General features: G+C 67.7%; 37 protein-coding genes and 6 pseudogenes (1 of these 43 cut by a window edge). 13 read left to right on the top strand and 30 right to left on the bottom strand.

The window, feature by feature from the left end:
• Positions 1 to 435 precede the first annotated feature (435 nt).
• The 7 genes and pseudogenes from ABN273_RS35890 to ABN273_RS35860 all read right to left on the bottom strand — a co-directional run.
• Entirely contained in the window at positions 436 to 2,223 is a 1,788-nt protein-coding gene (locus ABN273_RS35890; RefSeq protein WP_349453546.1) for a putative Ig domain-containing protein, read from the bottom strand.
• Positions 2,224 to 2,296: 73 nt separating this feature from the next.
• On the bottom strand, positions 2,297 to 4,633 hold the full coding sequence (locus ABN273_RS35885; RefSeq protein WP_349453545.1) for a glycoside hydrolase family 95 protein: 2,337 nt from the start codon (positions 4,631 to 4,633) through the stop codon (positions 2,297 to 2,299).
• Between the two features lie 40 nt (positions 4,634 to 4,673).
• Entirely contained in the window at positions 4,674 to 6,335 is a 1,662-nt protein-coding gene (locus ABN273_RS35880; protein ID WP_349453544.1) for a type 2 periplasmic-binding domain-containing protein, read from the bottom strand.
• Positions 6,336 to 6,384: 49 nt separating this feature from the next.
• Positions 6,385 to 7,335: a carbohydrate ABC transporter permease gene (locus tag ABN273_RS35875; RefSeq protein WP_349453543.1), complete on the bottom strand. Its 951-nt coding sequence runs from the start codon at positions 7,333 to 7,335 to the stop codon at positions 6,385 to 6,387.
• Entirely contained in the window at positions 7,329 to 8,240 is a 912-nt protein-coding gene (locus tag ABN273_RS35870; RefSeq protein ID WP_349453542.1) for an ABC transporter permease, read from the bottom strand. The genes ABN273_RS35875 and ABN273_RS35870 overlap by 7 nt, the downstream gene beginning before the upstream one ends.
• A 26-nt stretch (positions 8,241 to 8,266) precedes the next feature.
• Positions 8,267 to 8,704 carry a beta-galactosidase small subunit gene (locus ABN273_RS35865; protein WP_349453541.1) on the bottom strand — a complete coding sequence of 146 codons (438 nt, stop codon included), beginning with the start codon at positions 8,702 to 8,704 and terminating at the stop codon, positions 8,267 to 8,269.
• Positions 8,705 to 8,754: 50 nt separating this feature from the next.
• Positions 8,755 to 9,285: pseudogene (locus ABN273_RS35860) on the bottom strand (sugar-binding domain-containing protein); the annotation flags it as partial.
• A 128-nt stretch (positions 9,286 to 9,413) separates the two neighbouring features.
• Between ABN273_RS35860 and ABN273_RS35855 the strand changes: the two are divergent.
• From ABN273_RS35855 to ABN273_RS35845, 3 genes are all read left to right on the top strand, one after another.
• Positions 9,414 to 10,571 carry a LacI family DNA-binding transcriptional regulator gene (locus ABN273_RS35855; protein ID WP_349453540.1) on the top strand — a complete coding sequence of 386 codons (1,158 nt, stop codon included), beginning with the start codon at positions 9,414 to 9,416 and terminating at the stop codon, positions 10,569 to 10,571.
• A 215-nt stretch (positions 10,572 to 10,786) separates the two neighbouring features.
• On the top strand, positions 10,787 to 13,210 hold the full coding sequence (locus ABN273_RS35850; RefSeq protein WP_349453539.1) for a glycoside hydrolase family 2 protein: 2,424 nt from the start codon (positions 10,787 to 10,789) through the stop codon (positions 13,208 to 13,210).
• A 69-nt stretch (positions 13,211 to 13,279) separates the two neighbouring features.
• On the top strand, positions 13,280 to 14,527 hold the full coding sequence (locus tag ABN273_RS35845; RefSeq protein WP_349453538.1) for an alginate lyase family protein: 1,248 nt from the start codon (positions 13,280 to 13,282) through the stop codon (positions 14,525 to 14,527).
• Between the two features lie 300 nt (positions 14,528 to 14,827).
• Here the strand turns inward: ABN273_RS35845 and ABN273_RS35840 are convergent, their stop codons facing one another.
• Positions 14,828 to 15,307 carry a nucleoside deaminase gene (locus ABN273_RS35840; RefSeq protein WP_349453537.1) on the bottom strand — a complete coding sequence of 160 codons (480 nt, stop codon included), beginning with the start codon at positions 15,305 to 15,307 and terminating at the stop codon, positions 14,828 to 14,830.
• A gap of 142 nt (positions 15,308 to 15,449) precedes the next feature.
• On the opposite strand from ABN273_RS35840, the pseudogene ABN273_RS35835 reads away from it, so the two are divergent.
• Positions 15,450 to 15,659, top strand: a pseudogene (locus ABN273_RS35835) (Tn3 family transposase); the annotation flags it as partial.
• Positions 15,660 to 15,750: 91 nt separating this feature from the next.
• Here ABN273_RS35835 and ABN273_RS35830 read toward each other — a convergent pair.
• Complete coding sequence (locus tag ABN273_RS35830; RefSeq protein ID WP_349453536.1) at positions 15,751 to 16,689, bottom strand: aldo/keto reductase; 939 nt, start codon at positions 16,687 to 16,689, stop codon at positions 15,751 to 15,753.
• Between the two features lie 97 nt (positions 16,690 to 16,786).
• Here ABN273_RS35830 and ABN273_RS35825 point away from each other — a divergent pair, with 97 nt between their 5' ends.
• Both ABN273_RS35825 and ABN273_RS35820 read left to right on the top strand, forming a co-directional pair.
• Positions 16,787 to 17,452: a TetR/AcrR family transcriptional regulator gene (locus ABN273_RS35825; RefSeq protein ID WP_349453535.1), complete on the top strand. Its 666-nt coding sequence runs from the start codon at positions 16,787 to 16,789 to the stop codon at positions 17,450 to 17,452.
• Positions 17,453 to 17,742: 290 nt separating this feature from the next.
• On the top strand, positions 17,743 to 18,696 hold the full coding sequence (locus ABN273_RS35820) for a helix-turn-helix domain-containing protein (protein WP_349453534.1): 954 nt from the start codon (positions 17,743 to 17,745) through the stop codon (positions 18,694 to 18,696).
• 46 nt (positions 18,697 to 18,742) lie between these two features.
• Here ABN273_RS35820 and ABN273_RS59760 read toward each other — a convergent pair.
• The 5 genes and pseudogenes from ABN273_RS59760 to ABN273_RS59750 all read right to left on the bottom strand — a co-directional run.
• Positions 18,743 to 18,895: pseudogene (locus ABN273_RS59760) on the bottom strand (hypothetical protein); the annotation flags it as partial.
• A 46-nt stretch (positions 18,896 to 18,941) separates the two neighbouring features.
• Positions 18,942 to 19,226 (bottom strand): annotated as a pseudogene (locus tag ABN273_RS59755) (aquaporin); the annotation flags it as partial.
• A gap of 117 nt (positions 19,227 to 19,343) precedes the next feature.
• On the bottom strand, positions 19,344 to 20,156 hold the full coding sequence (locus ABN273_RS35810; RefSeq protein WP_349453533.1) for an MBL fold metallo-hydrolase: 813 nt from the start codon (positions 20,154 to 20,156) through the stop codon (positions 19,344 to 19,346).
• Positions 20,157 to 20,193: 37 nt separating this feature from the next.
• On the bottom strand, positions 20,194 to 20,844 hold the full coding sequence (locus tag ABN273_RS35805; RefSeq protein WP_349453532.1) for a DsbA family protein: 651 nt from the start codon (positions 20,842 to 20,844) through the stop codon (positions 20,194 to 20,196).
• Between the two features lie 463 nt (positions 20,845 to 21,307).
• Positions 21,308 to 21,673 carry a glycoside hydrolase N-terminal domain-containing protein gene (locus ABN273_RS59750; RefSeq protein WP_502911180.1) on the bottom strand — a complete coding sequence of 122 codons (366 nt, stop codon included), beginning with the start codon at positions 21,671 to 21,673 and terminating at the stop codon, positions 21,308 to 21,310.
• A 27-nt stretch (positions 21,674 to 21,700) separates the two neighbouring features.
• Between ABN273_RS59750 and ABN273_RS35800 the strand changes: the two genes are divergently transcribed.
• On the top strand, positions 21,701 to 22,291 hold the full coding sequence (locus ABN273_RS35800; protein ID WP_349453531.1) for a hypothetical protein: 591 nt from the start codon (positions 21,701 to 21,703) through the stop codon (positions 22,289 to 22,291).
• Positions 22,292 to 22,480: 189 nt separating this feature from the next.
• Here ABN273_RS35800 and ABN273_RS35795 read toward each other — a convergent pair whose 3' ends face one another.
• The 8 genes and pseudogenes from ABN273_RS35795 to ABN273_RS35760 form a co-directional block, all read right to left on the bottom strand.
• Positions 22,481 to 22,927, bottom strand: a complete 447-nt coding sequence (locus tag ABN273_RS35795; RefSeq protein WP_349453530.1) for a GNAT family N-acetyltransferase — start codon at positions 22,925 to 22,927, stop codon at positions 22,481 to 22,483.
• A gap of 524 nt (positions 22,928 to 23,451) precedes the next feature.
• Positions 23,452 to 23,670: pseudogene (locus ABN273_RS35790) on the bottom strand (DJ-1/PfpI family protein); the annotation flags it as partial.
• A 305-nt stretch (positions 23,671 to 23,975) separates the two neighbouring features.
• On the bottom strand, positions 23,976 to 24,557 hold the full coding sequence (locus ABN273_RS35785; RefSeq protein ID WP_349453529.1) for a hypothetical protein: 582 nt from the start codon (positions 24,555 to 24,557) through the stop codon (positions 23,976 to 23,978).
• Entirely contained in the window at positions 24,554 to 25,174 is a 621-nt protein-coding gene (locus ABN273_RS35780; RefSeq protein ID WP_349453528.1) for a hypothetical protein, read from the bottom strand. Before ABN273_RS35780 ends, ABN273_RS35785 begins: the two co-directional genes overlap by 4 nt.
• 85 nt (positions 25,175 to 25,259) lie before the next feature.
• Positions 25,260 to 26,297 (bottom strand): COG1470 family protein, encoded by a 1,038-nt coding sequence (locus ABN273_RS35775; RefSeq protein ID WP_349453527.1) that lies wholly within the window; start codon positions 26,295 to 26,297, stop codon positions 25,260 to 25,262.
• Between the two features lie 104 nt (positions 26,298 to 26,401).
• Positions 26,402 to 27,040, bottom strand: coding sequence for a hypothetical protein (locus ABN273_RS35770; protein ID WP_349453526.1), 639 nt, complete (start codon positions 27,038 to 27,040; stop codon positions 26,402 to 26,404).
• 71 nt (positions 27,041 to 27,111) lie between these two features.
• Entirely contained in the window at positions 27,112 to 32,313 is a 5,202-nt protein-coding gene (locus ABN273_RS35765) for a ThuA domain-containing protein (RefSeq protein ID WP_349453525.1), read from the bottom strand.
• A 221-nt stretch (positions 32,314 to 32,534) separates the two neighbouring features.
• The gene (locus ABN273_RS35760; RefSeq protein ID WP_349453524.1) at positions 32,535 to 33,809 is read right to left on the bottom strand and encodes an ROK family transcriptional regulator; all 1,275 of its coding nucleotides are present in this window, start codon (positions 33,807 to 33,809) and stop codon (positions 32,535 to 32,537) included.
• Between the two features lie 241 nt (positions 33,810 to 34,050).
• Here ABN273_RS35760 and ABN273_RS35755 point away from each other — a divergent pair, with 241 nt between their 5' ends.
• The 6 genes and pseudogenes from ABN273_RS35755 to ABN273_RS35730 all read left to right on the top strand — a co-directional run bounded on the left by ABN273_RS35755 (position 34,051) and on the right by ABN273_RS35730 (position 38,961).
• Positions 34,051 to 35,373, top strand: coding sequence for an ROK family transcriptional regulator (locus tag ABN273_RS35755; RefSeq protein ID WP_349453523.1), 1,323 nt, complete (start codon positions 34,051 to 34,053; stop codon positions 35,371 to 35,373).
• A gap of 387 nt (positions 35,374 to 35,760) precedes the next feature.
• Positions 35,761 to 35,865, top strand: a pseudogene (locus ABN273_RS35750) (sugar ABC transporter ATP-binding protein); the annotation flags it as partial.
• A 126-nt stretch (positions 35,866 to 35,991) separates the two neighbouring features.
• Positions 35,992 to 37,053, top strand: coding sequence for an ABC transporter substrate-binding protein (locus ABN273_RS35745; RefSeq protein WP_349453522.1), 1,062 nt, complete (start codon positions 35,992 to 35,994; stop codon positions 37,051 to 37,053).
• Positions 37,050 to 37,667 carry a Gfo/Idh/MocA family protein gene (locus tag ABN273_RS35740; protein ID WP_349453521.1) on the top strand — a complete coding sequence of 206 codons (618 nt, stop codon included), beginning with the start codon at positions 37,050 to 37,052 and terminating at the stop codon, positions 37,665 to 37,667. Before ABN273_RS35745 ends, ABN273_RS35740 begins: the two co-directional genes overlap by 4 nt.
• Positions 37,553 to 37,957 (top strand): Gfo/Idh/MocA family oxidoreductase, encoded by a 405-nt coding sequence (locus ABN273_RS35735; RefSeq protein ID WP_502911179.1) that lies wholly within the window; start codon positions 37,553 to 37,555, stop codon positions 37,955 to 37,957. The genes ABN273_RS35740 and ABN273_RS35735 overlap by 115 nt, the downstream gene beginning before the upstream one ends.
• Positions 37,954 to 38,961, top strand: coding sequence for a sugar phosphate isomerase/epimerase family protein (locus ABN273_RS35730; protein ID WP_349453519.1), 1,008 nt, complete (start codon positions 37,954 to 37,956; stop codon positions 38,959 to 38,961). Before ABN273_RS35735 ends, ABN273_RS35730 begins: the two co-directional genes overlap by 4 nt.
• 198 nt (positions 38,962 to 39,159) lie before the next feature.
• On the opposite strand, the gene ABN273_RS35725 is transcribed toward ABN273_RS35730, so the two are convergent.
• The 8 genes from ABN273_RS35725 to ABN273_RS35690 form a co-directional block, all read right to left on the bottom strand.
• A complete protein-coding gene (locus ABN273_RS35725; protein WP_349453518.1) occupies positions 39,160 to 40,233 on the bottom strand; it encodes a LacI family DNA-binding transcriptional regulator in 1,074 nt (357 codons plus the stop codon).
• A gap of 36 nt (positions 40,234 to 40,269) precedes the next feature.
• Positions 40,270 to 41,169, bottom strand: coding sequence for a carbohydrate ABC transporter permease (locus ABN273_RS35720; RefSeq protein ID WP_349453517.1), 900 nt, complete (start codon positions 41,167 to 41,169; stop codon positions 40,270 to 40,272).
• Positions 41,166 to 42,095, bottom strand: a complete 930-nt coding sequence (locus tag ABN273_RS35715) for a carbohydrate ABC transporter permease (RefSeq protein ID WP_349453516.1) — start codon at positions 42,093 to 42,095, stop codon at positions 41,166 to 41,168. Before ABN273_RS35715 ends, ABN273_RS35720 begins: the two co-directional genes overlap by 4 nt.
• On the bottom strand, positions 42,082 to 43,407 hold the full coding sequence (locus ABN273_RS35710) for an ABC transporter substrate-binding protein (protein ID WP_349453515.1): 1,326 nt from the start codon (positions 43,405 to 43,407) through the stop codon (positions 42,082 to 42,084). Before ABN273_RS35710 ends, ABN273_RS35715 begins: the two co-directional genes overlap by 14 nt.
• Positions 43,408 to 43,745: 338 nt before the next feature.
• A complete protein-coding gene (locus ABN273_RS35705) occupies positions 43,746 to 47,258 on the bottom strand; it encodes a putative Ig domain-containing protein (RefSeq protein WP_349453514.1) in 3,513 nt (1,170 codons plus the stop codon).
• A gap of 320 nt (positions 47,259 to 47,578) precedes the next feature.
• Positions 47,579 to 47,728, bottom strand: coding sequence for a beta-galactosidase (locus ABN273_RS59745; protein WP_502911178.1), 150 nt, complete (start codon positions 47,726 to 47,728; stop codon positions 47,579 to 47,581).
• A 355-nt stretch (positions 47,729 to 48,083) separates the two neighbouring features.
• Positions 48,084 to 48,920 carry a carbohydrate ABC transporter permease gene (locus ABN273_RS35695; RefSeq protein WP_349453513.1) on the bottom strand — a complete coding sequence of 279 codons (837 nt, stop codon included), beginning with the start codon at positions 48,918 to 48,920 and terminating at the stop codon, positions 48,084 to 48,086.
• Positions 48,917 to 49,110, bottom strand: the 3' end of a protein-coding gene (locus ABN273_RS35690; protein WP_349453512.1) for a carbohydrate ABC transporter permease. The gene runs 664 nt beyond the window's last position; the window shows 194 of its 858 coding nt (coding positions 665-858); the start codon falls outside the window, past its right edge; its stop codon occupies positions 48,917 to 48,919. The genes ABN273_RS35695 and ABN273_RS35690 overlap by 4 nt, the downstream gene beginning before the upstream one ends.

Genomic DNA, 49,110 nt, shown 5'->3' with positions numbered 1-49,110 from the left:
AGAACACCGATTCACCCGATTCCAAAAACAAGACAAACGATGCTAAAGTGACTATTGAGGCGATTGCTTCCTAATAGTCACCGATTACGGGTGACCTTCTCAAACACCATCTCCCTGGGCGCGGCCCTTGAGTTTCGCGGCAGATCGAACGCGTATGAGCAACCATCGAGCATCCATCGGTCGGTGCGGCGTCCACGAGCCCGGTGAACCGCGCCGACGTTTGGCGGAAACCTCTCCGCCAAACCTCAGCGAACGCGGCGGCGAAACTGCCGGTGTGGGTCGTCTCAGCGCCTCGTCGGATTCTCATCGTTCCGTCGTTGGGATTGGCGCAGCACGGAGCATTCCCAGGTAGACGACACAAGCGAGCCGCCGCCCGTGCCGCCGCACCCGGACAGGCGCTCCAGCCGATGCGCATCGAACGCTTCGCCGCGGTACTCAGGCGGGGTGTCCGACGGTGACGGTGAGGGACTTGGTCGCCGTGCCCACGTTGTTCGTAGCCGAGACGGTGATCGTGTAGGTGCCGGGGACCTGCGGAGTTCCGGAGACCAGACCGGTGTTCTTGTCCACCGTGAGGCCCTTCGGCAGGCCCTCGGCGTTGAACGACGTCGGCAGCGCGGTCGCGGTGATCAGGTGGTTGAAGACCTGCCGGCCGGTGGCCGTGGCCTCGCCCGGGCTGGTGATCTGTGGCGCGACGGTGGCCGCGGGCGCGGCGGCGTCCAGGAATCTTAGATTGCGCACATGCTCGTTGACGAACATCGGGACTATGTCCGATTCCAGGTACCAGCCAGGCTTCCTCATCGTGTTGGCAATGACCGTGCCGTTGATCGCCAGGTTCTGGAAGGTGACGTTTTGGACGGCATGGTCGGCGTCGTAGCCGGCGATGATCGACATATTGGCGCGGGTGCCGTCGTACTTCAGGTTCCGGACGTACACTCCGTCGATGCCCCGGCCGACGGACGTGTTGTACTTGGCGTTGTACATCACCTTCATGTTGATGAGCTGGCCCCAGCGGAAGTCCTCCACCCGCACGTCCTGGATGCGGACGTTGCGGAGCAGGTTGCTGTCGCCCGGGTTGAGCGAGAAGCAGCCCTGGTAACCGATCTGTGGCTCGCGGTGGTCGAGGACGTCGATGTCGCTGAAGACCAGGTTCTCGATGATTTCCGGCTTGTCGGTGTTGCCGTGTGTGGCGATGTTCACCGGGTGCGCGACGTCGGCCCAGAGTGTGGAGTTGCGGACGACGATGTTCCGCACGTCGCCGAAGTAGTTGGAGCGGTGGCCGTAGATGGCGATGCAGTCGTCGGACGTCCGCAGGTACACGCCCTCGATCAGCACGTCCTCGCTGCAGAACACGTCGATGCCGTCGCCCCACTGGCCGGCGCTGTAGTGGTGGAGGTTGCGGATGGCGACCTGCTTGGACTGGCCGACCGTGACGGAGTAGCCGGCGCGCGGATTGAGCACCATGATGCCGTCGATCTCGATGTTGTGGGAGAAGGCCACGAGGGCGCCGGCGTAGTCCGAGTTCCACAGCACGCCCCGGCCGAGCAGTCGGGCGTTCTCGACCCCGTTGAACTCCACCCGGGCCTTCACCACGGCGCCACCGGCCAGGTAGACCGTCTTGCCGCTGGGCACCGTCACCACGCCGCCGCTGACCGTGTGGAGACCGGGGCCGAAGTAGATGACGTCGGGGTCGTCGGGCTCGGGCCGCTGCGATTCGATCGGGTTGGCGTGCAGCTGCAGGTTGTCGAAGATCTCGCCGTCGATCTCGATGGAGAGGTTGCGCGGTTCGGTGAGGGTGAAGCTCACCGTGTCGCCGTCCACCGCGTACTGGGTGCCGTACGACAGAGGACGTATCCGCGCGTTGCCGATGGCGCCCTTGGACGAGGTGACCGCGACCTCCACGGTGCCGCTGAAGTCGAAGGTGGCGACCGAGGAATTTTTGACGATTCCGCCCCCCGTCTTCTCGTTGACGATCTTCACCTGGGCGCGGTAGACGGGTACCGGCGTCCACTGGCCGTTCGGCGTGCGGGCCTTGACGGAGAAGCTCGCGTTGGTCGGGACACCGGCCGGGATGGGGTACACCACCAGCCGGTCGGCGACCTCGGGCCGGTCATCCGCTCTCGCGGTGCCGGTGATCGTGCCGATCAACGAGTACGCGGCGGCGGTGGCGCCCGCGGCCTGGAGTAATGTGCGCCGGGTCAGCCCGGTGCCTTGCAGGTCGGTCATGGAGAGGCCCCTTCGGGGGTGGATAGGTCACGTGAGTTCAGGGATGGGCGCGCCGATCGGGCTGTCGATCCGCTCAGGCGCGGGCCGTGTAACGACGTTTGGGCACGCCGTTCCAGGACAGGCGGAGGCGTCCGGGAATCGCTCCGCCGGCCTCGATATGAGGCACTCTGGTGCCGTCTTCGTCGACGACGTTCAGGGGTGGGGTGTCGCCGGGTATGTCGATGACCACTTGGCCGGGCCGGCCGACCGTGATTTCCGCGCCCACCAGTGTTCCCGCTCGCCAGGCGAGGTCGATCTGGTGTCCGCCGCGGCAGCGGACGCCTCGCACGGATCCGGTGGGCCAGCTCGTGGGCAGGGCTTTGAGCAGGCTGATGGCGCCCTCGTGGCTCTGCACGATCAGCTCGGTCATGCCGGCGACCGCGCCCAGGTTGCCGTCGATCTGGAAGATGTTGCCGCCGGGCCAGTCGTCATGCGGGTGCAGGTCGAGCAGCGACTGCGAGCTCAGCTCGCCGAGCAGGACCGCGATCGCCTGCTCGGCGAGTTCGGCGTCACGCAGGCGGGCGGCCAGGCAGAGGATCCACGCCTGGCTCCAGCCGGTGTAGCCGCTGCCATGCTCCAGCCGGTGACGCAGTGCCCGGCGTGCCGCCTCGAAGTGAGCGGGCGTGGTGGCTTCGGTGATGCGGGTGCCCGGATACAGGCCGTACAGGTGGGACAGGTGGCGGTGGCCGGGTTCGCGCGGGGGACGTTCGTCGTACCATTCGAGCAGCTCGCCGGTTGAGCCGATGGCGATGTCGCGCAGATTCGCCAGCGCTGCCCGCGCCCGCACGGCCAGCTCGGCGTCGTCGTCCTCCGAGGCGAAGCGCTGAGCCAGTCTGACATACCGCGACAGCGTCTCCCGCGCCAGCTCCTGGTCCATCGCCGAACCCTCGGACACGGCCGCGTAGGCCGGCGCACCGACGCGGAAGTGGTGCTCGGGCGAGGTCGAGGGGCTCATCACGAGCTCGCCCCGCTCGTCCGGAACGAGCATGTCCAGCGCGAATCGCGCCACCGATCGGAAGACGGGCAGGGCGATCTCCACGGCGAACGCGTCGCCGGCCCCGTAGTCGAGGTGGTCCCAGAGATGGGCCGACAGCCACAGGAGCCCCGAGGGCCAGTTGGCCCACTGGGGATCGCCGTGCACCGGTGTCGAGAACCGCCAGATGTCGGTGTTGTGGTGGACCACCGAGCCGCGGGCCGCGTAGCACCGGGTGGCCGTCGGCGCCCCGCTCTCGACGAGCTCACGCGTCAGCCGGAACAGCGGCTCGTGCAGCTCCTGCAGGCCGGTCGACTCCGCCGCCCAGTAGTTCATCTGAAGGTTGATGTTGGTGGTGTAGTTGCAGCTCCAACCGGGACGGACGTCGAGGTTCCAGATGCCCTGAAGGTTGGCCGCCTGCGTGCCCGGCCGGGAGCTCGAGATCAGCAAATACCGGCCGAGGTGGAAGAAGAGCTCCGCCCCGGCCGTCTCGGGCCCTGAGGCGGACAAGTCCAGATCGACCCGATCGAAGTAGCCGCGGTAATCCTCGCGATGCCGCGCCCTCAGCTTCGACGTCTCGATGGACAGGGCTCGGGCGACCCGGTTCTCAGCCTCGGCGGCGATCGATCGGAGATCCGCGCTGGGGCGCCGCCCGAAGCCTCGGAAGCCGCTCGCTGCGGCCGCGATGAGCCGAACCTCGCCGGGAGCGGCCTGGTGCACCGCCACGACGACGGCGAATCCCATACCGGCCGGAACTGTGCCCGTTCCGCCGGATTCGTCGGCCGCATAGACGACGGCGGGCTCTCTGTCCACGTAGTTCGGCAGCACGTGCGCGGGCGCCCGTCCGGTGGCCACCAGCCACCGGACGCCATCCGCCTCCCGCTGCGCGACCTCCACGGTCGGGTGCTCGGAGCGGAACGCGGGCAGCGTGACCTCGTCGCCGCCCGTGACCGACATCACGAGGACCCCATCGGGTGCCGAGACGAAGCTTTCCACCCGGACCCGCCCGTAGGCTGTACTGGCGACCGCCTCAGCCAGATCGAGCTCGCGGATGTAGCCGTCGAGCTGCCGGTCAGCGGCGTACTCCCACTCCAGCCACCCGAGCGGCTGGTAGGACTGGGTGTAGCCGGATCCCTGCAGGGAACGGGCGAGCTCGTCCGCGCGCAGGTCATCGCGCTCGCGGATCGCTCGCCGCAACTCAGGAAGCAGGCTCCCGGCGGGAGCGCTCGTCTCCGGGGCCGACGGACCGCCTGACCAGACGGTGTCGAGGTTGAGGTCGACGCGCTCGACCCCGGCTCGCCCGTACACCGCGGCTCCCAGGCTGCCGTTCCCCAGCAGGAAGGCGTCGTGGAAGACGGCGGCGGGCGCGGCCAGCCGGATGCGGTGGCGTTCGTCCATGTCGTTCCTTGGAAGTGCGTTGTATTACTGGGCGTCGTAATTACTGGGCGTCGTGGGCCTGCTGCTGGATCTGCAGGTATCGCTGCAGGCCGAGGCCGTTGAGGCCCTCCAGGTAGGCGGCCCAGTCCTGGTCGCTGTCGATGTTCTTCTTGCCGGTCACGAACTCCAGGTTGGACTGGGTCACGTAGTTCTGGATGTTGGTCTGCAGCGTCGCCGCCTCGCTCGCCACGTCGGTGCCGAGCCACAGGTTCCAGAACGGGAAGATCTGGTCCTTCGGCTCCTTGCCCTCATACACCTTGGTGGCCTCGTACAGCCTGCGCTCGTAGCCTTCCGGTTCGTAGATGTCGGTCGGCTGGACCTGGGCGTCGCGGAACGCCCTTGTGCTGTTGTACTGCGTGAGCGCTCCCCAGGCGGTGTTGGACGGCGGCGCATCCGGGGCGGCGGGAATCACCTTGAACAGCGGCTTCACGTCTTTGTTGAGCGCCACGTCGCCGCTGTCCGGCTTCTTCCAGTTCACGCCCTCCTTCCCGAACTCCCCCTGTAGGTGGCCTTCATCGGTGAAGATGTAGTCGAGCATCTTGATGGCGGCGATCTGGTCCTGCTCGGTGGCCTTGTTCGTCAGGACGAACGTGGCACCGGGGGTGCTGGCCGGGCGGTAGGAGGTATAGGCGACCCCATCGGGGCCCGTCAGCGGCGGCACCGCGTCGTAGTCCTCGTCCCGGCCGTCCTTCTGGCCGAGGGTGACCAGGATCGCCGGGTGCAGCACGGTCGCCGCTCCGACGATCACCGCGTCGGCGTTGTCGCCCTTGACCTTCAGCGCGTCCCGGTTCTGGGTGAAGGCGCCGGGGTCGATGAGTCCTTCCTTGTACAGCGAGGCGACGTAGCGCAGTCCCTCACGCCATTTGTCCTGCACGGGCTGGAACTGGACCTTGCCGTTGTTCCGCGCGAGCGTGGGGACGGTCGCCTCGCTGCTCTCCGGGTCGTAGATGAAGGAATTCATGAAGTACGGCAGGACCATGTCCACGGTGGAGGAGCTGAGCGGGATCTCATCGGCCTTGCCGTTGCCGTTGGGGTCCTTGGTTTTGAAGGCCTGCAGGACGGCGCGCATCTCCTCGGTCGTCTTCGGCGTGGACAGTCCGAGTTTCTTCAGCCAGGCCGTGTTGATCCAGAGCTTGCCCTGGTAGGAGCAGTGGAAGCAGTCGTTCCACTGGGGCAGGCCGTAGATCTTGCCGTCGGGTGCGGTGGCCAGGGCCTTGTAGGCGGGGTTGGTCTCCAGCGCCTTCTGGATGTTGGGGGCGTACTTGGCGATCAGGTCGTTGAGCGGCAGGATGACGCCCTGCTTGGAGAGCTTGAGCAGCTCCGGCCGGTTGAACTGGTCCACCCACGAGATGAGCAGGTAGAGGTCGGGATAGTCGCCGCTGGCCAGCGAGATCTGCCGCTTCTCCACCGCCGGGCCGGCGTCGTAGGTCGTTGTCTGGAACTTAAAATTGATCTTGAACTTGTCGCTGAGCAGCTTGGTGAAGTCGGACGCTTGCAGATCCTGATTGGCGTTCTGCGGGACGAAGACCGTGAGCTCGGTGGCTCCTGTCTGGCTCGCCGATGCGGCCGGCTTCTCGCTGGACGACGAGCAGGCAGCGATGGGCAGGGCGGCCAGCGACAGCGCGGCCAGCAGTGCCGCGCGCTTCCTGGGAAGGATGGACATGGGTGGTGCCTTTCGTGGGGTTGGGGGGTGACACGGGCCGGCCGCCTGGCTAGCCCTTGATCGCGCCGACCATGATGCCCTTGGTGAAATAGCGGGCGACGAACGGATAGATCAGCAGCACGGGAACCGTGGAGATGACGATGAGGGAGTATTTGAGCAGGTCGGCGAGCTGCTGGCGCTCCATCATGGTGGCGGTGTCCAGCGTGCCCGTCTGGGTGTTGAGGATGATCACGTTTCGGAGTACGAGCTGGAGCGGGTAGAGGTCGTCGCTCTTGAGGTAGAGCAGCGCGTCGAAGTACGAGTTCCACTGCTGGATCGCGTACATCAGGGCGACGACCGCGATCATGGGCTTGGCCAGCGGCAGCACCACCGACCACAGCACCCGCAGGCTGCTCGCCCCGTCGATCTCGGCGGCCTCGTAGAGCGATTCGGGAATGCTGTTGCGCAGGTAGGCGCGGGCGATGATGACCTGCCAGACGCCGATCGCCCCCGGCACGATCAGCGCCCACCGTGTGTCGAGCAGGCCGAGCTTCTGTACCACCAGGTAGGTGGGGATGAGGCCGCCCGCGAAGATCATCGTGAAGACGATGAACGCGGTGATGACGTTGCGCCCGAAGAAGTCCTTGCGGGAGAGCGGATAGGCGATGGCGATCGTGAGCGTAACGCTGACGATCGTTCCCACGACGGTGTAGAAGAGCGAGTTGGCGAACCCCGTCACAATCTGCGGATTGCTCAGCGCCACCTCGTAGCCCCGGATCGAGAAATCGACCGGCCACAGCCACACCCGACCGGATGAGACGGCGTTGGGGCTGCTCAAGGAGCTGGCCACGATGTAGATCAACGGCAGGAGGACGACCGCGAGGAAGGTGACGAGCAGCACATAGACACACACCATGAAGAGGCGGTCGACCCCGGAGTCCTTGACCCGGGTGGAACGGTGGCGGGCCTTTTCTTTCGGCTCGTTCTTTCGCGCGATCTGCAACATCGTGTCGGTCACCACAGACCACTCCCGGAAACACGCTTGGCGGCGAAGTTGACCGCGATGAGCAGCAGCAGATTGATCACCGAGTTGAACAGACCCACTGCGGTGGCCTGGCTGAAGTCGGCGTTCAGCAGCCCGACCTTGTAGACATAGGTGGCGATGATCTCGGATTTGCCGAGGTTGAGCGGGTTCTGCAGGAGGAACGCCTTCTCGAACCCGACCGCCATGATGTTGCCGACACCGAGGATCAAGATGATGACCGCCGTCGGCATGATGCCGGGGATGTCGACATGGATGATCTTCTGCAGGCGCGTCGCTCCGTCGACTCTCGCAGCCTCGTACAGGCTGGGGTCGATGCCTGACAGGGCGGCCATGTAGACGACGGCTGAATATCCGGCCGTCTGCCAGATGTCACTCCACACGTAGATGTGCCGGAAGTAGTCGGCATCGCCGAGCAGGTTGGGCGCGTCAACGCCGAAGAATCCGAAGCCCCTGTCCATGAGGCCGATCCGCGGCGACAGGATCAGGATCACCATGGAGACGACGACCACGGTGGAGATGAAGTAGGGCGCGTAGGTGACCATCTGGACCGTCCGTTTGAAGGAACGCAGCCGGACCTCGTTGAGCGCGAGCGCCAGAATGATCGGGATAGGGAAGCCCGCCAGGAGGAAGTACACCGACAGCAGGAAGGTGTTCTTGACGAGATTCCAGAAGACGGGATTAGCGAAGAACGCCGAGAAGTGCTTGAGGCCGACCCACTCGCTGCCCCAGATCCCGTCGACGACGTTGTAGTCCTTGAACGCGATGACGGCGTTCGTCATGGGGATGTACTTGAAGATCACGAAGTAGGCCAACGGCAGGACGATCAGCAGGTAGAGCTGCCAATAGCGGTGGAAGCTCCGTTTGGCGGCACGCCACCCCATCGCGGTTCTCCTTTCGGATTCGTGCGTCACCGCACCTGGGCGAGGCGGACCAGGAGTGAGCAGACGTGGGGGTACAAGCGGTGGGCCGGCCATGCGTCGGGGCCACATGACGCCGAGCCGAGCCCGTAGTGGGCGATGTCGAGGTTGAGCCAGAGTCTTCCGTCCGGCACCAGGTCGGTGGTGTGCCGGGCCGCGTCCAGCGCTTCGCTGGTCCAGGGCCGCAAGGTCACGTTGACGCCGGAGGGTGCGGTGATGCGCAGCCGCTCGCCCGACTGCCAGGAGACCTCCGCGAATCGGACGGCGCTGCGGTTGCCGTTCTCCTGCGGGCAGACGTAGGGGGTCTGCAGCTCGGCCACCGTGGCGCGGTGACGGCCGAGACGGGCCGCCAGCCGGCTGTCGCGATAATTCTCGCCCGGGCCGAGGCCGTACCAGTCGAGCGTTGCGTCACCGCCCGGGAGCCCCATTCCCCCTCGCTCCTGAGCATCCCGGTATACAGCCGCGGGGTCTCGGTCGGCAGCCTGCTGCCGGTGCCCCAGCCGAGCTCCACCCCGTTGAGCCAAACCGTGAAATGCGAGTCCACGCCTTCGAACCGCAACACCCAGCCCGCGCCTTCGGGCCTGTCCATCTCGAAGGTCCGGCGGTACTCCCCAGTGGCGTTGGCGTCCGGGACGTGCGGCGGATCGATCGGGAACGGGTAGATCTGATTGGTGTACGCGGGCCTTCCGAACCGCGCCTGCCCGTGATCAAGAAGGTTGCCCTTGTGGTCGCGAAGGCCCTCCATCTGCCAAGAGCCTGGCACCCGCAGCACCGACCAGGCGGAATCGTCGAAGTCAGGGTTCTCGAAGCCGTCGCTCATTTCCCGAAGGCTGGGAGCCAGGTGAAACATCCAATCACCATCGAGGGAAAGGGCGCGGGCGCTGCTGGCTGAGCTGGCACGGGGTTTCAGCCGGCCCGCGCCTGGCTCGAAGGAGGAGACGTTACGGTCTGCTTCGCTGGAGGACAACGTTTTACCGTCCCATTGGAAGACGATGGACAGGATTCGCACGCTCGCCCGTTACCTGGTAAAACGACCCCTCGGGCAGTGAGAGCGCTGGGGCGCAGCCTCGCCTAGTGCCGTGGCGCAGGTTGTGGGAGCGGGGGACCAGTGTTGTGAACGTCCACGAAGCAGATACCGTGAACGTTCACGACTTTGGCGTGAAACACAACCTAAACATCGGTGGTTTTCCTGTCAATAGTCAGGGTCCAGGCGCGGAGCCGCATGTGGGCGCGGGCGGCGATGGTTTGTGGCCCTGTTCCGTCAGTACCATCGGTCCAAGCAACGAGCCAAGGACGGCGATGGCGAAACGTGTGACGATCAACGATGTGGCCCAGGCCGCCGGGGTCTCCCGGCAGACCGTGACCCGGGCCATCAACGACATGGGAGAGATCAACGAACAGACCAAGCAGCGCGTGCTGGAAGCCTGCCAGCGGCTCGGATACCGGCCGAGCCGGTTCGCCCGCAACCTGGTCGTGCGGAAGAAGACCCGCGCGATGGGCTATTTGGTGGCCTCCTTTCGGAACCCGTACTTCACCGAGATCGCCGGCGACCTGCTGAACACCGCGGCCGAGCGCGGCTGGCACGTGGTGATGGCCTCGACGGAGACGGAGGACGAGGCGAGCGCGCTCGACATGCTGTCAGGTCAGGTGGACCTGTTCGTCGGGCACTTCGCCCAGGACGACGACGACCTGGTCAAGGCGAGCCGCGGCATCCCGCTCGTGGTGTTGGAGCGGACCGGCAGCCTGCCCGGCATGCACTCGGTCGAAGTCGACATCCGCGAAGGCGTGCGTGACGCGATCGAAGCACTGCATGGCAAGGGCGCGCGGCGCATCGGCATGATCGATTCCGCCTACTCCCTGCGCACCTCCCCCACCTATACGCCTTCCCCGCGGCGTGAGTACTTCGAGGAGTTCGCCGGGGCCGGATCGGCGGACATGGTCGTCATCGGCGAGGAATCGATGGCCGGGGGCGGCCGGGCGTTCGCCGAACTCGTTGGCGCTCATCCGGACATGGACGCGGTGCTGGTCTTCAACGACCTGATGGCGATCGGCGCGGTGCAGGCCTCGCACGCGCTCGGCATCGACGTGCCCGGTCAGGTGCGGATCTGCGGCATCGACGGTCTCACCCTGGGCGAGGCGGTGCATCCGACGTTGACGACGATGTCCATCGATCGCCACGCGCTGGTGAGCAACGCGCTGGACATCGCCGACGCGCTCGCCGCCGCCGACTTCGCCGAGTTGCCATCCATGCGGCGTACTGTGCGCCCACGCATGCTGTGGCGCGAATCCGCTTGACGCCCACTCATTGACACGTGGGCACCCGCTCTTTACGGTGAGGTTTCACGGATAAGCCGTGAACGTTCACGAATGATTCGTGAACGTTCACGGCACTCCATGATCCCCCTCGGAGAGTTGTTCATCGTGCCCTTGCCCTCCGCCACACCTCGTCACCCGCATCGGGTTCGCCCACAGGTGCGCCTGACCGCCATCAAGGCCGGGACAGACGCGTCATGATCCGTCGAAGGGAGCTCATCAACAGGGCGTGGAAGTTCGCCTATGGCGACCCCGCCGGCGCGGTCGCCGAGGACTTCGACGAAGGAGACTGCTACGACGTCGGCCTGCCGCACTCCTTCGGCATCCCGTATTTCATGGAGACCGGCTTCTACGTCGGACGCGGCGTCTACCGGCGGGTCCTCGACGTACGTCCCGAGGATCTCGGCAAGTATCTCGCGCTGGAGTTCCAGGGTGTCTTTCAGGACGCCGAGGTGTACGTCAACGGCAGGCAGGTGGGCCGGCACCTCGGCGGCTACACGGCCTTCGTGATCGACATCTCCACAGCCGTACGCGCCGGGGCCAACCAGCTCGCCGTACGGGTCAGCAACGAATGGAATCCACGGCTGGCGCCCCGCGCCGGAGAGCACACCTTCAACGGCGGCATCTACCGCGACGTCGCACTGATCGTGGCCGAGCGCACGCGCATCGCCTGGTACGGCACGTTCGTCACCACCCGGCGGCTGCGGGACGGAGACGCCGTCATCGAGGTGGCCACCGAGCTGGTCAACGACGGCGGCGTGGACTTCGAGGGCGACCTGACCGCCGAGATCCGCCTGGCCGGGGAGCCGGTCCTGCGGTTGAACCAGAGCGCGTCGGTGCCCGCCGGAACCACGAGCACGTGCCGCCAGGAGTTCACCCTGCCTCAGGCGCGACTGTGGCATCCCGACACGCCGCACCTCTACACGCTGGAGCAGCGCCTGATCCAGGACGAGCGCTGCCTGGACGAAGCCGTCACCACCTTCGGGGTACGCACCGTCGAGTTCACCGCCGACAAGGGCTTCTTCCTGAACGGTGAATACCTGCCGATCCACGGCGCCAACGTGCACCAGGACCGCGCCGGATGGTGCGACGCGGCGACCCACAGCGGCATCCGCCGCGATGTGGCGCTGATCCGCGAGTGCGGCATGAACTTCATCCGCGGCTCGCACTACCCCCACCACGAGCAGTTCGCCGCCGAGTGCGACCGCCAAGGCGTGCTGTTCTGGTCAGAGCTGTGCTTCTGGGGCATCGGCGGCGACAACGTCGAAGGGTTCTGGACCGCCAGCGCCTACCCACCGCACGAGGCCGACCGCGCGGAGTTCGAGGACAGCTGCCTTCGCGCGATGACGGAGATGATCCGCGTCAACCGCAATCACCCCAGCATCATCGCGTGGAGCACCGGCAACGAGGTGTTCTTCAGCGACGACGAGGTGATCCCGCAGGCCAAGGACCTGACCCGGCGCCTGGTCGAGCTCGTGCACGACCTCGACCCCACCCGGCCGGCCGCGGTGGGCGGCGCGCAGCGCCGCGGCTTCGACGAACTCGGCGACGTGGCCGGCTACAACGGCGACGGGGCGTCCCTCTACCACAAACCGCCGTGGCCCAACCTGGTCTCCGAGTACGGCAGCATCATCGAGGACCGCCCCGGCACCTACGGCCCGCGCTACGCCCACGGCGTCGAAACCCCGCACGCCTGGCGGTCCGGCATCGTGCTCTGGTGCGGCATCCACCACGGCAGCATCGTGCCCGACATGAGCCGCATGGGCTTCATCGACTACCACCGCCTCCCACTGCGGTCCTGGTACTGGTACCGCAGCCAGCTCCGGGGCATCGAACCGCCCCCGTGGCCGCTCCCCGGCACCGCGACCGCCCTGCGGCTGAGCGCCGACCGCATGACGATCGCCACCGACGGCACCGACGACGCTCAGATCATGGTGGAACTCCTCGACGCGTCGGGCCACGTCGTCGCCGACGAGCGCCCGGTGCGCATCGAGGTCGTCGAGGGCGGCGGCATCTTCCCCACCGGAACCTCGATCACGCTGACCCCCGGGAACCGCGGCCTGCTCGACGGGGTCGGCGCGATCGAGTTCCGCTCCTACTTCGCCGGCCCGAACACGCTGCGGGCCAGCGCGGACGAACTGACGCCGGCGGAGCTGACCATCGAGGCCGTCGGCGGGCAACGGTGGCGTGGCCAGCCCCGCCGCCTGCCCCCCGGCCCGCCCTCGCTCTCATCCGTGCCCTCCTCCGACGCCCCACGCCTGCTGTCGGCCAAGCGGCCCGTCTTCAGCAGCGGCTCGACCGCCGACCGTCCGGCGCACCTGATCACCGACTACTCCACCGGCGAGGGCTGGGTCAGCGCCACGAACCAGCCGGGTGCCTGGATCCGCGTCGACCTCGAAGGCCTGTGGCGAGTCGACACCGTCACAGTGCTCCTCGGCGAACCGGACGCCGTGCCGTACCGGCTGGAGGTCTCCGACGGCCAGGCCATCGAGGAGGTGGCCACCGGCACCACCGAGCGGCGAATGTCCTTCGACCTGCGAGGCCGCGCCGTACACGCGGTGAAACTCGTGTTCCCGGAGGCTCCGGCCGAGATCAAGGAGGTGCGAGTCCACGGTCGCTGACCACCCCCACCATCGTTTCGTATCTCACTGGTTCCCAGAACCCCTGAAGCACCGAGGGAGTAATTCTGCATGTCCATGAATTTAGAAAGGACGAACCGTCGCGGCTTCCTGAAGACAGCAGGTGGACTCGCTGCCGCCGGCGCAGCGGGCGCGCTCGGGCTCACCTCGATCACCGGACGCGCGAGCGCCGCACCGGCCACGTTCACCCACCCCGGCGGCCTGCACAGCGCCGGTGACATCAACCGGGCGAAGGTCAAGGTAGCCGCGGGCGAGGATCCGTGGCTGTCTGGCTGGAACCGGCTCATCGCCAACTCGCACTCGCATCCCACGTGGACGCCCAGGCCGCAGGAGACGGTCTACCGCGGCGGCAGCGACCCGCAAAACTACACCATCCTCTACAACGACATCGCCGCGGCGTACCAGAATGCGCTGCGCTGGCACATCCAGGGCGTCAGCGCGCACGGCGACTGCGCCCGCGACATCCTCAACGCCTGGTCGGCCACGCTTACCAGTATCAAGGGAAACGCCGACCGGTTCCTGGCCGCCGGCATCTACGGCTGGCAGTTCGCCAACGTCGGTGAGCTGATGCGCGGCTACCCGGGCTTCCAGCTGGGCCGCTTCCAGGACATGATGGTGAACGTCTTCTACCCGATGAACGACGACTTCCTGTATGGCGGCGACGACGGTGTCAGCCACAACGGGGCTTGCATCACCAACTACTGGGCGAACTGGGACCTGTGCAACATGGCGTCCGTCATGGCCATCGGGATCCTGTGCGACGACGGCCCCATATTCGACCGGGCCGTGAACTACTTCTACAACGGACCCGGCAACGGGTCCATCCGTAAGGCGGTTCCCTTCGTCTACGACTCCCAGGGGCTCGCCCAATGGCAGGAGTCCGGTCGCGACCAGGGCCACACCGTCATGGGCATGGGCCAGATGGGCGCGATCTGCGAGATGGCCTGGAACCAGGGTGTCGACCTCTACGGCGCCGAGAGCAACCGGTTCATGAAGGCGGCGCAGTACGTCGCCAAGTACAACCTCGGCGAGAATGTGCCGTTCACGAAGTACACCTGGGGTAGTGGTACGAACTGCGCCTACAACGAGCACACCACCATCTCCTCCCACTCGCGTGGGCAACTCCGGCCGGTGTGGGCCATGATCGACGGCCACTACCGGCGGCGCCGCAACCTGTCCGTCCCGTACATCCAGCGCATGGCGCAGGCGGTCTACCCGGAGGGCGGCGGCGGTGACTACGGCTCCACCAGCGGCGGCTTCGACCAGCTCGGCTTCGGCACCTTGATGTACTCGAAGTGAGGCTGACGCCTTGGTGGTTCAGGGGCGCGGCCGTCTTCGGCAGCCGCGCCCCTGAACCACTGACAGAGCACCCATCGCTGGCAATCTACGCCGGGCCTCTCAGCGATGCAGCGCGCGGACCCTTGTTCCGCAAAGGCTTCACTGCGTCTCCGTCGTCGGCTCTGACATCGTCGTCGGCCACACGGCATTGGAGCCCACCTTGGACTCATTCTGTCTCCGCCCCGTCTAAATCAACTTCCGCTCCTAGATGGCTGGAGTTCCGTGGCGCCCGGGCGGGGTGCGGAGCGTTCCGCCCGTGATCTACGTCCAGAAATCCTTGTGGACTGCGGCGGCCACGTCGTGCAGGTGAGGGCCGGAGACTTCGACCTTGGGTGATCCGGCTGCGAACACCTGGCGGCTGGGGAGTTGGAGGATGAGCTCGCTGCTGCCTCCGGCCAGGACGGCCAGTTCGTCTTCGCCCAGGGCGTAGACGACGCGGGGGATCCGGCTCCAGTAGATGGCTCCGGAGCACATGGCGCAGGGCTCGGTACTGGTGTACAGGGTGGCCGTGGCGAGTTCGTCGACGGTCAGGGTGCGACACGCCTTGCTGACCAGGTTCAGTTCCGCGTGGTTGGTGATGTCGTTCTGTGTGACCACCGTGTTTTCCGCCTCGCACAGCACCTCGCCGGATGGGCCGGCCAGCAGGGCGCCGAAGGGGTGGTTGCCGTGGTCCCGGGACTGCTGGGCCAGGTCGATGGCGGCTCTGAGGAGTCGTTCGTCGCGCGGGGAGAGGGAGGGCAAGATGGTTCCTTTCCTGCCCTGCTGGTCCGGGGCGCGGGGATGTCAGAGGGCGAGCACTGGTCAGGGTAGCCGAGGTGCTGGCCACGCAGTTCGCAAATGGTCTGCCCGCGGCCGGGGCCGGGGGAGGCGTAGACCACGACGTCGAACCATGCACCTGCTTGCGCTGGTCGACCCGGTCGACGACACCTACCGGCGGCTGATGAACCGGCAGCTGACCGTGCAGGAGTCCCGCCACCGTCCAGCCCGCGCGATCTGCCATGGCGGCCGGGGCCAGATCCGCCAGGCGTACCGCGAGGGCCAGGAAGACCAGCTCGCCGCCCTCGGCCTGGTCGTCGTCTTGTGGAACACCCGCTGCGCGATGCATCAGCGCTTTCCTCTGTTGTCTGAGCAGTGCGCGGGCCGCAGCGGATCCCGAAGTGGCGTGGCGCTCGCTGATGCGGGCGTCACTCCCAGCGTCCGCCGACGCCGCCCATGGGGGCGATCTCGGCGATGCGGGCGAGGTCCTCGGCGGTCAGCGTGAGGTCTGCCGCGGCGACGTTCTCTGCGACGCGGTTGGGCTTGCGCGAGCCCGGGATGGGGACGATGTAGTCCTTCTTCGCGAGCAGCCAGGCCAGCGCCAGCTGCGACACCGTGGCGCCCTTGCTCTCGGCGAACTTGGTCAGCTCGTCGACGATGGCGACGTTCTTGTCGAAGTTCTCCGGCTTCCACCAGCCCACCCGCTGGCGGAAGTCGTCCGGGGTGTACTGGTCCCGGGGCTCGGCAGCGCCGGTGAGGAAGCCGCGTGCGATCGGCGAGTAGGCGACGAACCCGATGCCGAGCTCCTCCAGAACGGGGAACAACGGCTCGGCGCCAAGGTCGAAGATCGAGTACTCGTTCTGCAGTGCCGAGATCGGGTGCACCGCGTGGGCCCTGCGGATGGTGTCCTCGTCGGCGTTGGAGAGGCCGAGGTACTTGACCTTGCCGGCGTCGACGAACTCCTTCATCGCGCCGACCACGTCTTCGATGGGGACGTTCGGGTCGGGCTGGTGCTGGTAGAGCAGGTCGATCGTGTCGGTGTTCAGGTGGCGCAAGCTGTTGTCGACCACTTCGCGGATGTGCTCCGGCCGCGAGTCCGCACCGAAGGTCTCCGTGAAACCGAACTTCGTCGCGATCGTCACCTCGTCGCGGATCGGTGCCAGTGCATGGCCCAGTAGCTTCTCGCCTTCGCCCCACCCGTACAGCTCAGCGGTGTCGAAGTGGGTGACGCCGAGTTCGTGGGCGCGGCGGATCGCGGCGATCGACTCGGTGTCGTCCGAAGGGCCGAAGGCGATCACGGTGCCCATCGCGCCGTAGCCGATCGCCGACACGGTCAGGCCCTGGGTGCCCAGTGACCTTGTCTGCATGAGGTACTCCCTTACCAAACCAAACTGTTCGGTATTAGCGTACCGGCGGGAGTCGACTGAGGCAAACCAAACGGTTCGGTCAGGTAAATTGGGACTTATGAGCGCCTCGACCGGAGCAGACTCCACCCGCGACCGCATCGTCACCGCGGCCACGGCCGAATTCTCCCGGCACGGGATCGCAGGAGCACGAATCGAGCGCATCGCCAAGGCCGCGCGGACCAGCAAAGAACGCCTCTACGCTTACTTCCGCAGCAAGGAGGACTTGTACGAGGCCGTCACTGTCCAGGAATTGACGGCGATCGCCGAGGCCACCCGCCTGGACCCCACCGACCTCCCCGCTTACGCCGGACGCGTGCACGACTATTTCATCGCCTACCCCGAACGCCTCCGCCTCATGAACTGGGGCCGGCTCGAACTGGTCGACGGGCCCACTTCCAACCTGGACGACCCCCTGCACGCAAGCGTGCGTCGCAAGACCGAACAACTGCGCGACGCACAGAAGGCGGGCCACCTGGACCCGGCATGGGATCCCGCCGACATCCTGACGTTCGTCAGCCAACTCGCCCTGTCCTGGGCCAGCCAGACCGACCTCATGCCCGCCGATGAGAAGGATCGTGCGTCCTTCCTGGCCGCGCGCCGGGCAGCCATCGTCACAGCTGTGCAGCGCCTGTTCCCCGCTGCGACGGTCCAGTCGTCTAAGGCCACGCCTGGTCGCCCGAACAATGGGCGCGATGGTGGCTACACGTCGTCCGGCGCGCGATAGCAGCCGACTACCTCACGCACCACGGACGACCCGGCCCAACCGGCGATGGCCAGACCCGCCTTGTTCACGCCTCCTGCCATCGCGGCTACCTCGCTCGACGCGGCGATGACGGCGATCTGGGCGGCTCATCTGCCCGAGTGGGGCCATTCCCTGCTGACGGGGACCGGGGCCGCCGCGCGCGGCCCCTTTTTCTCATTCTTCGGTCAGTGGCACCGGCCGCAGACCGTACGGGCCGGACACCCCTCAAACTGAGAGGTGAACAGGCTTCATTCTGGACATGGTGGCAACTGGTGACGGTGAGAAAACGACACGACGGCCCGCGCGAGATCGCGGACATCGGCTTTGCTCCCGCGGTCGGCACACTGACAGGGGTTGAGATCATGTCTCTGGCGGAATTGCGGGAGCGGGCTGCCGTCCGCATGGGCAAGACCGGGCTGCGGGCACCGCAGCGTCCGACGTTCCACCACCTGATCACCCTCTCCAGCGGCTCCTTGTGGCACAAGGTGGATTTCACCGGCTACGCCCTCAAGCCCGGCGACTGGCTGTGGATCCGGCCCGGCCAGGTGCAGCAGTGGGGTGATACGCACGAGGCCGAGGGCACACTGATCCTCTTCCAGCGCGACTTCCTGGATCCGGGCACCGTGGCCGCAGCGCGCGTGGACGATCCGCACACCCCCGTACTCCAGGTTCCCGACACCGAGGACCGCCACGCGTTGGAGATGGCCGTGAACCATTTGGCGCTGGAGCTCCAGGCGCTGCGCGGCATTTCGCTGGAAGCCCACGTGGCGGTGCTGCGCCACCTGCTGGCGGTCCTGGTCCTGCGCCTTTCGCAGCGCACCGCGCCGGTCGGCAGCCCAGCCCCGGACCCTGGGGAGACCTTCGTCCACTTCCGTGACGCGGTCGAACGCGACTTCACTCGCACGCGCCGCCTGGAGGACTATGCCCGGGCTCTGGGCTACTCGCCCCGCACCCTCTCCCGGGCCACAATGGCAGGCGCAGGAGTGGGAGCGAAGGAATTCATCGACCGGCGGGTGATCCTGGAAGCCAAACGACTACTGGCGCACGGCGACCAGCCAGCCTCCCGTATCGCGGCGCAGCTCGGCTTCACCAGCGCTACGAATTTCAGCAAGTACTTCCATCAGCGCACCGGTCAGTCTCCCATCGCCTTCCGTGCGACCGTGCGAGGCCGCTCCTCGGAGAGTGGCCGGGACGATGTGCCCGGTACCGGGCGACCAGGGCGGTGATGGCCGCCCCTGTGAGCGGTGCCACCAGATAGAGCCACAGATGTGACCGATAGACGGGCTGGTCGGCCCACAGCGCGGGGCCGAACTGGCGGGCGGGATTGGCGGACCCGCCGGTAAGTGTGCCGAGGGTGACGATGACTACGGCGGTGACGGCGGGCAGGGCGATCGGGATCCAGCGCGTCCACGCAGGGCGGGACATCAGCAGCAGGGCGACGGCGAGGATCGCGGCGGGCCAGGCCGGTGCCGACCACGGAACCGGTGAGCTGGGCGGCGACGTACGGCAGCACACGGCGGCCGGGGAAGACGCCAGTCACCCACAGGGCGACGGTGACGGCCGGGTTGAGGTGGCCGCCGGAGTAGCGGCCCCACGGGGAGGACAGCGCCCACGCGAGCGCCGCCCCGACGATCACGGCCACAGCCGCGAGCTGCAGGTGCGGTTGCGGCAGGGCCTGGCTGAGCGGGGAGGCCATCACCCAGCGGACGGCGGTGACCAGGACGAACAGCACACCGCCGGTAAGGGCGAACTCCATGGCGGCTGTGGCCCGCGCGGTCGTGCCGCCCGGGGTCGCGGACCGTCCGGCGGCGCCGCCGCCGGACGCCGTGCCGGTGGCCCGCCGTGTAGGCACACGGGCGGAGATGGGCATCGGTCAGCCCCAGGTCATCTCGCCGGTGGCGACCTTGGTGCCCAGGTCCAGGGCCACCAGCAGACCCAGGTCCGGGTAGCGCTCGAGGATCGCGGCCTTGAGCGACTCGGAGTCGTTGCCGCTGTTGGCCAGCTCCTCCTCGAACTCGGCCAGGTAGGTGCGGGTGTAGGCGATCACGGAGGCGTCGGTGGCGGAGTCGGCGGAGCGGTGGCCGGCCACCACGAAGCGCGGGGCGAGCCGCTCCATCTCGGCAAGCGTCTCGGCCCAGGCGGTCCGCTCGCGCGGCGTAGGGGTGTCGGCGGTCCACACGTGCAGGCCGGCGAAGAGCAGAACCCCGCCCACGACCGCGCGGCTCTCGGGCTGCCACAGGTACTCGGTGCGCCAGACCAGGTCCGGGTGCCCGCCGCGGAGCTCGAAGTCGTGGCCCTCGATGCTGACGCGGTCCCCGTCCAGCACGCCGGGGATGATCACCTCGGTGGGCAGGTTCTTGCCCAGGTGCGCCCAGGTCTTGAGCTTGCCCTCCCAGCTGGCCTTGATCCGCTCCACGGTGGTGGCGGTGGCAACGATCCGCACGTCGGGGAACGCCTGGCGGATCACTTCCAGGCCGAAGTAGTAGTCGGGGTCGGAGGTGGTGACCACGACGGTGGTCAGCTCCTTGCCGCTGTCGATGATGTCCGCCAGGACCCGGTGCTGCTCAGCCAGCGTGAACTGGCCGTCGACCAGGAGCGCTTCGCGCTCGCCGGTGATCAGGACGGACGACTTGTGCAGGCCGGTGTCGCCGGCGGTGTGGACGGTGTACGTCAGGGTGGACGACATGACGATACTGCCTTTCAGAGTGCTGTGAGGGGTAGGTTCAGGCGGCCGTGGAGGCGGCCAGGTGCTGGTCAAGGGCGCGGGTGAGCGCGTCGGCCGAGGAGACCGGGCCGCCCAGGCGGTCGGTGCCCTGTGCCGTATGCAGCAGCAGCGTCGGGTAGCCGTCGACGCCCAGACGGCGCACCTCGAGGAAGTCGGCCTCCGCCTCGGCGGAGATGGCGGGCGAGGCGTACGCGGCTGCTACCGCGTCGGCGTCCAGGCCCAGCTCGGCGGCGAGGTCCCGGTAGACCGCGGCGTCGGAGAGACTGCGGCCGTCGACGTACCAGGCACGCTGCATCGCGGCCGCCACATCCAGGGCGTTCGCGCCCGGCTGGCTGCGCAGCGCGACCAGGCCCGTGGCAGCATCGGCGGAGTCCATCACGACCGTGCCGTCGGCCAGCGCGGCACGGTAGTCGTCGCCGAAAGTGACGCCGGTCAACTGGGCGATGCGCTCGTTGGCGCCCGGGATGTGCGGGTAGGCCGACGTCGGCAACGCGCGCGAGCCGGTGAACAGGCCGCCGGACAGCACCCGCAGCTCGATCCGGTTCGCGTTGGCGGCGGCGAACTCGTGCAGGGCCGGGCCGAAGCCGTAGCACCAGCCGCAGTAGGCGTCGAAGGCGTAGGTCAGTCGAATGCGTTCCACGGAGCTCATCGCTTATCGTCCTTTCCGGATTCCGTCACCCGGCTCCCTGCCTCGGTCGGGCTGACACGCTCAAAGCTATGGTCAGAATGCGGGCCCTCTCGGATACACAGACGACGCACTATGGTGAAAAACTGACAGTCTCGTGAGCTCCCCTCGCTGTGAGTCCCGTGTCCCGCCCGGGCTTTTTCGCCGTCACAGGACGGATTCGTACTCCCCGGTGGTCACCGCCGGGGAGCGCCGTCGACCGCGCCGAGTACGCCAGGAAGGTCTAAGCCTTTGCAGCGCCGCAAAGCGATCATCGCCACGGGATTCGCCGCTCTGGTCAAGGCGCCGCCGTGATGTGTGGGGGGTGAATGTCTCGGCCGAGAGGTGGCTGGCGACGCCGAACGAGGGGAAATCGGGGGCAGCTTTGGCCGAGCGGATGACGATCCATGATGTGGCCGCCCTCGCCGGGGCCTCTCGCCAGACCGTGTCAAGGGCGCCGCGACAGGTCCACCATGACCACGTCGGGCCGGTCGGCCAGGATGCGCCCCATATGGTCGAAGAGGTCCGCGACGGTCGCGCCCCGCAATTCGCCCTGCAGGCCGATCACTGGACACACGTCCGAGTGCCACATTCCGATTGTCGGTGCGTCCCTCTGGCCGCGGTTCTGACCTGTACTAACGCAATCGCGTGTACCGGGTGACAGCGGTCTCACCGACGCCCCGCGTAGCTCGGCAATGAGAACACCTGGCTTGCGATCCACTTCCGGCGCCGATCGCGGCCCACCGGACCACACCGTATCGAGGTTCAGATCGAACTCCTCGAACCCGGCGCCCCCGTAGACCGTCGCTCCCAGCGACCCGTTCCCGAGCAGGAACGTCTCGTGAAACTCCTTCGCCGGCCGGTCGAGCGTGATCGCCCGCCCATCCCCGACGTTGCGGGTGCCGAATATTCATACGCGCAGGTCATGGAGGTGATGCGCTCTCTTGAGCTCTCGTCGTGCGCCTCGCGTGCCAAGCTGGTGGACATGGAGACTAGGTCCGTGCGCAGGGTTCTGGCCGTGAAGCCGGATGGTCCGTGGCTGGTGCTCATCAACGGGACCACCTGGAATGTCGAGTCGCGAAATGCTGGGGTGGATACCAGCTTCGCCGTGTCGAGGCTGGCGCTCTTACCGCTGTTGGAGAGGCCTCGGGACGAGGTGGAGAGGCTTGCCGAGCAGGCGCTTGGTCCTGATGGCCCAGACATCGCTGAGGCCCTGCAAGCGGCCATCCAGTGCGGGCTTTCGGGACCGTCCGAGTATTGGATCTCACGAGCGCTGGCATGGGTGATCAATGATGAAGTCGGGCTCTTTGCCGGGCTGCTCAGGGAGATCGCTGTTGGCCGGTCCCGTTCCCAAGCCACACAGCACGCCGCGAAACGGCTCTTGAAGCAGAACGGTCATTGGCCAACCACCTGGCGCCCACCTCATAGCTAGTTTGGAAGATTTCGGCTCATGATCCCCTGACCTGCTCCAACCCTGGTCAGAGGCAGTGCGGCCCTGCCCGCGAGTCCCGCGATTCCCCCTTGATCACCGCCCCATCGGGCACGCAACGGGCACGCACGCCCACTGGCGACGGTTTTACAGCTCGTGACCGTTCTGGCGGGGAGATGGCCTTCCACCGCTTTAGAACGACAGCTTGAACCCGTCGTGACTGCGAACGAAGCCGAGGGAGCCGTAGAAGCGATGGGCCTCGGTGCGCCGCTTGTTGCTGGTGAGCTGCACCAGGGTGCATCCGCGGGCGCGTGCACGCTCGATTGCCCAGGTGAGCAGTTCGCGCCCAAGTCCTGCCCCACGTCGATCGGCACGCACTCGCACTGCCTCGATCAACGCCCGCTCTTGCCCGTGTCGTCCCAGGCCAGGAATGTACGTCAGTTGGAGACAGCCAAGGACCGTACCGTCTCCCTCGTCTAGAACGATCATCTCGTTTCGCTCATCCGTATCAACGGCCTTGAAGGCTTGCTCATATGCCTCGTCGACTTCGACGGTCCGGGGATCAACCACAGTGTCTTCATCAGCCAGGAGCGCGATGATCGCCGGCAGGTCCCGGCGCGTCGCAGTACGAAGTATCACGCCACAGAGCATGCCAGGCACCCGAGCACAGTCACGCGGCGGTCCCTCAATGGCCGACGCGTTGTCTGTTGAGGAGGTCTTTGGCTGGTAGGCCGCCCGGGGCCGAACCCGGAACCTTCGGATTAAAAGATCCAGTTCCGTCCGTTCCGGATCGTTCAATGCAGGTCAGGAGGTGTGGGTGGTCCATCCTGAACGGCTGTGAACGGCCTCGTGTTGCAACTCAAACTGCAACCCTGGCCGCACGCTGTGAGCACGTCCGCCACGGTGCCCAGTGGTCCAGGGCTGAGGAACGAAGTCCTGGACCGTCGATCGCCCCCAGCCACCTTCGTCGGCCGGCCAACAGCAGGCGATCGTAAGGGCAGCATATGTACGACCCCATGTGGCCCGGCCGGTGTGGTGGCTTGGGCCGTGGCTGTCGGATACCTCCAACCGCTTCACGTGGCAACGCTACGCCAAGCCCCCACATGGCCATGGCCTGGACGGGTGTAATGATCGCAGGCGCAGTGTCGGCACGACCGAACCACCTACAACGACACGTTCGCGCCTTCCAGCACGCGCATGAAGGCACGCGACCATTCAGGCAGGTCTGGCCAGCCACGGCAGGAGACCATCGCGCCGTCCACCACGTCGGGATCGGTGCGGATGTACTCCGGCGCGCGGCCGCCCGGGATCACCAGCGCCTGATAGTCCTCAGGGCGCACGTCGGCGAATGCGAGATCCACCGGCAGCTGATGGCCAGGCCTCTCGGTGTAGGCGTCCCACTCGGGCCATGACTCACTCCTGTTCTCCCACGGTGGATCTTAATCCGCATGGGGCAGAAATGGCAGACCCCACCGGAAGCCTCACCCGCGGACCGCTGTGTACGCCGAGCACCCCCCGGACTACGCGCACGCTGCGGTGCGCTCGGCGCTCGAGCCCGGCCCTACGTCGAGATCCTGGCCGCGCCAGGGGGCCGGAACGAGGTTGCTCAGCCCACCTCTCCAGCCCCGGCGAGGTACTGGTCGGTTGCGCCCTTCTGCTGTATTCGCCAATCCCCGGCCGGCCGAATTCAGCGCCGGATGCCCATGCGGTGCCGCCAGGCAAGGGCGATCCAGGCCGCGAGGGCGACGAGCGCCACCATGACGATGATGCCCATCTTGAGGGGAGTCCCCATCGCACCTTGGTCGTCCATCACGGTCGCCGGCGCGGCGGCCTTGTTCCGCGCGGGCGCCGTCGCCCGGCCCGTTGCGGGGGCGGTCGCCGCCACGGGTGAGGCGGCGATAACGCCCGCCTTCACCTTCACCGTCGCTTTCGCCTTGGAGGGCTCGGTCGCGGTCACGGTGACCCGCCACTCGCCGCTCGGCAGCGGCTCGGCGGAGTGGTAGAGGTTCTGGCCCTCGGGTGCCGACCTCAGCGGCACCGGCCCCAAGGAACGGCCGTCTGCCGAGGTCGCCGTCAGCGTGGCCTCGACGATCTCCGTTACGGGATGGCCGTCCTTTTTGTACGTGACCAGCACGTTGACGTTGTCGGCGCCGTCTCCCGTCACCTCCAGCTTGATCGGCCCGCCGTGGGCGGAGGCCGCCGGTGCGCCGAGCACCAGCGTGAGCCCGGCCAGCAGGACGGTGAGAACGTATGCCGGTGCCTTGTTCACGAGTCGTGACTCCCCTCGGGTTCGGTGTCGGGGGTGAGCGCCCCTTCGCCGGGTGATGTCGGTAGGAACACATGCTGGTGGCCGTAGCCCGCGTCGATGTTCACAGCGTCGAGAGCGGTGGCTCCGATCGACCAGGTGAAGAGCGCGTCGGCGCGTTGCCGTACGGCCAGGTCCATGGCGGCGGCGCGGGCCGGTCCTGGCAGACCCCGCGCGGCCGCGTAGGTGTCGACAGTCGTGGCGAGTTGCCGTACGGCGGAGGCGAGACTCGACCGCGCCACGTTGGTGGCGGTCTCACCGGACGGCGGGTCGGCGAAGCCTTGGACGGCCGCGGCGGCCGCCTGCTGCCAGGTCTCGACGTCGGCGGCGGTCACCGCGGCCGGCCCCGCGGTGGCGTCGGCCGGCATGGCCCGGCTCAGCCCGTCGAGCACGGGGAGGAGCCGGGCCCGCGTGCTGCGGGCCAGCTCCGTCAGGGTCTTGATCTGCGTTCTGTCGCGGAGGGCGGACTCGGCACGGAGACGGTCGGCCGTCTGCTCGGTCGAGTCCGGCCGGGTCAGCGCGAACACCACACCGCCGGCGACGATCGCGCCGAGCACGAACGCGACCGCGAGGGCGAGCACGCGGGCCCACGTCGCACCCTGTGCGGGGGCCGGTTGCCTGGGTCGGTTGATGGTCCCACCTCCTGAGGGCGGATGTCGATGGCGCTCACGCCTCCTGAGGCGTGCCTTTGCCGTGGAGCATGATCAGCTCCTCGATGCGCCTGCGGCGCCAGGCGGCGACCAGCCGGATGGCGAGGGGGGCGAGGACGAGGAGGACGAGGAGGGCGAGCTGCGGCCACGGCAGGGCCCAGACCGTGGTGTCGATGGCCGTCCGCTGGGCGGTGACGCCTGGGATCGGCTTGCCCGCGGGGGAGGGGATCGCCGTGACCGTCGTGCCGATGGGACCCAGCGGCCAGGCGCCGGGCACCCGTGCGACGAACGTGCGGCTGCCGCCCGGCATGAGCTCCCTGGCCTTGGCCGCGGACGGGTCACTCCAGGTGTTCTCGCCCACGAACGTGGACGTCAGGACCCGGTTGTCCGTGACCAGCCGGACGTTGCCGACGTTGGTCACGGTGTAGGTCACCTCGACGGATCCGGCGGCGAAGGGATTCCATGATCCCGTGTACTCGGCTCGCACGTCGGTTACTGCCACCTTGGCCACATAGTCGCCGGTGACGCGGATGTTCAGGCGGACGCCCACCCGGTTCTGGACCCGTACCTGGCCGGAGACGGTCTCCAGGGACGCGGTCACACCTGCGGGGTGATCGCCAGGCGTCGCGTTCTGGGGGATCGACACCGTCACCGGCACGACGGAGGTGGCGCCGGCGGCGATGGTCACCTTCTCGGGAACCGCTATCCAGGAGCCGCCGTCGGTCGGTTTCGCGTCCGAGGGCCGCATGTCGAAGTAGCCCTTGGCGGTCAGGTAGCCGTCGTTGGCGTCGATGGCGAAGTCGACCGGCTGAGTGGAGCGGTTGATGACCGCCACATGCTCGACCACCTGCTGTCCGCCGGCGAGTTCGAGGTCGATGGCGCTGCGGCCGTCAGGACCGTCGGCGTTGGCCGGAACGACCGACCAGGTGGTGTCGGCGTCTGACGGGGCCGCGAACGCGACCGTGGTGACCAGGACGGCGACCAGCAGGGCAACGCCGACAGCGGGTAGGACGGCGAGGTGGGCGAGGGCGCCTCGCGAACGGCTTGTGGTCAACAGAGGTGTCTCCAGTCTCATCGTGGTCGTCCGGGACCTGTGCCTGTGCCTGGCCGGCACAGGTCCCGGATGCCCATAGCGGGCGATGGCGTCCTGCCTCCGGTTCAGGACTGGTTGAAGAGGGAAAGCGTCAGAGTTGAGTGGTACTCGCCGGCGGCGACGTCGGCGGCAGTGCGCAGCGCGAGGTCGGCGTTGACCTGCCAGGTGCCGATCTCGTCGGCGGAGTTCGCCGTCGACACCAGCAGCTCCTGCCCCTGCAGGCCGACGGTGGGTGCTCCTGAGCCGTCTGAGATGACGCTGGAGACGGGCTCACCGGCCTCCACCGCCCCGGAGGAGGAGTCGCTCAGCAGGCGCGGCCGCCAGCCCAGGTACTGCGGGCCGATGGGCGGCGCCGAACCGCTCGTCGCGGTGAACTCGCCGGCCTGGCCGACGACCGCCCAGAAGTCACCGGCGGGGATGTCTTCGGGACGGCGGGTGTCGGTCACCGTGACCGTCGGCAGGGTGCCGACGAACTGGCGGGCGGCGGCGTTGGAGCCGTTCTCCTGCAGGGCCACTCCGCCGTTGTCGGCGACGGTCATGGACACCTGGCCGGGAGTGGTGTTGGGTTCGATTGTCACCGACACGTCGATGCCGTTGTCGGGGTCGTCGTCCGCCGCCGCGGGACCGGCCCCGCCGACGCCGGCGGCGAGCGCGACACCGAGCATCGCCGCGGCGAGTATCTGCGTAGTCCTGTTCATTTTCATGTGTTCGCTCCATTGAGGGGGCGGGGCCGGCCGGCTGCTCGGCCGGCCGGTCCCGGTTCTGCTGTCGGCGGTCAGCGGCAGCTGATTGCCGGGTAGGCGGCGTCGTAGGACGAGGTGACCTGCTCGCCGCCGATCGTCGCGGTCCCCTTCACGGTCACCGTGCCCGCGTCGATCTGCCCGGCCCGGCTGTTGAAGGACTGGTACGCCTGCTTGCCCGGGGCCACGTCAGCCACGGTCTTCGAACCGAACGGGGTGGTCAGCATCACCGTCGCCGGCACGTCCGAGCCGTTGACGGCCGTGACCGCCACGTACGCCGAGGTGCCGATGCAGCGGGACGAGGCGGAGACCGTCAGCTTGACCTGCGGCGCGGGCGCCGAGATCGTCAGCGTCAGCGTCTTGGCCGCTTCGAGGTTGCCCGCCTTGTCGGCCGAGCGGTACTTCAGCGCGTGCTGCCCGTCGCCGGTCACGGTGACCGGTCCGGTGTAGGCGGTCCAGTCGCCGCCGTCGAGCTGGTACTCGGTCTTGCCGACCCCGCTGCCGCCGTCCTCGTCGGTGGCCTTCAGCGCGACCGACACCGGGCCGGTGAACGTGCCGCCCGCCGGCTGCTCCGGATCGGTCGTCGCCGTCGTCACAGGCGCGGTCCTGTCCTCGTCCGAGCCTGCCTTGGTCAGGTGGAAGTAGTCGAACATGACCGTCTTCGACGCCGACTGGTTGGTGCCGATGGCGTACACGCCGACCTTCGCGCCGGTGGCCACCGCGGTGTTCGCCACCGTCGAGGAGAGATCCGTCCAGGTCTGGCCGTCGGAGGAGTAGGAGCCGGTGTAGGTGGTGCCCGCCTTACTCAGCCGAAGCCACCACACGCCGCTGGTGAGGTTGTTCACCTGCGGCTGCGGGTTCTGCACGGTGCCGCCGACCTCGCTGCGCAGTTCGATGCCCCGCGCCACCGTCGAGCCTGCCGGGTTGGTGGTGAGGAAGTCGAGCTTCACGTAGTCGTCGTCGCCGGTGTACACCATCAGGCCGCCCTGCTGGTACTGCTCGTTGAGCGCCGAGGCGTCCACCTTGGTCTCCAGCCTCCAGTCGCCGCTTGGCGCCGTCTGGAGGATGAAGTTCTTCGGGCCGCTGTTGCCGGTCCCGTAGATGTCACCGGTCGTGGTGTCCAGCTCCAGCTTGCCGTTGCCGACGCGCGCCGCCGTGGCGTCGGGGCGCACAACCGCGTTCCAGCGGCAGGAGTCGAGCGCGGTGCCGTCGAACTCGTCGTCCGGGTCCGGCGCCGTCGCCTTGTCGTCCGGCGTGATGTGGAACCAGTCGAAGGACGCATTCACCACCGGGTGGTTGGCCCCGGCCAGCGAGATCAAGCCGATCTTGGGGTTGGTGATCCCGGCGAGCGGCTTGGTCTGCGGCATCGCGGTGAACGTGGTGCCGTCCGAGGAGTAGTGGGCGGTGATGTTGGTGCCGTCGCTGACGAACCGCACGTACACCGTGTCGGGGTAGGAGTCCCCGAGGTCGGCCGTGTTGCTCTGCGACACCTCGTTCGGGCTGCCGTTCTCCTCCCTGATGAACTGGAAGATGCGGCTGGCGTGGTTGGGACCCGACGTCGACCGCGCCTGGAGCACCATCTTGGCGTAGTTGTCGTCGTCGCCGTAGATGACCAGGCCCGCCTGCTGGTACGCGTCACGCGCGTCCAGCGTGAGCTTGGCGGTGGCGGTCCAGGCACCCGACGGCGCCGGCTGCAGGACGATGTTCGGCGTGTTGCCGCCCGTGCTGTAGATGTCGGTGGTCGAGGTCGGGATCACGAGCTTGCCGTCCGCGACCTTGAGGTCCTGGTTCTCCCGGATGACCGACCAGCGGTCACGGTCAAGCTGGCTGCCCAGGAAGTCGTCGGAACGGCCGGTGAAGCACACCGTGGCCGCCGCGTCCACCTTGACCGGGACCTGTGCGGTGGCCGACGCGCCCTTGGCGTCGGTCGCGGTCACCACGGCCGTGTAGCTGCCCGGCGCGGTGTAGGTGTAGCTCGCCTCGGCCGTGGTGGGCTCCGGCGCGCCGGTCACCCCGAAGTTCCACTTGTAGGTGATCGGGTCCCCTTCGGGGTCGGTGGCCGTCGCCTTGAAGCCGACCTTCAGCGGTGCTACGCCCGTCGCCGGGGTCGCCGTCGCGGTCACGGCCGGATGCTGGTTGTCCGTGGCGCCCTTGCCGACGAAGTCGACCCAGTTGAAGTTGGCCAGGTAGGCGTTGTCGGCCGCGCTCGCCGGCTTGCGCACGACGAAGTACAGCGGTCCGCTCTCGGTCGGTGGGCTGGTCAGGTCGAGCGTGACGTCAGTGAACGTCTGCCAGCCGCCGGTGGGCGTCACGTCGACCGAGCCGACCAGAGCGCCGGTCTCCGGGTCGCCCGCCCGGACCTGCACGGTTCCGCCGGCTCCGCCCGAGGAGGCCCGGAGCCGGATCGCGGTGACGTTCGTCAGGTTCACCGGGTCGAACGACCACCAGTCGCCGTCCTGGACGAACGCGATGTGCTGGTTGCCGCCCTGGGGGTCCGTGGTGGTCTCCGCCTGGACGCCGGCGGCGTCGGTGCCCTTGCCGTCGGCCACCCGGCCGGTCCGCGCGAAGTGCTCGGCCTGCTTGCGCTTGGGCTCCAGGATGATCTGGCCCCGCCCGGTCAGCGGTCCGGCGCCGTTGGCGCCCCCGTCGGTGTAGCTGGCCTCGATGGCGTAGAAGAGGTTGTCGTACTCGCCGTGGCCCGCCTGCTGGGTCTGCAGGGTGCCCTCACAGCCCTTGAGCTGGTCGAGTGGGTGGCCGTGGCTGTCGTGGCCGAGGATCGCCTGGATCTTGACCTTCTCGCAGTCGATCGTGCCGTCCTCGGCGTCGGTGACGGTGACCTTGAACTTCACCTGGTCGCCGAACTCGAAGAAGGCGCCGTTCGGCGGAACGTCCACCTTGACGGTGGGACGGATGTTGCCCGCGCTGATCGACACGCTGGCGGTGGCGGTCTTGCCGTCGGGGGTCTTGACGGTCAGGACCACGCTGTAATCGCCCCCCTTCTCGTAGGTGAAGGTGGGGTTGGGGTCGGTGGAGTCGGTGTCACCGTCACCGTCGAGGTCCCAGGCGTAGGTGAGCGTCTTGTCCTCCGGGTCCCGGCTGCCCTCGCTGGAGAACTTGACCGTCAGCGGCAGGGGCCCGTCGGTCTTGTCCGCCGTGGCACGGGCGATCGGCGGGCGGGTGCCCTTGGTGTACTCGATGCGGTAGATGCCGGAGTCGGCGTTGTCGCCGCCGAAGCCGGAACCCCACTCGATCATGTACAGCGCGCCGTCGGGGCCGAACTTCATGTCCATCGGCTTCTTGAACGACAGGGAGCCGAGGATCGGGTTCATCTCGACGACCTTGCTGCCGTTCTCGTCGAGCTGGAACGACCACACCTTGTCGTTGTTCCACTCAGCGAAGACGGCCTTGCCGTCCCAGTACGCCGGCCACTTCACGTCCGACTGCAGGTTCGGGTCGGAGCGGTAGACCGGACCGCCCATCGGCGCGCCACCGCTCAGCTCCGGGAAGTTCTGCGGGTCGGCCGCGTAGTGGTACCAGACCGTCGCCGGGATCACCGGCGGCAGGCTGGTCAGGCCGTCGTTGTTCGGCGAGTCGTTGACCGGCGCGGCACAGTTGAACGGCGACCCCGACTGCTTGGTGGCGAAGTTGTAGTCGACGTACGGGGTGTTGTTGCCGATGCAGTACGGCCAGCCGAAATTGCCCGGCTTCGTGATGAGGTTCCACTCGACCGTGTTCTGCGGACCCCGGGTGGAGCTCGCCGCGTTGGCGTCGGGACCGTACTCGCCGAGCATGATGTTGCCCGTCTTCGGGTCGAGACCCATGCGGAACGGGTTGCGCAGGCCCATGCCGTAGATCTCCGGCTTGGTCTTCGCCGTGCCCGGCGCGAACAGGTTGCCGGACGGGATGGTGTAGGTGCCGTCGGCCTCGGGGTGGATCCGCAGCAGCTTGCCGCTGAGGCTGTTGGTGTTGCCCGCGGTGCGCTGGGCGTCCCAGCTGGAGCGGCCCGACTGCTCGTCGATCGGCGTGTAGCCGTCGGAGGCGAACGGGTTGGTGTTGTCGCCCGTGCCCAGCCACAGATTGCCGGTCTTGGGGTCGATCACCATGCCGCCGCCGTGGTGGCAGCATTCGGCTCGCTGCACCGGGACGTCGAGGATCCTCTTCTCGCTCGTCAGGTCCACGGTGTCACCGGTGACGATGAACCTGCTCAGCCGGTCGACGTTCGTACCGGCGGGGGAGTAGTAGAGATACACCCAGTGGTTGGAGTCGAAGCCGGGGTCGAGCGCCAGCCCGAGCAGGCCGCTCTCGTTGGCGGTGAAGACGTTCAGCTTCGCCGCCGTCACCGTGCCGCCGGTCGGTTTGATGATCTTGATTTCGCCGAGCCGGTCGATGTAGAAGACCCGGCCGTCCTTGGCGACGTCCACCATCATCGGGTTCGACGTGTTTTCGTCGAGCGTGACCTTCTCGAAGCTGCTGCTCTGCGAGGCCGAGCAGTCGGCCTTGACGGTGCCGGCGGCGGTCTGGATGCCGCCGAGGAGCAGCTTCAGGAAGTTGGGCTCGCTGTAGTTCTCCTTGAGGTGGCCGAGCCCGGTGTACCACGAACGGCCGCCGTCGAAGTCCTGACACCACGTGTTCGGGTGGTCGGCGCCCATCGTGGCGCCGGTGTAGGACTTCTCGTCCATCGACGTCAGCACGTGGACCGTGCTCCGCGGGTTCGCCTGGTAGTCGTACCATTCGTCGGTACGGGTCCAGGTCGTCGGCAGGTCCTTGGTCGCCGGGTGCGCCGGGTCCTCGACCTTGACCGTGGCCTGCTGGATCGCTGGGTGCTGCTTGAAGTACGCCCCGACCAGCTTGCCGTACCAGGCCCAGTTGTACCCGCTGTCGGCGGCGGCGTGGACGCCCACGAAACCACCGCCGCCCTGGATGTAGCGCTGGAAGGAGTCCTTCTGCTCCTGCGTGCCCAGCGGGTCACCGGTCGTGGACATGAAGACCACGGCCTGGTACCGCGCCAGGTTCTGGTCCGTGAACAGGGCGCTGTCCTCGGTCGTGTCGACCGCGAAGTTGTTCTCCTGGCCGAGCTTCTGCACGGCCGCGATGCCCTCGGGGATCGAGTCGTGCCGGAAGCCGGTCGTCTTGGAGAAGACGAGCACTTTGAAAGCGGGCTCCGCGGACGTGGCGGCCTCGGCGCTCACCGGCGCCGCGAGGAGCGTGAGGAAAGGGGCGACGAGGGCTAAGGCCATCGTGGTTGCGGTTCGACGTCTCGGGCGTCGTCCGCTTTCTGGCAGGACCGCGTTGAGCGGCCCCGCCGCCTGCGCCCATATTCGAGGACGTGGTGACATGGAAACCCTTCCTGACCGGGGGGACGTCAGGCAAGGCGCGCGCCGCCGCGCTTGTTGCCACTTGGTGGTAGCGGATGTTGCGGTTGCTGGAGGGTGCCGTCTCCAGGTCTGTGGGGCCGTCGCTAAGGTGCCGGCCTGGGCAGTGAATCCAAGATCGTCGGGTCGTCGATGATGTGGTTGACCACCATGCTCGCGGCACCCCGGGAGGCGGCGCCGAAGCCGAGCGTGGAGGCGACGAATCGGCACTGGGCGGCGGGAGCGGCCACCACGAGCCGGCGCAGCTGATCTTGCGCGTGCGGCAGCAGCCACTGGGCCAGTGAGGCGAAGTAGCCGCCGATGACGATCACTCGCGGGTTGAACAGGTTGGCCAGGATCGAGCCGCCGAGCCCGAGCCACTCGCCTACCTGCGCCACCGCCGTCATCATCCGCCGGTCGCCCGAGGCCAGCCCTCTGGCGATGTCGGCCACCCGTTCGCCGGGGTCGGGCACCGGCATGCCGGGCAGCCCGTACGCCTGTTCGGGCATGGCCGCGCGGACGAGCGCGGCCAGGCCGACCTTGGTCTCCCAGCAGCCGATGCGGCCACAGCCGCACTGGTCGCCGTTGGGGTCGACCCGCAGATGCCCGACCTCGCCGGAGAATCCGTCCGCTCCGCGCAGAAGTTCGCCGCCTGAGATGATGCCGCCGCCCACGCCCACCTCTCCGGTGAGATAGACCAGGTGGGGCGTGCCGGCGGCGACGCCGGAGGTGTATTCGGCCAGGGCGGCGAGGTTCGCGTCGTTGTCCACCCGCACCGGCACGCTCCGCGGGCCGAGCATGGAGCTCAGCTGCTCGGCCAGGGGCAGATCGCGCCAGTGGAGGTTCGGCGCGAGTGTCACGACGCCGCGTGTCACGTCCACGAGTCCCGGGACGGCCACCACGATGCCGGAGGGGACAGCTCCGGCCCGCCCCATCGCCTCCACGGCCTCCTTGGCCACGAGCCCGAGCCGGCGCACGGCGTTGTCCGGGCCGCTGCCCATCGCGTCGTGGACCACCCGGCGCTCGACCAGACTCCGGCCGCTCAGGTCGGTGCCGTGGACCGCGATGTAGTCGACGTTGATCTCCATGCCCAGGGCGCCGACGTGCGCGCCGTGCAGCGCCACCGCCCGTCTGGGGCGCCCGATCGCGCCCACGTGCTCGACGCCGACCTCCCGTACCAGCCGCCGTTCCAGGAGTTCGGCCATGAGGTTGGAGACGGTGGCCCGGTGCAGTCCGGTCGCCTGCGCGATCTCGGCACGGGACAGCGATGTGTGGTCGCGCAGCTCGCGCAGCACCAGCGAGAGGTTCGCCCGGCGCAGCGTGGCGGGACCCGTCGGCGCGGCGCCGCCCGGGGCGCGGGAGCGGGACGGTCTGTACGCCACCCGCACCACCTGCCCATTTGTTTGTCTCCCAGATCAATTAATCAGGGTTGTAACACGGCGATGTCGGGCCACGCACCCCTCGAGTCCGTAACGAGTTGGCATCGCTCATTTCCGTGCACTTCAGCGCGTTTCTCGCTTCAGTTATCGGAACGTTACGCAAGTTGCGAACGATTTAATACTTGTGCCCGCAGGAAGTCGTGCCTTTAATTCGGCTAGCCATCTGAACTAATCGAGGAGGGGCGTGGACCACAGCCGGGCCGACGGCCACGCGACCGACTCGATGAGTCGCGGCGGGTCCGCGGGAGTTCCCGCGGACCAGGCCACCGTGCGCCGTTCCAACCTCGCCCTCGTGCTGCGTCACGTCAGCGCGTGCGGCCCGTGCACCCGATCGGCCGTCGCCGCCGCGACCGGGCTGAACAAGGCGACCGTCACCAGTCTGGTGAGCGAGTTGCAGGCGCGCGGACTGGTCAAGGAGATGGGGCCGCAGCACGCCGGCTCCGTCGGCCGCCCGGGTGTCGCGCTCACCCTGGACGGCTCCCTGGTCGGCGCCCTCGGCATGGAAGTCAACGTCGACTACATTGCCGCGATCGCCACCGACCTGGCCGGCAGGGTGATCATCGATCGGCGCATCGGTTTCGACGCCATGGGCTCCGGCCCGGAACGCTCGCTGGACGAGCTGGCCCGCATGGCCGAGAAGACCGTCGCCGACCTCGACCGGCTCGGGATCACGCCGGCCGGGATCACCGTGGCCGTCCCCGGCCTGATCGACACCACCACCGGCACCGTCGTCGTCGCCCCGAACCTCGGCTGGCGCGGGGTGGCGGTCGCGGAGCGGCTGTCCCGCGCGAACATCGCCGCGGACATCCCCGTCGCGGTGGACAACGACGCCAACCTCGCCGCTCTCGCCGAGTACACCTCGGGCGTCGCGGCGGGCACCTCCGACCTGGTCTACCTCACAGGCGAGGTGGGCATCGGCGGCGGCGTCATCGCCGGCGGCCGGCTGCTGGGCGGAGCGGACGGATTCGCGGGGGAGGTCGGCCACGTCATGATCGATCCCTCCGGCGAGTCGTGCCGCTGCGGCCGGGTCGGCTGCTGGGAGACCAAAGTCGGGCTGGCCGCGCTGGTCCGCATGGCCACACCTGACCGCGCGTACGGTACCGGCCCGCAGGTCGTCCGCGACCCGGAGGAGCGGCTGGCCGAGATCGAGCAGCGACGGGCCGAAGGAGATCCCCGCGTCGACGCCGCCGCCGCTGAGGCGGGCCGGTGGCTCGGAATCGGGGCGGCCATGCTGGTCAACCTCTTCAACCCACGGGTGATCGTGCTGGGCGGGTACTTCGCGCGACTCGCCGACCTGCTCATCCCCGCGGCGCAGCAGGCGTTGGCACGCCTGGGCATGAGCGACGCCGTCGAGCGCTGCCGGTTCGTCGCCTCCGACCTCGGCTTCGGCGCCGCCTCACGCGGAGCGGCCGGAGTCGTCGTCGAACGAGCACTGTCCGACCCCACAAGCATCTCGATCCGAACGTCTCCAACCATCGGGGTCATCGAGGGAACCCCGATGGCCTGATTGCCACAGTCAGCCTGACCCGCGTGTCCGCCACGCGGTCCCGATCTACCGCCCGCTACCTGAACCTCCCGTCCGCCTGACCGTCCTGTTCCGCACCGCCTCGGCACATCCCGCCCATCTCGCGTGCCGCGGCCATGGGGCATGCGGTCAGGCGGACGGGAAACCCCGTGCCCCTTTTCCCGTGCCCTTTCCCCACCCAGAACGTCCCGCCCGCCTGATCGGTCACCCGGAGCCGCACCGGCACCGTTGACGCCGACCTCGGTGCCGTCGCGGCGGTGCCAACCGGCGCCGTCAGGCGGGCGGGGCAACCAGTCGGGCACGGCCACACCGTAACCAAGGGAGGCCCCTGTGCCGCGGTCACCATCCGACTCGTCATCGCTGCTCGTGATGCGAGGAATCGTCAAGCAGTTCCCGGGCGTGCGCGCCTTGGACGGTGTGAACCTTGAGGTCAGAGCCGGAGAGGTGCACTGCCTGCTCGGCCAGAACGGCGCCGACCAGCTCATCGCCAAAGGCGCGATCATCGTCGCCGCCGTGCTGCTGCAGCGGCGAAGCCTCAGAACACACACCTGACACCAGGGCCGGATCGCAAGCCTTCCGGCTTCAGCAAGGAGAGCAGACATGGATAAGAACGTCGCCCGGCGCGGCTTCCTCTTCAGCGGCGCCGCCCTCGGCGCGGGTGCCCTCATCAGCGCCTGCACCAGCAACGAGCCGGTCGCCACCCAGCAGGCGAGCGCGCCCGCCGCCGCTCCCGCGGCCAAGGAAGGCAACGACGCCCCTGGCGAGAAGGTCGTCATCGGTTTCTCGGCCCCGGCCGCCGACCACGGCTGGATCGCCGCCATCAGCAAGAACGCGGCGGACGCGGCCAAGCAGTACACCGACGTCGAGTTCAAGCCGGTCGAGCCGACCAACGACATCAACCAGCAGATCTCGGCGGTGGAGTCGCTGATCCAGGCCAAGGTCAACGTGCTGGTGATCCTGCCGAACGACGGCCAGCAGCTCAACCAGGTCGCCCGGCAGGCCATGGACGCGGGCATCCCGGTGGTCAACGTGGACCGCGTCTTCCCGGACAAGCTGTCGTACCGGGCCTGGATCGGAGGGGACAACTACGGCATGGGTGTGGCCGCCGGACACCACATCGGCAAGACGCTGAAGGACAAGGGCGTCTCCAACCCGGTCATCCTGGAGATCCAGGGCATCGCCACGCTGCCGCTGACCCAGGACCGCAGCAAGGGATTCGCCGACGCGCTGAAGACGTACGGCTTCAAGGTGACCGCCCAACAGGACGCCAAGTTCACGGTGGAGTCCGGAACGCAGGTGGCCGCCAACTTGCTCCAGGCGCACAAGAAGATCGACGCGATCTGGAACCACGACGACGACCAGGGCATCGGCGTGCTGGCGGCGATCAAGGAGGCCGGTCGCAACGAGTTCTTCATGGTCGGCGGCGCGGGCTCGGCCAACGCAATGCGTGACATCCAGGCCGACAGCGGCGTGCTGAAGGCCACCGTCACCTATCCCCCCACCATGGCCGCCTCGGCGATCAAGATCGCCCGGTTGATTGCCCAGGGCAAGGGCATGAGCGACCTGCTGGAGCAGCAGGTGCCGCAGTCGATCACACTGGCTTCGGAGACCATCACCAAGGACAACGCCGCCCAGTACCTGCCTCTCGGGTTCGAGTCATGAGGCCCGTCATCGGGATCGGCATGGTCGGCTACGCGTTCATGGGCCGTACCCACTCCCAGGCGTGGCGCAGCGTGGACGCGTTCTTCGACCTGCCGTTCAGGCCCTCGATGGTGGCCGTGGCCGGCAGATCCGCCGAGGCGACCGCGCAGGCCGCCGAGAAGCTGGGGTGGGCCGGCGCGGAGACCGACTGGAAGCGCCTGCTCGACCGCGACGACGTGCAGGTCGTCGACATCTGCACGCCCGGCGACTCGCACGCCGAGATTGCCGTCGCGGCGCTGGCGGCAGGCAAGCACGTGATCTGCGAGAAGCCGCTCGCCAACACCGTCGCCGAGGCCGAGGCCATGGCCGTGGCGGCGAAGGAGGCGGCGGCGCGCGGTGTGCGCAGCATGGTCGCCTTCAACTACCGCCGCGTGCCCGCCGTCGCGCTGGCCCGGCGGTTCGTCGAAGAGGCATGCTCGGCGATATCCGGCATGTACGGGCGCAGTATCTGCAGGACTGGATCGTCGACCCGGAATTCCCCCTGGTCTGGCGGCTCCAGAAGGACAAGGCCGGCTCTGGGGCCCTCGGCGACATCGGCGCCCTGGGCAGCCTGGCCTTCGACTTCGAGTCGATGAACGACCTGTGGTTCCACGACCACACCATCGACAGCGCCGAGCACGGATTCCGGCGGGTGCAGGTCACCGAGCCGGACCACCCGTACGCCGGGGCGTGGTGGCCGCCTGGTCACGGCCTCGGGTACGAGCACGCCTTCGTCCACGAGATGAAGGACTTCCTGGAGGCGATCGCCGCCGGCACCGACCCCGCACCGTCCTTCGAGGACGGCCTGCGGGTGCAGCGGGTGCTGGCGGCTGTCGAGCAGAGCGCGGCTGAGGACAGCCGCTTCATCACTGTGGAGGGTTCATGACGAGGCCGGTCACGTTGTTCACCGGGCAGTGGGCGGACCTGCCGTTCGAGGAGGTCTGCCGGCTGGCGTCAGAGTGGGGCTACGACGGCCTGGAGATCGCCTGCTGGGGCGACCACTTCGAGGTCGACAAGGCCCTCGCGGACGACTCCTACATCGAACGCAAGAAGGAGACCCTGGCCAAGTACAACCTCGGGGTGTGGACGATCTCCAACCACCTGGTCGGCCAGGCGGTCTGCGACCACCCCATCGACGAGCGCCACAAGGGCATCGTGCCCGCCCGCATCTGGGGCGACGGTGAACCCGAAGGCGTACGGCGGCGCGCCGCCGAAGAGATCAAGAACACCGCCCGCTCGGCGGCCGCGCTCGGCGTCACGACCGTCGTCGGCTTCACCGGCTCGTCGATCTGGCACACGCTGGCGATGTTCCCGCCGGTGCCCCCGTCGATGATCGAGGCGGGCTACGCCGACTTCGCCGACCGGTGGAACCCGATCCTCGACGTCTTCGACGAGGTCGGGGTGCGCTTCGCCCATGAGGTGCACCCGAGCGAGATCGCCTACGACTACCACACCACGGTCCGGACGCTGGAGGCCATCGGGCATCGGCCTGCCTTCGGGCTGAACTGGGACCCCTCGCACATGGTGTGGCAGGACCTGGACCCGGCGAACTTCATCCTCGACTTCGCCGACCGGATCTACCACGTGGACTGCAAGGACGCCCAGGTGGCCACCCGCGACGGCCGGCGCGGCCGCCTGTCCTCCCACCTGGCCTGGGCCGACCCCCGGCGTGGCTGGGACTTCGTATCCACCGGACGGGGCGACGTGCCGTGGGAGGCGTGCTTCCGCGCGCTCAACCACATCGGCTACGACGGCCCGATCTCCGTCGAGTGGGAGGACGCGGGCATGGACCGGCTGCACGGCGCACCGGAATCCCTCGCCTACATCCGCTCGCTCAACGCCATCACTCCACCGGCCGCCGCTTTCGACGCCGCCTTCTCCTCCGAATGACCCATCGCGTCGGGCGGCGGCCGCACAGTGGCCGCCGCCCACCGTCCCGGTGAACGATCGCGAGAGGAGACAGGAGAGAACCGGAGTATGGCTGATCGGAGCATGAGGATCGGCCGCGGTCAGCAGCATGCTGGGGGCGCTGGCGGTGCGGGCGGGCCTGGCCGACCCGCCCCGCTGGCCGGGGCCGTGCGCGACGCGCTACTGGAGGGCGGGTGGCGCGACGGACTGGCGCACCACGACGTGGGTGCCGAAGACGGCATGCTGCTCCGAGCCGCTGCTCGCCCGCCCTTCCTTCAACTCCAATGCCAGCCGCACGGCACTGCGGCCCAGCTCCTCGTACGGCACGCGCACGGTCGTCAACTGCGGCCGCAGGTCCGTCGCCAGCGGTATGTCGTCGTAGCCCACGAGCGAGATGTCCTCGGGCACGCTCAGCCCCGCCTCGAAGATCGCGGCCATCGCGCCGCCCGCGACGATGTCCGTCTCGGCGAAGATCGCGGTGAACGGCGGCCCCGAGCTCAGCCACCGCCGCGTGTGCTCATAGCCGGACGCCCGGCTGAACTGCACTTTCGTCTCGATCAGCTCGGGGTCGACGGGCACTCCATTGTCCTCCAGCGCCCGCCGATACCCCGCCAGCCGACCCGCGGTCGTGGTGAACCCCGGCGGCCCGCCGCCCAGGAAAAGGATCCGCCGATGCCCGCGGGACAGCAGGTGGGCTGTCGCGGCGTAGGCGCCGGCCTCGTTGTCGTACTCCACGACCGTGACCGGCATGTCGGCGCCGATCGGCGGCCGGCCGCACAGGACCAGCCGCGACCCCGCCGCGTCCAGCGAGCGCGCGATCTCGGCCATGCGCGTGTGGTAGGCAGGCTCGTCGACCGCCCCACCGATGAGGATCACCGCCGACGCGCGCTGCTCGCGCATGAGGTGGATGGCGGCCAGCTCCCGCGCGGGATCGCCCTCGGTCGTGCACACCAGGCACAGCCGCCCGCGGCGGGCCGCCTCGTGCTCGGCCCCGTGCACGGCGGCGGCGAAGGCGGGCCCGCGCACGTCGTTGACGATGAACGCCACCGTCTGGGTGCTGCCCGCCACCAGCGCGCGGGCGTGGGTGTTGGCGACGTAGTTGAGCTCCTTGATGGCCCGTTGCACCCGCAGCCTGGTGGCCTGCGCCACCGGGTAGTCGCCGGCCATCACCCTGGACACCGTGGAGACGGACACGCCGGCCCGCGCCGCGACGTCCCGGATCGTGTTCGGGCGGTGCTCGTCTCTCCTGGCCATGATCCCGCAGTATAGACAACGTTTTCTTACAGCACTCTATTTGAGGCTGCCCAAGGTGACGCCGGAGCGCCAGTAGCGCTGCATGGACACCATCAAGGCCACCATGGGGATCAGCGAGACGATCGAGCCGACCACGACCAGCCCGGTCAGGTCCGTGGAGTTGTCCACCTTGATCTTGAGCCACGAGTAGAGGCCCAGCATGACCGTCCACTTGTCCTGGCTGCGCAGGTAGACCAGAGGGCCGAAGAAGGAGTTCCACGACCCCACGAAGCCGAGCAGGAAGATCGTCGCCGCGCCCGTGGACATCAGCCGCGCCCCGATGACGAAGAAGATGCGGTACTCGCCGGCCCCGTCGATCCTGGCCGCCTCCAGCAACTCATGCGGGATGGCGCCCTCGGCGTAGACCTTCGCCAGGTATACCGAGAAGGCGCTGAAGAAGCTCGGCACGATGATCGCCCAGGGCGTGTCGATCATCCGCAGGTCCGTATAGAGCAGGAAGGACGGGATGGTGAGCAGCGCGTGCGGCACCAGGAAGGAGCCGATGATGCAGCCCATCATCACGCCGCGGCCCCGGAAGCGGTACATCGCCAGGCCGTAGCCGCAGGCGACGCAGATCAGCGTCATTCCCACGGTCCCGGCGAGGCTGTAGACCACGGTGTTCCACATCCACGTCAGGAAGATGCCGTCCTGGTAGGTGAACAGCTCCCTGAAGTTGTCCAGCAGCCGGAACTCGGCGAACCACAGCCCGTTGGTCGTGTAGAGGTCGCTCTGCCCCTTCGTCGCGGACACGATCAGCCACCACACGGGCGCCACGGAGTACACGGTGAAGGCGATCAGCCCGAACAGCACCGTCGCCTTCGTACGTTTGCTGTGCGGCGCCACCCGGGGTCTCGGCGCGGAGGCGGTGACGGTACGGCGGTCGAGCGTCGTGGTCATGAGGTCGGCGCCGTGTTCGTGAACCGATAGAAGATCGCCGACGCCAGGCCGACGACGATGGCCAGGATGATGGACAGGGCGGCGGCGTAGTTGAAGTCACCCTGCGCGAAGGCCCAGTCGTAAATGCCCATGATCGGCGTGAAGTCGCGGGTGACGGTCTCCGGCGCCATCGACCGGAAGAGCATCGGGTCGCTGAAGATCTGCAGCGTGCCGATGATGCTGAGCACAGTCGTCAGCACCAACGATCGCCGGATCAACGGCACCTTGATCGACCAGGCGATGCGCAGCTCCGAAGCCCCGTCCACGCGGGCGCCCTCGAAGATCTCCCGAGGCACGGCCTGCAACGCGGCGTACACGATGAGCATGTTGAACCCGATGCCGCCCCACGCCATCAGATTGCCGATCGACACCCAGATCAGCTCGCCGCTGTAGAAGTCGGCGTTTACCCCGAACAACGCGAAGAACGGCGTCAGCGGCCCGACGTCGGGGCTGTAGAGATAGATCCAGATGAGCGTCGCCACGATCCCCGGGATCATGTACGGGATCAGCAGCGCCAGCCGGAACCGCGCCGCCACCTTCCGGGTGGCGGCGTCGAGCAGCAGCGCCACGGCGACGCTCGCGACCTGGATGAGCGGGATGCTGATCGCCGCGAACAGCGCCACCCGCCCCATCCCCGCCCAGAACCGCTCGTCGCCCACGCCCTTCAGCAGGTTGGCGAGCCCCGAGAACTCGATGGTCTTCTCACCGAACCCGAGCCCGGAGCTCTTGGTCGTGTACATGCTCTCGCGCAGCGCCAGGACGATCGGCACCACCGTGAACAGCACGAACCCGAGGAAGAACGGGACGGTGAAGGAGGCTCCTTTGATCGCCGCGATCCGTCGCCAGGTCATGACGGCGGGCGCGACCATGGTGTCAGCCCTGGGCATTGATGTTCTTGGCCTTGAGGTCGTCGACCGTGAACTTCTGCATGTGCTCCAGCGCCTCGCGCACCGTGATCTTCTTGGTGACGATCTGCGCCCACTGGTCCTGGAGCTCGGTGAACACGCCGGTGTAGTTGGGGCCGACCACCCAGGGGTCCCGGGCGCTCTTGACCGCCTTGAGGATGACGTTCTTGGCCTCGGCGCGGCGCTCGCCGAACAACTTCGCCGGCACCGCGGAGTCGACCCAGGGGCTCGGGTCGGGGATGGCGCCCGGCCAGGCGTACTGCTTGGTGTCCTCCTGGTAGCTGGCGTCGACGGCTTCCTTGCTCGTCGTCATCCAGACGGCCGCCTCGACCGCCTCCTTCACGTTCTGGCAGCCCTTGGGCACCAGGATGGCGCTGCCGTGCGCGTTCGTGACGAACGTCGGGGCGCCGGCGAACTGCGGAAGGTCGATGGGCTGCCAGTCGCCCAGCGACTTCTTGTAGTTGAGCTCGTAGTTGCCGAGCTGCCAGGTGGAGGTGGGCAGGGACACCATCTTGCCGGAGTCGAAGTAGGCGATGAGCGCCGGCCGGTCCTGGTAGGTCTGGTTCGCCACCAGATCGTTGTCCACCAGCTGCTGGATGACCTCAGCGGCCTTGAGTGACTCGGGCGAAAGGAAGTCCACCTTCCAGGTGTTGCCCTCGACCTTGTACCAGGTGCCGCCGGCCTGCTGGGTCAGGTTGACCAGCGTGGAGGGGTCCTCGCCGGCGAGGTTCATCACGTAGACGCCGTACTTCTTCAGCTCCTTGCCCGCCGCGATCAGCTCGTCCCAGGTCGTGGGCGGCGCGATGCCGTACTTGTCGTAGACGGCCCGGTTGATGATCATGAACGACGGGTTGAACCCCGACGGGACGCCGTAGTAGCGGCCGCCGGCCTGCGCGCCGGCGTAGGCCGGCTCGTTGTACAGGCCCTTCTTGGTGTACGGCTCGAACTCCTCCGTGACGTCCTCCAGCAGCCCTTCACCGGCCAGTCCTGGCACCTCGCCGAAGTTCTTGACCAGGCAGGGCACGTCCTGCTTCGCGGCCACGGCATTGCGCAGGTTCGCCGCGGTGCCCGGAAGGTCGGCCTGCTTGACCGCCTTGAGCTTGATGTGGTCGTGGGTGGCGTTGAACTTCTCGACGATCGGGTCGAGGAACTTGTGCTCGTCCCAGGACCACCAGGTGATGGTGACCGGTCCCTTGCTCTGGGGCGCGGCGGGTTGCTCGCCGCCGCAGCCGGCCAGGGTGACGGACGTCGCGAGGATGGTGACAGCTGCGGCTTTCAGCTGCTTACGGGCCATGAGGACACCTCTCCGTAAGGGGGAACGCGCCGCGCGGGTCGGCGGGAACGGGGAGTAGCCGGATAGAAAACGGTCTCTACGAAAGTTAGAACTAGGCGGTAGCCAGAGGCAAGATGTCAGTCGGATAAATCTGGTGTTTCGGGGACTTTGCCGGTCTCATGCAGGCGGGACGATTCAGACAACGTTTCCAGGCATCGTCCGGCCATCGCCGGCGGGACCGCCAGCGTGGTGAGCCCGGCTGACCGTCGTACTGACGACATGGTCCGGGTCCCGCCCGGCCTGACTGGGCCGGTCGATGTTGCCCTACCTAGCCGAAGGAGTCGCGCCTTCGAGCCGAACTATGCGTCGTACTTGATGTCGCCGTAGAGCTCGACCTCGGAGAGGTCGCCGTACCAGCTTGTGGCGTTGTAGATCCGCAGGTACCGGTAGTGGTCTTCGCCCGAGGTGCGCTGGTCGCTCCAGCCGTTTGCGACGGCCCCGGTGAGTGGCTTGGTGAGGTCGGTCCAGGTTTGGCCGTCGTTCGACCCCTGCACGACGGTGCCGTTGGCCCGCTGGGGGTGGCTGGCCCGCGGCAGGATCAGGACCTCGTCGGGCCGCACGGTCGCGTGAGCACCGAAGTCGATGTCGTAGTACGCGCCTGGTCCGGTGTTCAGGTCGCCGTACGTGTCGGGGTCGCGGTCGAAGAGCAGGTAGCCGACCTCGTCGGCGCCCAGTCCGTTGCCCGGCCACTGTTTGTCGGAGGCGGTCACGGTGGCCAGCTTGGCCACGTCGATGAAGTGCGCGGGGTCGCCCGCGATGTAGAGCTTCGATCCGTCGGTGGTGCCGTAGGCGGTCGGACCGGGCTTGCCGTTGGCGTCGAGGTAGTCGACCGCGACCTGGATGTCGCCGGGGGCCACGTCGTCGAGTTTGACTGAGGCGGTCCAGTTGACGCCGTCGTCGGCGTTCGCCTTCGCCTTCACACCTTGGACGGTGACGGTGACCTGTTGGAGCGGCTTCTTCGCGGTGACCGAGACGTCGACGGTGTCGCCGACCATGATCTTGCCGGCGATGGCCTGGTCGGAGGCGATCGAGGTCGCCTTGACGAAGTTGCCGATCTCGTGCCGGTCGCCGTAGATGTGGAACTCGGTCATTTCGAACAGGCTGCGGACGATGCCGTAGAGCACGTCCGGCAGGGGTCGGAGCATCTGAACCTTGATGTAGCGGAATTGTTGGTCGCGCAGATCGGGGGCGACGTCGAGGGTGTTGAAGTCCTGGGTGAACTGGGTGACGCCCGGGGTCAGCCGGGTCCAGTTCTTGCCGTCGTTCGAGCCGTAGACGGTGGAGTTCGCGAGCCGGTCGGCGAAGATGTTGCTCTGGAATCCGAAGCGGGTCGCCGAAACTCGGAAGTCGGGCCCGAAGTCGAAGGTGTGGGAGAGGTTGACCGCCTGGGCGTACCCGGTTCCCGACTGGTTGTCGCCGTCGACGAGGTTGCCGATGTTGGCTCCGGCCGTGGAGCTGATCACGAGCGAGGGATAGTCGAGGCTGCGGTCCACGGCCGTGTGCGGGGAGAGGAGGGCGAGACCGTCGACCGCCGTCACGAGGTGGGCCAGCGCGGCGAGGTACTCGTCGTCCGTGCCCTTCTTGTCCAGGGCCTGGGCAGTGGTGAGCGCCTGGTCGAAGGCGGCCTCGGTGTCGGAGACGTACTCGGCGTCCGCCTCGTGGCCCTTCTGGGCGAGCGCGAGCGCGCCGGAGCGGTTGTGGTCGGCGGCGAGTACGACGTGGTGGCTCGCCAGGGTGGTGCCGTCGGAGACCGTCACGGTGATGACGGTCGAGCCGGCTGCGGCGGGCGTCCAGGTCAGCTGCCCGGTGGAGGCGTCGAGGGTCGCCCCGGCGGGCAGTCCCTGCGGCGTGTAGGCGAGCTTGTCGGCGCCGGCGTAGCGCGCGGAGAGGTCGGCCGTGGCGGTCGCGCCCTTCCAGCTCACGATGCGGGCGGTCGAGGTGTCGTCGAAGGTGGGCGGTGTCAGTTCGGCGGCGGCATTCGTGTTGATGTGATCGATGTCGATGGTCGCCCCGTCGCCGGTGGCCTGGATGAACAGCATGTCCCCGATGGAGTGCGGGTACATGACGTACCGCCATTCGCCGCCGGTGTCCGGCACAAGGATCGTGCGGTCGTCGTGGCGGTCGATGCGCAGCCGGACCTCGCCGTCGGTGCGGACCCGGAAGGCAAGGAGCTGCTTTTTGCTCGAGCCGCTGAGGTAGGCGATCTCGGAGCCGGGGCGCCCGGTCGACATCCGCACGTATGCGGTGCCGGCGTCGGTTCCGTGCTCGACGTCGCCGGAGAGCCGGGTGTACTTGTTCTCGACTTCGAGGACCGTCGGGCTGGCCTGCAGCGGCGGCACGGTTTGCCCGGCCGCTGAGGTGGGCGCGAAGAGCCATGAGTCGCCGCCGCCGTCCACGTTGTCCCACGCCTTGTTGAGGCCGCCGCCGTAGTAGAACAGGGGGCCGTTGCGTTTGGCGTACGCCTCGGCGAAGTACGGCGCGAGCTTTCTGACGTCCTCGCCGCGGGTAAACGCGTAATAGTAGTAGATGTCCCAGAAGCTCGCGGTGTTATAGCGCCCGCGGTAGCTGTTCGAGATGTGGTTGTAGGTGTCGCGGATGGTGCCGTCAGGCGAAATGGCGTACGCCATCGGGGTCCACGGGGTGTCGTGGCCGAGCATGAACCGCCAGAAGTAGTCGGCGGCGGCGAGGATCCGGTCGTCGAGGAACTCATAGGGACCCACTGCGTTCGGGGCGTCGGAGACGGTGCCGTCGACGGGGTCGACCTTCGTCTGCTGCGCCAGCAGCATGCGGGAGATGATCGCGGCGTTGGTGAGGTCGCCACCGCCGTGGGCCTGGTCGCGTCCCATCTCGGCGTGCTGGACGTGCGGGTCGTCGATCGGCTCGCCGGTGGCGTCGTTGGTGTCCACCCATCGGAACAGCCGCGTGATCGAGCCGTTGAAGCCCTGGTCCTTCGCGGTGGCGTTGACCGTGAACCATTCGACCGACCGCTTGTAGAGGGCGGTGTCGTTCATGAAGATGGAGCCGGCCATCGCACCCATGAGCGGGTAGCTGTGCTGGTTCATGAAGTGGTTGTTGTCGTTCTGGAAGGTCTTGATGACTGGGACTACGAGGTTGTCGGTGAACGACTGCGTGTCCGCGTCGGTCCAGGGGTACGCCTCGTCGGCGCACGAGGTGTAGCGCAGCAGCTCGGCGGCGGAGACCATGCGGTTGAGGGGGATGCCGGTGTGGATGTGCGAGTCGGTGAAGTACTCGTACTTGTCGGGGTCCATCTGCTCCCAGATGCGGATGATGTCGAGGGCGTTCTTGCGGTAGACCTCCTCGCCGGTGAGTACGTAGAGGATCGCCTGCGTGTAGGACTTGAGGCCGTCGGCGATGAAGCGGCCGTTGAAGCCCTGGCTGTTGAACGCGTCGGAGGCGGGTTTGGTTGGGTCGGCGCTGCTGCGGTTGGACGAGGTCACCCCTGTCCCAGCCGCGGACGAGCGCTGCATCGCCTTTAACGACGAGGTCCAGGGTTCGGCGCCCGCGGCGATCTGCCGGCGGGCGTTCTCCAGGATCGGCTGGGTCAGGCCGACGCCGGGGTGGGCGAACCCCTGCTCGCGGACGGTGGACTGGAATGTCGGGGTGCACGTGCCGAGATCCTGCGCGGCGGCCGGCTGGGCTGCCGCGCACAGGAGTCCGGTGACGAGCAGGAGCGCTGCGGGGAACGCGCCGAGTCGTCGGACGTGTGCGCTTGCGGCGGCTGGAGTCGGATTCGGACGTCGACGTTTCCGCGCGTTCTGGTCGAAGCAGACTCTTCGCAGAACACCGAACATGGCACGGCCCTCCATTCAGGCGGCTACACAGGAAAGCGCTTGCCTGCCTAGGTGTCGAGGATGCCGGGAGCGACCGAACCGGTCAAGAGTTCACAGCAACCGTTTTCTAGTCCTTTGGTTCCGCATCATCGATGTAGAACGCGGCTCCGATAGGGCGCTGTGCGGATATCCATAACAGTTCGATAACGAGATCTGGTGCCGTCAAGTCTGTATCACTACGGTCCGCAGATAACGTTCTCTGCCTCACTTCATTGAGCCCGACGATGGGGAAGGCGCATTCCGCCACCGGCCTACCAGGGAATCCACCGGAAGGAACGACATCACACCTCGCGGAAGATCCGCGAATCGGCGCCCGTGTGCGGGACCATGCCCTGGTGCCGCTGCTCGGCGCCGCCCCGCGAGGCCCGCCACTGGAACGACAGCGCTCCTACGGCTCCCCGGGCGACATGCTGGAGGCTGTTCCGGCCCAGTTCCCCGAGGCTCCTTGGCCAACGGCCGCTTGGGTGTGCAGACCACGCCGGGAGCCTGCTCCATCAGCAGCCACGGCTTGCCCCTCGCCCATGATCTGGCCAGGTCGGCGGCGTAGGCGCTCTGCTCGGCGGCGCCCAAGGCCAGAGAGCGATCATTGCGAACGTCTGAGCAGTTCGTCGCAGAGCGCCATGGTTTTGACGTTGTCCTCCGCCGAGGAGACGGGTGATACCGCCGGCGACGCGCTGAAGGGTGTGGGGGCGGGGCCTGACCGTCACCGGCACCTTCCAGGCCAACGGCGCGCAGGGGCATAGATCTGGGGCCGCAACGGGCAGCCCAACCAGCAGTGGACCACCGTCACTTGACGGCTCCTCCGGTGATGCCGGAGATGATCCGTCTTTGGGCGACGACGAAGACGACGACCAGCGGCAGGCTCATGAGCACGACGTAGGCGAAAACGAGGTTCCAGTTGTTCTGATACAGGTTGCTGCTCGCCACCGAGTACAGGTTCAAGGGAAGTGTCGAGTACGTCCCTCCGCCGAGCACGAAGAAAGCGTAGAAGACGTCATTCCAGATGTAGAGGCAGATGAGGATCGTGGCGGTCGCGATGACCGGGCGCAGCAGCGGCAGAACGACCTTGATGAAGATGCCGAGCGGCCGTGCGCCGTCCATGCGGGCCGCTTCCTCCACCTCGACCGGTATGGTCCGCACGAAGCCGGTGACGAAGAAGATCACCAGGGACATGTACATGCCCATGTAGACCAGCACCATGCCGATCGGCGTGCTGGCCAGGTGGAGTTGCCGGAGCAGCAGCACGATCGTGACGACGGCCGGGGGCAGGATGATCCCGCTGATCGCAGCCGAGTAGAGCACAGCCATGACGCGCCCTGCCCGCCGAGCCAGCACCCATGAAGCCAGCGAGCCGAAGATCAGCACCCCGGCGACGGACGGCACCATGACCAGCAGGCTGCCGAACAGCGCCCACAGCATGCGGCCCTGCGTGAACGCCTGGGAGTAGTTGTCCCACAGGTGCCACACCCGTGGGAGGGACAGGTCGGGCAGGTTCGCCTCGCCTTGTGACTTGGCGGAGGTCACCAGGGCCAGCCACAGCGGGATTCCGATGACGACGGCGGTCAGGATGATGACGACGGCCGGATGAACGAGGCGGGACCAGGCCCGGGCGGAGATCCTCACAGGACGCGCTCCCTCTTGCGCAGGTAGCCGATGACAGGGAAGGCCAGCAGAGCGACCAGGAGAAGGAGGGCGAGGCTCATCGTGGTCGCCTGGGCGAACAGGCCGTTGCCGTAGACCCGGAAGATGTAGATGTCGAGCACCTCGGTCTGCTGCGCGGGCCCTCCTCCTGTGGTCGCCAGGATCGTGTCGA

The organism is Nonomuraea sp. B19D2 (genome assembly GCF_040137845.1).
Classification (GTDB): domain Bacteria; phylum Actinomycetota; class Actinomycetes; order Streptosporangiales; family Streptosporangiaceae; genus Nonomuraea.
The sequence above is the reverse complement of the archived record's forward strand: the minus strand, read 5'-3'. Positions and strand labels throughout refer to the sequence as shown.

What these genes read in the sequence shown, in the direction of transcription:
- ABN273_RS35870 (WP_349453542.1), bottom strand. Translation starts at nt 8,240, where the DNA reads ATGGGGTGGCGTGCCGCCAAACGGAGCTTCCACCGCTATTGGCAGCTC.
- ABN273_RS35845 (WP_349453538.1), top strand. Translation starts at nt 13,280, where the DNA reads ATGTCCATGAATTTAGAAAGGACGAACCGTCGCGGCTTCCTGAAGACA.
- ABN273_RS35865 (WP_349453541.1), bottom strand. Translation starts at nt 8,704, where the DNA reads ATGGGGCTCCCGGGCGGTGACGCAACGCTCGACTGGTACGGCCTCGGC.
- ABN273_RS35850 (WP_349453539.1), top strand. Translation starts at nt 10,787, where the DNA reads ATGATCCGTCGAAGGGAGCTCATCAACAGGGCGTGGAAGTTCGCCTAT.
- ABN273_RS35770 (WP_349453526.1), bottom strand. Translation starts at nt 27,040, where the DNA reads ATGAAAATGAACAGGACTACGCAGATACTCGCCGCGGCGATGCTCGGT.
- ABN273_RS35720 (WP_349453517.1), bottom strand. Translation starts at nt 41,169, where the DNA reads ATGACCACGACGCTCGACCGCCGTACCGTCACCGCCTCCGCGCCGAGA.
- ABN273_RS35885 (WP_349453545.1), bottom strand. Translation starts at nt 4,633, where the DNA reads ATGGACGAACGCCACCGCATCCGGCTGGCCGCGCCCGCCGCCGTCTTC.
- ABN273_RS35745 (WP_349453522.1), top strand. Translation starts at nt 35,992, where the DNA reads ATGGATAAGAACGTCGCCCGGCGCGGCTTCCTCTTCAGCGGCGCCGCC.
- ABN273_RS35725 (WP_349453518.1), bottom strand. Translation starts at nt 40,233, where the DNA reads ATGGCCAGGAGAGACGAGCACCGCCCGAACACGATCCGGGACGTCGCG.
- ABN273_RS35730 (WP_349453519.1), top strand. Translation starts at nt 37,954, where the DNA reads ATGACGAGGCCGGTCACGTTGTTCACCGGGCAGTGGGCGGACCTGCCG.
- ABN273_RS35890 (WP_349453546.1), bottom strand. Translation starts at nt 2,223, where the DNA reads ATGACCGACCTGCAAGGCACCGGGCTGACCCGGCGCACATTACTCCAG.
- ABN273_RS35705 (WP_349453514.1), bottom strand. Translation starts at nt 47,258, where the DNA reads ATGTTCGGTGTTCTGCGAAGAGTCTGCTTCGACCAGAACGCGCGGAAA.
- ABN273_RS35810 (WP_349453533.1), bottom strand. Translation starts at nt 20,156, where the DNA reads ATGTCGTCCACCCTGACGTACACCGTCCACACCGCCGGCGACACCGGC.
- ABN273_RS35830 (WP_349453536.1), bottom strand. Translation starts at nt 16,689, where the DNA reads ATGCAGACAAGGTCACTGGGCACCCAGGGCCTGACCGTGTCGGCGATC.
- ABN273_RS35880 (WP_349453544.1), bottom strand. Translation starts at nt 6,335, where the DNA reads ATGTCCATCCTTCCCAGGAAGCGCGCGGCACTGCTGGCCGCGCTGTCG.
- ABN273_RS35765 (WP_349453525.1), bottom strand. Translation starts at nt 32,313, where the DNA reads ATGGCCTTAGCCCTCGTCGCCCCTTTCCTCACGCTCCTCGCGGCGCCG.
- ABN273_RS35715 (WP_349453516.1), bottom strand. Translation starts at nt 42,095, where the DNA reads ATGCCCAGGGCTGACACCATGGTCGCGCCCGCCGTCATGACCTGGCGA.
- ABN273_RS35710 (WP_349453515.1), bottom strand. Translation starts at nt 43,407, where the DNA reads ATGGCCCGTAAGCAGCTGAAAGCCGCAGCTGTCACCATCCTCGCGACG.
- ABN273_RS35740 (WP_349453521.1), top strand. Translation starts at nt 37,050, where the DNA reads ATGAGGCCCGTCATCGGGATCGGCATGGTCGGCTACGCGTTCATGGGC.
- ABN273_RS35825 (WP_349453535.1), top strand. Translation starts at nt 16,787, where the DNA reads ATGAGCGCCTCGACCGGAGCAGACTCCACCCGCGACCGCATCGTCACC.
- ABN273_RS35805 (WP_349453532.1), bottom strand. Translation starts at nt 20,844, where the DNA reads ATGAGCTCCGTGGAACGCATTCGACTGACCTACGCCTTCGACGCCTAC.